This window comes from Isoptericola haloaureus, assembly GCF_036689775.1.
Lineage (GTDB): Bacteria > Actinomycetota > Actinomycetes > Actinomycetales > Cellulomonadaceae > Isoptericola > Isoptericola haloaureus.
The window spans coordinates 115,344-171,608 of record NZ_JBAGLP010000105.1 but is presented as its reverse complement, the minus strand read 5'-3'; the positions used below and the strand labels follow the sequence as shown (position 1 = coordinate 171,608).

The following is a 56,265-nucleotide window of genomic DNA, read 5'->3' as shown; positions in this document are numbered from 1 at the left end:
GGCTGTGGTCTTCTTCTCGTAGCCGGGTCGTGAGCCCTTGACCTTGACGACGAGGCGTTTGCCGTGGGCGGAGGCGGGGATGGTGAAGGTGTTCGACCGGGTGGTGGCGATGCGCACGCCGTCGGCCTTCCAGATGTACTTGTGCCAGGTGGGTTCGGGGTCCCAGGTGCCGCGGTCGACGGTGAGGGTGGATCCGACCTTGAGGGCGCCGTCGATGGTGGGCCGCGGCGCGGTGACGGCCCCGTGCGCGACGGAGCCCGTCGGGTCGCTCGTGACCGTCGACTCGTGATGCTCCCCGCTGCCCGTGACGGTGACCGTCACGCGCTTGTTCAGGGCCGACGGCGGGAGGGTGAACGTGCGAGACGTCGCGCCGTGAACAGGCTCGCCGTCCACGCGCCACACGTAGTCGAAGCCCGTCGCGGCCGGCGTCCATGTGCCGGTCTCCGCCGTCAGCGCCTGCCCGACCACCGGGGCGCCCGTGATCGACGCCTCTGCCGCGGTGAAGGCAGCGGGTTCGACGATCACCGTGTGGTCCTGCTGGGAAGGGAGGAAGCCGTGGCCACCCTTGTAGACAGCAGTAAGCGTATGGGTGCCGGGCTCCAGTTCGTCCTCGTTCCCGAGCCAGAGTCGAGCGCGGCCTTCGGCGTCCAGCCTGGTGTCGGAGCCGAAGTACCAGTCCTCGAGCCTGAGGCCAGTGGTCCCGACCGGCGTCGTGTCCTCGGCGGTCACGGTCGCCCACACGACCTCGGGCTGGTGGCCGTACGTCCACGACCCGGGCAGATCCGTGTCGATCTGTGTCGTCGCCGCCGGAAGGACCTCGACCTCACCGCTCCATGAGGCAGCGTCGACGTCCCCCCAGCTGCCGTAGTCCAGGTGCACGGTATGGGAGCCCACCGGGAGTGCCATGTGCTCAGCACATCCACTGGCGCGTGCGCCGTCGTACGAGGTGTAGAGCTCGCTCGGCGTTCCGTCGGTGCTGCGTAGAGCAGCCTGGTCGTAGTTCGGATACCACAGCCGAGAGCCGTCCTCGGTGGCCAGCGTGACGCAGAGGGTGTCTTCGGTGCCTTGATGCCACGTCGACGGGCCGGTGGTGCTCACCGTGACCGGGCTCGGTGCCTCGAGGTCGAGCGCGGTGGTGAGGATCGTCGCGGCGTACGGGCTGCCGGTGAACGTCAGGTCCAGCTCGTACCTGCCCGCGTCCTCATGGTCACGAGAGTCGAAGTCGACCTCCGCCTCGCCGTTCTCCACGGGGCTCGCTTCGAGCGACGTCGTCGAGCCGTCCGGGCCCCGCACTGTCGTCGTGACTTCACCCGAGACGGGGGTGCCGTCGGGCAACGAGGCGCTGACCGCCATCCGGATCCAGTCCGTCACGCGGCGCGGCCGGTCCGCGGGTGCTGCCCCCCGGTCCAGGACGACGTCCACGGCGACTGGGTCGCCGTGCATGATCGCCCAGCGTCGCGAGGTGTCGTCGTCGCCGGCGACCGCTGTGTAGACCGCACGGTCCTGCGGCACCGTGGGGGGCGTCGCGCCGGGTGCGCTCAGGCCCCACGTCAGGAGCGTCCCGTCGTCCAAGGTCGCGGCCCCCCTGCCGCCGCCCATCGTCGCGAGAGTGACGACCGAGCGACCATCCGGGGCTGCGGTGAGCTCCTCCCCGGAGGTTGGTGAGATGACCCGACCGTCGGCGGTGGCGCCGATCGCCTGGTCCTGCATGTCGACGCCGATGAACCGGGTGCCCGCCGGCGGCTCGTAGACCGTGGTTGTGGAGGAGTCGCGTCCGGCGTGACAGACGACGAGGGCACCGTCGCTGCGGAGCGCGGCCCAGCTCTCCGAGCCGGACCCTCGGGAGATCGCGGTGTACTGAAGGTTCTCCCCGGGATCCCGCGCGTCGGTGCAGACGATGCCGGGATGGCCGGACGGGTCGAGGGTTCCGTCCGAGCGCAGAGCGAGGCCCTCGGCGATCGCCGTGTAGGAGGAGCCGTCCGGCGGGGTGAGCACGATGTCGCCCGACATGTCCGCCACGGTGCCGTCCGAGCGGAGGAGTCGTGCGGACCCGTTGTACGTGGTGGCCACGGCCGTGTAGCTGACTTCGGCGGTCGGGGCCGGGGCGTGCTGTGACCGTCGCGACGAGCTCAGCTCATGGCGGTCGACGCCACCGTCGCTGCGGAGGACCAGGAGCTGTTGGTCGCTGACCGCCATCCCGACGGCATGCACGCCGTTGGGCAGCGTGGCCGGTGCACTGGTGCGGTTTCCCCACGCGACCAGCTGCCCGCCGTCCGGTCCTGCGGAACCCTCCTGCACGAAGGTGCGTTCGAGCGGCTCGGTCGTCGTGTCGATGCGTGCGGGGCCGGCGCCGTCCGTCAGCGGGGCCGGGGCTGCCGGGACGGCATCCACCGGGCCGGCCGAGAGCCCGACCGTCAGGGCCGACGCGACCAGCGACGCGCCCGCCCTCCGGACGAGGGAGGGGGAGCGTCGGGCGGCGGAGGTCGTCATCGGGTTCTCCAACGAGGGGGGCGAGTGCCTGGACCCTAGCGACTATCCACCCCGAGGTTCAAAGAGGACGTGGCGGGTAGGTCAACGGCACTCCATCGACGCTGCGCCACGGGGCCGAGCGCCGACGGCGGGGCGTGAAGACCGTTCCGCGGGCCGGACGTCCCGCCGGGCTCGGCGCCTAGCCGCGTAAATGCTGCGTAAACCCTGACCGAGGACCCTCGTCCCCGCCGTCGTGCACGCCTACGCTGTTGCGTCATAGACACGATGTTGCGCAGAGCGCGACATCCTCCGACCGAGGAGGCCGTGCGATGACCGACCTGTCCCGCCTCGACCACCAGCCCCGCATCGTCGTGATCGGCCTCGGCGTCGTCGGCGCCGCGCTGGCCGACGAGCTCACCCAGCGCGGCATGCGGCACGTGACCGTCCTCGAGCAGGGTCCCCTGTGGGAGACCGGCGGCTCCTCCTCGCACGCGCCGGGCTTCGTCTTCCAGACCTCCCCGCACCGCACGATGAGCCTGCTGGCCCGCCGCACCCTCGACAAGCTCGACGGGCAGAAGGTGGACGGGCAGTGGCTGCTCAAGCGGCTCGGCGGCCTGGAGATCGCGACCACCCCCGAGCGCCTGCACGACCTGTCCCGCCGGCACGGCCTCGCGCAGTCCTGGGGCATCCCGTCCCGGCTCGTCGACCCCGACGAGTGCGCCGAGGTCTGGCCGGGCCTGGACACCTCCGGCGTGCTCGGCGGCTTCCACACCCCGACCGACGGCGTCGTGAAGTCCGTGCCCGCCGTCCGCTGGCAGGCCGAGCGGGCCGTGGAGCACGGCGCCCGCCTCGTGCCCCGCACCCGGGTCGTGGGCGTGACCCGGACCGGCGGCCGCGTCACCGGGGTCGAGGTCCTTCCGGTCCCGGCACCCGACGGCGCGACGCCGGAGCACGTGCCGGCCGACGTCGTCGTGGCCTGCGCCGGCCTGTGGGGTCCGGGCCTGGCCCGCGACCTGCTCGGGTTCGAGCTGCCGATGATGCCCATGGAGCACTGCTTCGGCCTCTCCGCACCCGTGCCCGGACTGATCGGTCGGCACGACGTTCTCGACGAGGCCTCCCGCCCGATGCTCCGCCACCAGGACTTCTCGCTGTACCTGCGCGAGTACGTCGACCGGATCGGCATCGGCGCCTACCGCCATCGGCCGATGCCCGTGGAGCCCGACGGCGTGGCGGGCGCCGACGAGTTCGCGGCCACCGGCGTGCACCCCGCGATGCACCCGCTGACCTGGGAGGACTTCGGCCCGTCGTGGGACGAGGCGCGCCGGTTGCTGCCCGAGCTGCGCGACGTCCCCTTCGGCGAGGGCTTCAACGGCATCTTCTCCTTCACGCCCGACGGCGGGCCGATGCTGGGTCCGGTCGCCGGGGTGGACGGGCTGTGGCTCGCGCAGGCCGTCTGGGTCACCCAGTCCGCCGGCGTCGGGCAGGTCATGGCCGACTGGATCGTGCGCGACGACCCGGGCGTCGACACCCACGGGCTGGAGTACACCCGCTTCGACCCCGCCGTCGTCAGCCGCGACTGGACGCGCGCACGGGCGGCCGAGGCGTACGCGGAGGTCTACGACGTCGTCCACCCGCAGGCCTCCACCGAGGTGCAGCGGGGCCTGCGCACGAGCCCGTTCCACGACCGCCAGCGTGAGCTCGGGGCCGTGTTCGAGCAGGCGAACGGCTGGGAGCGGCCGCTGTGGTTCGAGGCCAACGCCCCGCTCGTGGACGACCTCGACCGCGTCCCGGAGCGCGACGCGTGGGCCGCGCGGCACTGGTCGCCGATCGCGGCCGCGGAGGCCCACGCCACCCGCACCGCCGTCGGCCTGTACGACATGACCCCGCTGTCCCGCCTCGAGGTCTCCGGCCCCGGGGCGACCGCGTTCCTGCAGCACCTGGCCAGCAACGACGTCGACCGGGCCGTCGGTCGGGTCGTGTACGCGCTGCTGCTCGACGACGCGGGCGGCATCCGCTCGGACGTCACCGTGACCCGGCTCGGGCCCGAGCGCTACCTCGTCGGCACCAACGGGCACCGGGACCACGTCTACCTGGAGAGCCGGTGCCCCGACACCGTCCGGATCACCGACCTCACCGCGGGGACGTGCGGGCTCGGGCTGTGGGGACCGCGTGCCCGAGACGTCCTCGAACGCCTCACCGACGACGACGTCTCGCACGCGGCGCTCGGCTACTTCCGCGCGAAGCAGCTCCGGGTCGCGGGTGCGGACGTGCTGGCGATGCGCGTCAGCTACGTCGGCGATCTCGGCTGGGAGCTGTGGACCACCGCCGACCACGGCCGACGGTTGTGGGACAGCCTCTGGGAGGCCGGCACGTCGTCGGGACTCGTCGCCGGAGGACGACGCGCGTTCCACGCGCTGCGCCTCGAGAAGGGCTACCGCGCCTACGGCAGCGACATCAGCCGCGAGCACTCCCCGGCGGAGGCCGGCCTCGGGTTCGCCGTGAGCCGCCGCAAGGGCGACTTCGTGGGCCGGGCGGCGCTCGAGGACCGGCCGGTCCGACGGCGGCTCGCCTGCCTCACGCTCGACGACCCGGACGCGGTCGTGCTCGGCGGCGAGCCGGTGCTGGCCCGGGCCGCCGGACCGGGCGAGGGCGCCGTCGGGTACGTGACCAGCGCCGACCAGGCGTACACGCTCGGGGTGACCGTGGCGTATGCCTGGCTGCCCCCGGAGCTGGCCGAGCCGGGCCGCGCCCTGGAGATCGAGTACTTCGGGCACCGCCTGCCCGCTACCGTGCAGTCCGAACCGCTGGTCGACCCCGAGATGTCGCGCATCCTGCGCTGAGAGAGGTACCCGTGCAGCACCACGACGTCATCGTCCTCGGCCTCGGCTCGATGGGCGGTGCGGCAGCCAACGAGCTCGCGGCGCGCGGCCTCGACGTCCTCGGCCTGGAGTCGTTCACCCCCGGCCACGACCAGGGCTCGGCGCACGGCGGGACGCGGATCGTGCGGCAGTCGTACTTCGAGTCCCCCGAGTACGTCCCCCTGCTGCGCCGGGCCTACGAGGGCTGGTCCCGGCTCGAGGCCGAGTCGGGACGCGACCTGCTCACCCTGTGCGGCGGCATCTACCTCGGGGACCCGGCCAGCCCGACCTACGCGCGCAGCCGGGCGGCCGCCGAGGAGCACGGCCTGGACCACGAGGTGCTGGACGCCGCGGAGATCCGCCGCCGCTTCCCCACCATGGACCCGGCGGACGACGCGATGGGCTTGTACGAGTCGGCGGCGGGTTATGTACGCCCGGAGGAGACGGTGATCGCCAACACCGAGGTGGCGGCCCGCAACGGCGCGACGCTGCGCTTCGGGGAGCGGGTGCAGCGCTGGAGCGCGACCCCGGGCGGCGGCGTCGAGGTGGTCACCCCCGAGGGCACCTACGGCGCCGACCGGCTCGTGGTGACGCCGGGCGCGTGGGCGCCGCAGATGCTGCCCGAGCTCGAGCTGCCGCTGTCGGTCGAGCGCATGGTCTTCTACTGGTTCACCCCGGACACCGACGCCGTCCCGGTCGAGCGGTGGTCGCAGGAGCAGCACCCCGTGTACATCGAGGAGACCCACGGCAACGGCCAGATCTACGGGTTCCCGATGACCGACGGCCCCGCCGGCGGGTTCAAGCTCGGGTACTTCCACCTGGGCACGCCGACCGACCCCGACGCCGTCGACCGCGTCGTGCACTCCGACGAGACCGCCGAGATGCGCCGTCGGGCCCTCGAGCTCTTCCCGCACCTGACCGGTCCCGTGGTCCAGGCCAAGACCTGCCTGTACACCGTGGCACCCGACGAGCACTTCGTCATCGGCACCCACCCGCTGCACGACCAGGTCGCGATCGCCTGCGGGTTCAGCGGGCACGGGTTCAAGTTCGTGCCGGTGGTCGGCGAGATCCTCGCGGACCTGACGACCGACGGCGCGACCGACCTGCCGATCGGGCTGTTCGACCCCCGGCGCCCGGTGCTGCGGCCCTGACCCGCGGCGCCGGCGCCGGTCGGCGTCACGCGAGCTGCTCGCGCACCCAGGCGTGGAAGGTCTCGATGTGGTGCTCGGCCGGCACCAGCGAGCCGCCGTCGGCGTAGGCGGCCGACGACATCGCCGGCTGGGTCCGCTCGCAGGCCTCGAAGTCCTGCCGGTTGACCCGGTCGAAGAGCTCGACCGACCGGGACACGTCCGTCCCCGCCTCGACGACCTCGGGCAGGAACAGCCAGTCGCACTCGACGTACGTACGGTCCACCGCGGTGGGGAACATGCGGTGCACGACGACGTGGTCCGGCACCATGTTGACGAACACCGACGGCTTGATCGTCACCGCGAAGTAGCGTCGCTCCTGGTCGGCGGCGAGCAGCGGGAGCGGCGCCACGCCGGCGGACCCGTCGACGGTGAACCCCTCGACCCCCTCGCCGAACTCCGCGCCGCGCCCGACGTACGTCTGCGCCGCCCAGCCGTCGGCGAACTCGGGGATGACCTCGGTGAGCTCGGGGTGGATCGTGGCGCAGTGGTAGCACTCCATGAAGTTCTCGATGATCAGCTTCCAGTTGGCGTGCACGTCGTAGGCGATCCGCTTCCCGAGCCGCAGGTCGGCGACCTGCCAGGCGTCGAAGGTCTCGGCCTCCCCGAGCCGCGTGACCAGCTCGCCCAGCACCGTCTCGGTGAACGACGGCGGCGAGTCCGCCAGGCAGACCCACACGTAGCCCATCCACTCGTGCACGGCGACGCCGCGCAGCCCGTACGCGTCGCGGTCGACGTCGGGCATGCGGGTGAGGTTGGGGGCGGCGACGAGCCGTCCGTCGAGGTCGTACGTCCACGCGTGGTAGCCGCACTGGAACTTGCGGGCGGTGCCGGCGGGCTCGGTGCACACCCGCATGCCGCGGTGCCGGCACACGTTGAGGAAGGCCCGGATCTCGCCCCGGCGGTTCCGGGACACCACGACCTGCTCGCGGCCGACCTGCACCAGGCGGTAGTCGCCCGCCCCGGGGATGTCGTCAGCGCGCAGCACGCACATCCACTGCGTGGAGAAGATGCGCTCCTGCTCCAGGGCGAACACGTCGGGGTCGGTGTACCAGCTGCCGCCCAGCGTGGGCAGGATCGACCCCGGCAGGGGCTCGTCGAGCTGCTCGATGATCATGCGGGGATCCTCTCGGAGGCGGGCCGACGGCGGTGTGTCTTGCGCCAGCGCATCAGCCGGCGGGGCTGGTTCAGGGCGAAGGCCGCGACCTCCTCGTCGCCGGAGCGGAAGACGACGAACAGTCCACCGTCGGCCGAGAGCACCTCGGAGGTCTCGCCACCGCGCAGGCTGCCCGCCATCTGCAGCCGGGCGTCGTACTGGTCGGACCAGACGTAGTCGGGTTCGACGTCGGCCTCGGGCGGCTGCCCGTGGGCGACGACGGCGGCCACGCGGCGCGCCTGGCGCACGGTGCGCGTCCAGTGGGAGCAGCGCTCGCCCGCCCAGACCGCGCAGTCGCCGACGGCGTGCACCCCCGGCGCGGCGTTGCCCGTCGCGTCGCAGACGACTCCGCCGTCCAGCGTCAGGCCGCTGCCCCACAGCCAGCCGGCGGCCGGGTCGGCGCCCGCGGCCGCGACGACGACGTCGGCCGGCAGCTCGCGCCCGTCGTCGAGCAGGACGCCGGACGTCCCGGACCCGGTGGCGTCGGCGAGCGCGCTCAGGACCCGCACGCCGGTGACCATCCGGACGCCGTGCGACCCGTGCAGCGTCTGCACCGCGGCGCTCGCGTCGGGACCGATCGTGCGCAGCAGCGGTCCGTCGTCGGCGCAGGCCACGGTGACCCGGGCACCCAGCGTCGTCAGGGACGCGGCGACCTCGAGACCCAGGAACCCGGCGCCGGCCACGACGACACGGACCCCGGGACCGACGGCGGACCGCAGCGCCTCGGCGTCCTCCAGCGTGGCGACCGTGTGGATCCCGGCCACCGCACCGGGCAGCCGCCGCGCGACGGCTCCCGTCGCGACGACCACGTGGTCCCCGACGACGAGGGTGCCGTCGTCGAGCGTCACGGCGCGGGCGTCGACGTCCAGCGCGACGGCTCGGCGGCCGAGCCGCCAGGTGACGCCGTCGTCCCCGTCCGGCGGGCTCAGGGCGAGGTCGCCCCGGTGCAGCCGCCCGGCGAGGAAGTCCTTGCTCAGCGGGGGGCGGTCGTAGGGCGCGTGCTCCTCGGCGCCGATGACGACGACGTCGCCGGTGTAGCCCTCGGTCCGCAGCGTGCTGGCGACGGTCCAGCCGGCGAGGCCCGCGCCGACCACGACGACGCCGGTGCGGGTGACGGCGTCCACGGGCCCGGTCATGCGGAGACCACCCCGGGCGGCAGGCAGGGCGCGGCGGTCGACAGCTCGACGAGGACCTCGCCGTCGACCACCTCCGCCCGGTGCACCCGCACGCCGCCGCGCGCGGGGCCGCCGTCGGGCACCCCGCTGCGCAGGCAGAACCGGCTCTCGTGCAGCGGGCACTCGACCGCGCCGTCCTCGAGCCAGCCCTCCGCGAGGGAGGCGTCCTGGTGGGTGCAGGTGTCGTCGATCGCGTGCACGGTGCCGTCCTCCGCGAGGAAGACGGCGACCGGCGGCGCGACGGAGTCGACCCGCAGTCCCTCACCCGGGGTGAGGTCGCTCAACGAACACAGACGATGCATACCGGCGGCTCCCCGGCTCGGACGTCGAGAGATCGCGGGCGGTGATGCGCTATGCGCAACGTCGTTCGCGATACACAACAGCGTGCGGATGCGCCGCGGGCGCTGTCAACGACGTTCCCGAACGGTTCGCGAATGTTTACGGCGCTGAAACGCCGCCGGCCGACCGGTCCGTCACGACCCGGCCCGGATCACCGCGCCAGCGGCCGGGCCTCGTCGAGGCCTCCCAGCTTCTCCGGGTTCCGGACCAGGTACAACGCCGTCACCCGGTCGCCGAAGGTGTCCACCAGCACGGCGACCTCGGCCGTCCCGTCGCGGCGCACCACCACGGCGGGAAGCCCGTTGTAGGACCCCTCCTCCCAGCGGGTGCCGGCCCCCGCCGTGCGGACCAGCCCGGCGAGGAACGCCGCCACCATCTCCGCCCCGCGGATCGGGCGCCGCGCCGCCGAGGCCACCCCGCCGCCGTCGGACAGCGACACCACGTCCGGGGCGAGCACGTCCATCAGCCCCTCGACGTCGCCGGCCTGGGCCGCGACGACGAACCGCCGGGCCACCTCGGCGCGCTGCTGCGGCGAGGGGTCGAACCGCGGACGTCGGGCCTGGACGTGCTCCCGTGCCCGGTGCGCCGTCTGACGCACCGCGGCCGGGCTCCGGCCCGTGGCCGCGGCGATCTCGGCGGTCCCGAAGCCGAACACCTCGCCGAGCACGAACACGGCGCGCTCGAGCGGACTGAGGGTCTCCAGGACCAGGAGCATCGCCACCCCCACCGACTCGGCGAGCAGAGCGTCGGCCACCGGGTCGTCGACGCCGCGGACCGGTTCGGGCAGCCACGGCCCGACGTAGTCCTCCCGACGACGCTTCAGGGTCCGCAGGTGGTTCAGCCCCAGCCGCGTCACCACCGCGACGAGGTAGGCCCGCGGGTCGCGGATCTCCTCCCCGCCGCCGGCGGCCGCGTGGACCGCCCGCGACCAGCGCAACCAGGTCTCCTGCACGACGTCCTCGGCGTCGGCGGCGCTGCCCAGCAGCTCGTAGGCCACGGTGAAGAGCAGCGGGCGGTGCTCGACGAACGGCCCGGTCGCGGCGTCGTCGGCCGACGGGCTATCGGTCATGCCGCCTCCCACGCCGGGACCAGCGGCAGGTCGCCCGCGCGCGTGAACAGCGGGCTCGGGTGCCGGGCGAGCCATACCGTCCCGCGGCAGATCTGCTCCTTGACCAGGGCCGCCGTCCGTCCGCCCAGCACCCGGCCGCGCGGGGTGTCGTCGAGCTCGCTGGGTTGGACCAGGCCCCGGCGGCGACCCAGGCTGACGCAGGTCGCCGTGAACCCGACCGACGCCGCGGGCGGCTCCTGGCCGCGGAGTTCGGCCAGGACCGTGGTGGCAGCGGCGATGCCCAGCGGCAGGGCGGCCTGGCAGCTCCACCGCGCCGTCGTAGCTGCGGCGTCCCCGGCCGCCACGATCGTGGGGACCTGCACGCTCCGCAGCGACTCGTCGACGCGCAGCCGTCCGGCCTCGTCCACCGCGAGGCCGCTGGCCCGCGCCAGGTCCGGCACGGTGAACGACGTCGAGTCCACCGTGATGCCCTCGCCGACGTGGTCCACCCGCTCACCCTCGCGCACCTCGACGCCGAGCGCAGCGAGCGCGCGCCGCAGCACGTCGCGACCGGCGTCCGACAGCCCGCCCGCCAGGGTCGACGCGACGAGCCGCACGACCAGGTGCGGACGGCCCTCGGCGATCTCGGCCGCCGTCTCGATCCCGGTGAGCCCGCCGCCGACGACCGTCACCGGCGTGCCCGGGGCCGCAGCGTCGAGCCGGTCGCGCAGCGCGGTGGCGCCCGGAAGGTGCTGCACGGACAGCGCCCCGGGCAGGGACCGCGGTGCGCCGCTGCCCACGGCGTGCACGACCCGGTCGGCCGCGAGATCCCCGCCGTCGGCCAGCTCCACCCCGTCCCCGGCGACCCGGGTGGCCGTGCCGACGTGCAGCGCGACCTCGGGTCGCAGCACCGACCGCAGCGGGCGGACCGCCGACTCCGTCCGGGCGGCGTGCTGGTGCAGGCGGATGCGCTCGACGAACTCGTCGCGCGGGTTGACCACCGTGACGTGGGCTGCGCCCTCCCGGGCGATCCTGTTCGCGGCCGCGACACCGGCGTACCCGGCGCCGACCACGACGACCTGTGTGTGGTGCATGATCCCGTTCCTCTCGTCTCACCCATACGACACCGGTGAGCGACGAGGTGTGACATGGCCTGCCGGTCGGTCCGGTGGGATCCTGGAAGGGCGGTCCCCGGGAGGTCGCGATGGTCCAGACGTCGTCATCAGACCCGTGGTACGTCACGTCGCCGGACGGGACCCGGCTGGCGGTGTGGAGCACCGGGTCCGGTCCCCCGCTGCTCCTGGTGCACGGGTCGATGTCCGACCACCGGCGCTGGCGCATCACCGAGTACCTCAGCGACGACCGGACGGTGCACGCGATGGACCGGCGCGGACGGGGCGGCAGCTCGGACGGCCCGGACTGGGCACCGGAGCGTGAGGTCGAGGACGTGGTCGCCGTCGTCGAGGCCGTGGTCGCCGACGCCGGGCACCCGACCGACGTGCTGGGCCACTCGTTCGGCGGCTACCTCTCGGTCCGGGCCGCGGGACGCACCGCGCAGGTGCGCCGGCTGGTGCTCTACGAACCGGCGGTCGTGCCGCACCCCCAGCCGCCCGAGGTGGTCGCCCGGGTGCAGGCGGCGGTCGACGCCGGACGGTACGAGGAAGCCGTCGAGGTCATGATGCGGGACGTCCTGCACATGCCCGAGGCAGAGCTCGCCGTGCTCCGGGAGCAGCCGAGCTGGCCGGCGCGCGTGGCCACGGCCCCGACCCTGCCGCGCGAGGAGAGCGTCCCGCTGCTGCTGGACCCCGCCGAGGCGGCCGCCGTCACGGCGCCGACCCTGCTGATCCGGGGCGGGGACAGCCCGGAGTTCCTGCAGGACGCGATCCGGACCGTGGCGGGGTCCGTCCCGGACTGCCGGGTCGTGACGCTCGAGGGCCAGCAGCACGTGGCGGACCAGACCGACCCGGAGGGGTTCGCGACCGTGGTCCGAGAGTTCCTCCGGGGCTGAGGCGGACCGGCGCGCGGACCGGCCGCGCAGGTCAGCCGCGCAGGTCAGCCGTGCAGGGCGGCGCGGTCGTCGTCGGCTCTCGCTCGGGGCGACGGCCGGACCTCGTCGCGCAACCGGCCCATCCGGGCGTCGAGCTCGGCCGCGACGCGGGCGGCGTCGTCGATCTCCGCGGCGAGGTCCGCCGGCAGCTCGGCGTTGTACTTGTAGTGCAGCTTGTGCTCCATCGAGGCCCAGAAGTCCATGGCGATGGTGCGGACCTGCAGCTCGACCGGGACGTGCTCGACGTGGTCGGACAGGAAGACCGGCACCTCGACGATGAGGTGCAGCGACCGGTAGCCGTTCGGCTTCGGCGCGGCGATGTAGTCCTTGGTGGCCATCAGCCGCAGGTCGGCCTGGGTGCTGAGCATCTCCGCGATCCAGTAGACGTCGGAGACGAACGAGCACGTGATCCGGATGCCGGCGATGTCGCGGATCTCGGACCGGATCGCCGGGACCGTGAGGTCGGTGCCCTGGCGCACCGCCTTGGTCAGGATGCTGTCAGGGGCCTTGAGCCGGCTGCGCACGTGCTCGATCGGGCTGTAGTCGTAGGTGCTCTCGAACTCCTGGCGCAGGATGTTCACCTTGGTCGACACCTCTTCGATGCCGAACTGGTAGATGAGCCGCAGCCGCTGGAACTCCGTGCGCAGCTCCCGGAACCGCGCCAGCAGCCCGTCGCGGTCGTCCGCCAGCACGAGCTCCGGCGACTCCGTCTGCAGCCGCGCCATGATCGCGTGCTCGACCCGCAGCCCGACGTCGTGCCCGTGGCCCTGATCCATCTGTACTCCTCGGTTGGTCACTGCCCGCTCAACGTCGGACGGTGACCGGGCGTTCCGCCCGGCAGGGCTCACAGGTGGATCGTGACGTCCGCGTCCTCGCGCAGGTCGGTGACGATCGTGTCGATCGCCGCGCTCTGCTGCTGACTGGTGGCCTGCTGGGCGAGCTGGTCGCGCACGTCCTCGAACGGCGGGACCTCGGGTGCCGACGCGCCGTCGCCGCCCTGGGACTCCATCTGCTCGACGAGCGTGTCGTACTGCGCGCGCAGCTCCTGCTCGGACGGCTCCTGCACGTCGGCCTCGGACTCGATGTAGGTGGAGACCTGGAACTGGGTCGCGGCGTCCTCGCGCACCTGCTCCTCCGTCAGGCCCTGCTCTTCCAGCGCGGAGACGACCGCGTCGGCGGACTCGAGCCCGTTCTGCGCGGCGACGTCCTCGAGCGTGGACTGGACGTCCTGCGCGGTGGGCTCGATCCCGGCCTCGGCCGCGGCCTGGGTCAGGAGCCGGTTGTTCACCAGCTGCTCGACGACCTGCTGCTTGAGCGCGTCCTGGTCGACCGCACCGGCACCGCTCTGCTGCTGGGACAGAGCCGCCTGCTGCAGCTGTCCCTCGAAGCTCGTGACGAACTCCTCGCGGCCGACCTCCTCCCCGTTGACCTCGGCGACGACGTCGGGCACGTCCTCGAGGTCGGCCTCGGGCGCGGCGCCTGCCTCGGGCGCGGCTCCGGCGTCCGGCGTGGCTTCGGCGCTGGGGGCGGCCGACGCGGACGAGGTGTCCTCGCTCTCGGAGCCGGCGCTGCAGCCGGCGAGGGCGACGACCGCAGCCAGGGTGGCGGCGGCGAGCGGACGCTTGATCGACATGGGTGACTCCTCCCGAGGGTGCAGGACGGCGAGCGTAAACACACGAGTCTGGGAACGGGAGCAGGTGGTGATCAGGTCGCGTTCAGGTGCGGGTGGGTACACTTCCGGCCGCTCGCGGTCGGCTCAGCACCACGAGCTCGCGGGTGGCCCGGGTCATGCTGACGTACCGGTCCACGGCACCCTCGATCCCGTCACCCAGCCGCTCCGGCTCCACGAGCACCACGAGGTCGAACTCGAGGCCCTTGGCGGTTTCGGGGGTCAGGGACCGCACCCGGTCGCGGCCCGCGACGGCGGCGTCGGCCGACCGGCCCGCGTCGATCACGCACACGGTGCCCTCGGGGTGCTCCGCGAGCCACGCGTCCACGACCGGGACGAGGTCCGCCGTCGTCCCGCACCGCACCGGAGCGCCCCCGGGCCGCACCGACGTCGGGACGTTGGCGTCGGGGACCGCCGCCCGGATCACCGGGGCGGCCACCGCCATGACCTCCTCGGGCGTGCGGTAGTTGATCGTCAGCGACGCCTGCCCGATGCGGTCCAGCCCGACCCACGTCAGCCGCTCGGTCCAGGACTCGGCGAACCCGTGCCGCGCCTGGGCCCGGTCCCCCACGACGGTGAGGCTGCGGGACGGGCAGCGGGCCAGCAGCATCTGCCACTGCGCGTCCGTGAGCTCCTGGGCCTCGTCGACGACGACGTGCGCGAACGGCCCGGCGAGTGCGTCCGGCGTGGGGACGGTCACCCCCGCGTCGCCCACCAGCGCCGCCTGCAGGTCCTGGCCCCGCAGCATGGACATCACGCCGAGATCGGAGTCGTCGGTGGCGATCAGGTGCTCGACGACGTCGGCGATCCGGGCGCGCTCGGCGGCCCGCGCCGCCTCGGCCCGGTGGCGACGGCGGGCAGCGTCGGGGTCCCCGAGCCGGCGGCGGGCCGCGTCGAGGAGCGGCAGGTCGGCCCCGGTCCACCCGTGCGCGTCCGGACGCTGCAGCGCGGCGACCTCGTCCGCCGTCAGCCACGGTGCGCACCGGCGCAGGTACGCGGGCACCGTCCACAGGTCCCCGACGAGGTCGGTGGGTTCCAGCAGCGGCCAGGCGCGTGCCACGGCGCGCCGCAGCGCGTCGTCGGCGGCCAGCTCCTCGCGCAGGTCGACCCCGGGCTCGGGACCGGCGGTCCCGTAGGCGTCGAACTCGTCGTCGCCGAGGCGCACCCCGGGCACGGCGTCCCAGCCGGGGTTCTCGTCGGACCCGAACCCCTCCTCCGCGGGTTCCCCGACCGCGTCGGCGAGCTTGTCGGCGAGGATCGTCAGCAGCGCGCCGAAGACCTCGTCGGCCGCCTCGTTGTGCGGTGTCCCGGGGTCGGGGGCGTCGAACGCCTCCGCCCAGTCGCGCGGGTCGAGCCACACGTCGCCCGACGGGGTCTCGACCAGCATCCCCTCGGTCGGGGGCTGCTCGAAGAGCGCGACGGCCGGGTCGACGACGGTCACCATCCGCGCGTCGGACTTGAGCCGGGCGACGACCGGGTCGGTCTCGGGCGGGGCGTCGTCCCCCTCGGGCACGAGGTCCGCCAGGGTGCAGGTGCGCACCCCCTCCTCACCGAGGCCGGGCAGGACGTCGGCCACGTAGTCGAGGTAGGGCCGGTGCGGGCCGACGAAGAGCACGCCCCCGTGGTGCTCGCCGACGTGCGGGTCCGAGTACAGCAGGTACGCCGCCCGGTGCAGGGCGACGACGGTCTTGCCGGTACCCGGCCCGCCGTCGACCACCAGGGTGCCGGCCGACCCTGCACGCACGATCGCGTCCTGGTCGGCCGCGATGGTCGCGAGGACGTCGCGCATGCGGGGCGAACGGCTGGCCCCCAGGCTCGCGACGAACGCGGACTGGTCGTCCAGGGCGGCGTGCCCCGCGAGCCCGTCGGAGGTGAAGACCTCGTCCCAGTAGTCGGTGACCCGCCCGTCGGTCCACCGGTAGCGCCGTCGGCTGACCAGCCCCCGCGGGTCGCCGTGCGTAGCGCCGAAGAACGGCTCGGCGGCGGGCGAGCGCCAGTCGAGCAGCAGCCGCTCCCCCGCGGCGTCGGTCAGCCCGGTCCGGCCGACGTAGGTGACCCCGTCGGTCCGCACCATGCGGCCCAGGCACAGGTCGACGCCGAAGCGCCGGAGCATCCGCAGCCGGGCGGAGAGGCGGTGGATCTCCTGGTCGCGCTCGAGGGCGGCCTGCCCGGACCGACCCGGGGCGCGACGGGCGGCGTCCAGGCGCGCGGTCAGGTCCGCGACCTGCTGGTCGATCGCGGCGGCGATCGCGGCGAAGTGCGCCTCGTCGGCGGCGATCAGTGCGGGGTCGTCCTTGGCGGCGAGGTGCTCGGACAGGTGGAACGGTCGGCGAGGCAGCACGGGCATCAGCTCCGGTCGGTCGGCCCGTCGGGGCCGGTGAGGCCTGTGATTCTGCGCCCGCCGGGGGGTCTTGCCGCAAGACCCCCTCTCGGCTATAGATTGAAAGTGGCGGGAGGAGCGTCAGCGCTCGAACCCCCACTCCGGATCGGTGAGCATCCGGGCCACGGCCAGCCCGATGGCGAGCGCCGCCACCACCAGCCCGGCCTCGACGGCGTAGGCCAGGGCCTGCGACGTCGCCCCGTTCGACATGTAGTAGATCGCCCGGTACGCCGAGGCGCCCGGGACCATGATCACGACGGCGGGGACCGACACCGTCACGCGCGGCACGTTCATCCGCGGGGCGACGACGGCCGCGAGCAGTCCGACCACCAGCGCGGCGGCGGCCGCGGCGGCCTGGACCGGGACGTCGGCGTCGACCAGCCACAGCCGGCCGACGTTGGCGACCATCCCGATGGACGCCGCCGCCAGCGCCATCGACCACGGACTGTTGAACATCAGCGCGAACCCGAGCACGCCCAGGAAGCTCGCCAGCAGCCGCAGCCCGAGCAGCAGGCCCGGGTCGAGCCCCATCGGCTCGTCCGGGACCGGGGAGAGCCCGACGACCATCGAGACGCCCCACACCGCCAGCGCGGCCGAGGTGAGGATCATCAGCGCGTACGTCAGCCGGGCCAGCCCCGCCGAGAAGTCCAGCTTGGCCAGGTCCAGTGCGCCGGTGACCAGCGGGAACCCGGGCACCAGGAAGAGCACCGCGGAGACGTACCCGGCCTCGTGGTTGGTCGCGGCACCCCCGAGCGCGCCGAACGCCGCCAGGAAGCCGACGTAGGTGGAGGTGGCCAGCGCCGCGGCCAGCATCGTCACCCCGAACTGGTTCCAGCCGCGGTGGATCAGGGCGCGGCGCAGGGCCTGACCGAACCCTGCGCCGAGGAAGACACCGACGATCTCGACGACGCCGCCGTTGTTGAGGAAGGCGAACGCCGCGCAGGCGATCGCGGCCCACAGGGCGTTGAGGACCGCGGGGTACAGCGGCGGCTTGTCCTGGATGCGGTCGAGCCGTGCGGTGGCGTCCTCGACGCTGACCGGCCGGTCCCGCTCGACGTCCTGGGCGAAGCGCTCCAGGGCGCACAGGCGGTCCGAGTTGATCCCGACGCTGCGCACCTCGGTGACCTCGGTGCGGAAGCTCGGTCCGCGGTGCGACGTGGTCGTGATCTCGGTCAGCGTCACGTGGGCCTGATGTCGTTCGATCCCCAGGGCACGCGCGGCGCGGGCCATCGAGGCCTTGACCCGGTAGGACCCCGTCCCGGCGGACAGGGACAACCGGCCGACGCGCAGCGCCACGCCCGAGCGGCGGATGAGCTCGATCTCGGCGTCGTCAGGAGCGGTGGGCACGGGTCCATCCTGGCGGCAGCTCGTCCCCGAGCGCGAGACGACCCACGGGCGGACCCGTCACCCGCCACGGGCGTGGCCCCGGGGGCCGGACTATCGTCGGCAGCATGGCTGACACGGCGTCGGCCCCGGCACAGCCGGTACGCGCCGCCGAGGTCGCCGCGGCGCTCTGCCTGGCCACCGACCTCGGCATGGGCTTCCCCTGGGCGCACGGCCTCGAGGCGACCGCCGCGACGATGCGGCTGTGCGACGTCGCGGGGGTCGACGACGCCGTCCGTCGGCAGGCGTACTACCTCAGCCTCCTGGCGTACGCGGGCTGCGCCGCCGACGCGACCGTCAAGGCGGGCATCTTCGGGGGGCCGATCACCGAGTCGATCGTCGACGTCATCTGGGGCAGCCGGCGCGAGCAGAGGGGCGTGATGCTGCGGTCGTTGCCCGACCCCGGGGCGTCGGTGCCCGTCGTCGTCGGGCAGACGGTCGCGCGACTGCCGCGGGCCGCCGCCTACGAGCCGCGCGAGTACCTGGCCCTGTGCGAGGTCGCCCAGCACCTGACCCGGCACCTGGGCCTCGGCGGCGTCGCGGAGGACCTGCACCACCTGACCGATCGCTGGGACGGGACCGGGGTGCTGGGACGGGGCCGGGGCGAGGAGATCCCGACCGCGCTGCGGCTCACCCTCGTCGCCCGCGACGCCGCCCACCACGCCGCGGCCGGGGGCAGCGCGCACGCGGCCGCCGTCGTCGCCGACCGCGCGGGCCGCGCCCACGACCCGCGGTTAGCCGGCCTGCTCGCTCGCCACCACCAGGACGTCCTGGGCGGGCCGCGGGACGACGGTGTGACCTGGGAGGACGTGCTGGCCGCCGAACCCGGGGAGCCCGTCCAGATCCCGGCCGACCAGGTCGACGACGCCGTCGCGGCGCTCGGGGAGGTCGCCGACGTCGTCGGGCCGGCCTGGGCCGGCCGGTCCCGGCAGGTCGCGGCGCTCGCGGGCGGGGCGGCCGAGCTGGTCGGCATGGACGCGGCGGCCGTCCGGGAGGTTCGTCGGGCCGCCCTGCTGCAGGACGTGGGGCGGATCAGCGTCCCGGCGCGCACCTGGCTCGCACGCCGGCCGCTCACCGCCGAGGAACGGGAGCAGGTGCGGTTGCACCCGTACTACACCGAGCGCGTCTGCGCCGCCTCGCCCTTCCTCGCCGCGCTGGCGCGGGACGCCGTCTGCCACCACGAGCGCCTGGACGGTTCCGGGTACCACCGGGGGCTGCCTGCGGCCGCCCTCGGGGTGCCGGCACGGATCCTCGCCGCGGCGGACGCCATGCGGTCCGCCGTGGAGGATCCACCGCACGGCTGGGGACTCCCGCCGGCCGCCGCCATCCACGCCCTGGCGCGCGACGTGGCGGACGGACGCCTCGACGCCGACGCCGTCGCCGCGGTGGTCGAGGCCGCCGGGCAGGAGCCGCCGCCGCTGGCGCGTCCGGCCGGCCTGACCGAGCGGGAGAGCCGCGTCGTGGGCCTGGTGGCGCGCGGGCTGGCCACCAAGCAGGTGGCCCGGACGCTGGGGATCAGCCCGAAGACGGCGGACCAGCACCTGCAGCACGCCTACCGCAAGATCGGCGTGTCCAGCCGGGCGGCGGTCGCGCTCTTCGCCGCCGACCACGGGCTCCTGGCCTGGGGAGAACTCCTGATACTGGGGCGGCGCACGGCTCCGTAGCGTCGAGGACACGGACCGCACGAGGTCCGGCCCGACGTCCGAGGAGGAGCCATGAGCACCCAGCAGCACGAGGCACCCGTCGTGGTGGTCGGCGGGGGCCAGGCCGGACTGGCCACCTCGTACCACCTCTCGCGGCTGGGCGTCGAGCACGTGGTGCTCGACGCCGCCGCCCGGGCGGGGGACTCCTGGCGACACCGCTGGGACTCCCTGCGCCTCTTCACCCCGCCCCGCGTCGACCACCTGGACGGCCTGGACCTCGGGCGCCGCGGCCCGGTGCCGACGAAGGACGAGTTCGCGGACTACCTGGAGCGCTACGAGCGAGAGTTCGGCCTGCCCGTGCGGCACGGCGTCCGGGTCACCCGGCTCGCGGCCGACGGTGCCGGGTTCCGGCTGGAGGCGTCGGACGGCGAGCACCTGGCGGAGGCCGTCGTCGTCGCGATGAGTGGCCTCCAGGTTCCCCGGGTGCCGGAGCTCGCCGATCGCCTGAGCCCGGGGATCCGGGCCCTGCACTCGACCGGGTACCGCAACCCCGCGCAGCTCGCCGACGGGCCGGTGCTGGTCGTCGGCGTCGGCAACAGCGGAGCGGAGATCGCCGTCGAGGCCGCCCGGGACCACGAGACCTGGTTGGCCGGCACCGAGGCCGGGCACCTGCCGTTCCGCATCGACGGCTGGTTCGGGCGGAACCTCGGCACCCGGGTCGTGGCGTTCGTGTTCCGGCACGTGCTGACGATCGACACGCCCGTCGGTCGCCGGGCGCGGCCCGTCCTGCAGTCCCGGGCGGACCTGCTGGTGCGGGAGCGCCCCCGGGACCTGCGCCGGGCAGGCATCCGGCGGGTCCCGCGCATCGAGGACGTCAGCGACGGTCTGCCGGTCGCCGCGGACGGCACGGTGCTCGACGTCGGCACGGTGGTCTGGTGCACGGGGTTCCGCACGGGGCTCGAGGACTGGGTCGACCTGCCGGTGCTGGACGAGCACGGACGCGTGCGCCAGGTGCGCGGGGTCACCGACGTGCCAGGGCTCTACACCGTCGGGCAGGACTTCCAGTACGCCAAGGCGTCGGAGCAGATCCCGGGCGTGAGCCGCGACGCGCGGTACGTGGCGACCCGGGTCGCGGAGGAGCTGGTCGGGCGGCCGAGCCCGGTGGGCTGAGCCGGCCGGCGGTTCAGTGGAACGTCGTCGCGTAGTACGTCTGCCGGTCGACGGTCTCCACGGTGACGTCCCGGGTCCGCTCCAGGTGACGACGCAGGTTGTCGGCGAACCGCAGGCCGTCGTCGTTGAAGCGGGACACGTCGTAGGCGCACACCACGTGGTGCTCGGCCAGGCGGGCGACCAGCACGTCGATCATGTCCATGAAGGTCCGGGTGGAGCGCCGGCCCGGGTGGGCGAGGGTGAAGCCGATGTACCAGACGGCGTCGCGCGCGGCGTGCTCCGGGTACCGCGCCGCGAAGAACTCCGGGCTCACCCAGGGCACGGCCGCCAGGTCCGTGGCCAGGGTCGTCAGCCCGACGGCCTCGCCGGACTCGTCGTGGGCCAGGAGCTTGAGCACCCGGGGGTCGGCCATCTCCTCGTCGAACTCGTGGCGGTGCAGCACGTGCCGCGCCGCGGCCCGGGTGCGCAGCGGCTCGAACGCCTCGCGGTACAGCCCCCAGAAGCGCTCGGCCAGCTCGCCGTCGACGACGGTCTCGACGGTGACCTCGGTGCTCACAGCGGGAGATCCTGCCACCCGGCGCGCCGGAACGTCGCGACCACGACGGCGGACACCGGCAGGGTGTCGCAGGTGATGCCGGCGATGAGCCGGCCCGCGGGGCGGTAGACGCCGCCGCGGGTGACGGAGAGGTCGTCGAGGCTGTGCGTCAGGTCGACGGCCACCTGTTCGTGCGACGGGCCCTCGTGCTCGACGAACAGGCCGGCGCCGCTGCCGTCCTCGTGGGCCGACCAGGCGATGCCGGCCCACGCCTCGTGGCCCGGCAACGAGGCGTGCGCCTCGGCGTACACGCAGTACAGCGCGTCACCGTGGGCACCCTGGAGCTGGTCGCGACCGTCGACCTCGTGGACGATGCTGCCCGGCGGGACGACCGAGCTGAGCCGGACGAGGTTGAAGTCGCCGACCCCCGCGGCGGACAGGGCGGCGTCGAAGGCGGACAGCGTCGTGCGTCCGGTGCCGGTGCCGGTGCTGACGCGGATGTCGAGGGTGTCGGTCATCAGGTCCTCGGTGGGCGGGGTGCCGGGGGAACGGTGGGCTCGGCGCTCCGGCCGGCGGCCGGGTCCAGGAGGTCGGCGACGAGGTCGCGTCCGGTGACGTCGGGCAGCGTCAGGTCGAGCAGGACCAGGTCCGGTCGTGTCCCGGCCCGCATCGCCCGGCGGGCGGCGTCGAGCGAACCGGCCGGGGTGACCACGAGCCCGGCGCCCTCCAGGGACGTCGCCAGCGCGTGGCGCAACGCGTCGTCGCCCTCGACCACGAGGACCTGCTCGCGGTGGGGCCGTCGGCGGACGGCCTCCCGGACGGCCTCCAGCAGGTCGTCCGGGGCGACCGGCTCGACCAGCCAGCGGTCGGCCAGCTCCCCGATCTGCGCGTCGTGCCGCGCGGTGCCGGAGACGGCGACGACCGGTGTCTCGGCGGCCGTCCGGGCCTCGCGCACCCGCCGCAGCACCTCGATGCCGTCGCTGTCCCGAGTCCCCGGGTCGAGCACCAGGGCGGCGGGCCGGTCGGCGATCACGTGCGCCACGGCCTCCTCGCCGTCGGCGGAGCCGACGACGTCGTAGCCGGCTCCCTCCAGCACGGACCGGAGCGCCCGCACGACATAGGGGTCGGTGGCGGCGACGACCACGCGGTCCGGCGCGGCCGTCGGGGGCGCGTCGTCCGGGCCGTCGTCGGCCCCGACCGCCGTCCCGACCTCCTGCGGGGGTGATCCGTCCGCCCCGTCGACGCCCGCCGCGGCACGACGCAGCGTGAAGCGGAGGCTCGCCCCGGTCCCGGGCCCGTCGCTGACGGCCCAGATGCGCCCTCCGTGCCGTTCGACGACGCTGCGCGCGATCGCCAGACCCAGGCCGGTGCCACCGCGCTCCCGGGCGTCCGAGGCGTCGATCTGCTCGAACCGACGGAAGATCGACTCCAGCTTGTCCGGCGGGATGCCGCGTCCTTCGTCCTCGACGCACACCTCGACGAGGTCGCCGACGGGGACCGCCGTCACCCGCACGGTGCTGCCGGGAGGGGAGAACTTCACCGCGTTGGACAGCAGGTTGGTCAGCGTCTGCACGATGAGGTCGCCGTCGGCGCTGACGATCTCGCCGGACTCGACCGTCACGACGTCCACCCCCGCCTCGTCGGCCACGATCGCCACCTGGTCCACGGCCGTGGCGACCAGGTCGTCGACGCGGTGCTCGGCGAGGTCGAGGGGGGTCGACCCGGTGGCCATCCGCTCGATGTCGAGGATGTCGTCGACGAGCCGGCTCAGGCGCTCGCTGCTGGTCAGGGCGATGCGGATCATGCGCCCGGCCCGCTCGGGAGAGTCCGCCAGCAGGCCGCTGTCGAGCAGCCCGAGCGCCCCGCGGATCGAGGTCAGCGGGGTGCGCAGCTCGTGGGAGACGACCGCGACGAAGTCGTCCTTGATCCGCTCCATCTCGCGACGCTCGGTGACGTCGCGGAAGACGACGACGGCGCCGCGGACGGCGCCGTCGGCGCGCAACGGGCTCGCGGTGACCTCGACGGGCACGTCCTTGCCGTCCGGACGTCGGTAGACGTCCTGCTCGGCCGTGGTGGTGATGCCGTCGCGCACCGCCTCGGTGACGTAGCAGTGCTCCGCCGGGAAGGGGGCCCCGTCCGGGCCCGGTGCGTGGAAGGTGGCGTGCACGTCCTGCCCGACGAGGTCGCCGGGCGACACGCCGAGCGTGCGGGCGCCGGCGACGTTGACGAAGGTCAGGCGGCCGAAGGCGTCGACGCCGTAGATCCCGTCGGCGACCGACTCGAGGGTCCGTTCCCGCTCGCCGGCGAGCGCGCGCAGCTGGGCCGTGCGCGTCCGGACCCTCCGCTCCAGGCTCCGGCGCAGCGACTCGTTGTCCACCACGACGAGGATCTGACGAGCGACGACGGCGACGAGCACGGCGACCCACAGCACGTCCGCCATCCACGGCACGTCCTGCCCGGAGTCGCTGACCCGGACCAGGGCGGCGGCGAGGAACAGCAGGAAGGTCACGACGGTGCCGAGCACCGGCGATCCGTCCGACCGCCGGTGGGTGACGGGGCTGCCCGAGGCGGCGGGGTGGCGGGCGGCGACCGCGATGGCGACGTAGCCACCGATCCAGCCCATGTCGACGATGCTGCCGAACGTGAAGCCGGTCCCCGCCGAGAGCAGCGCGAATGCGACGTCGGCCACCGCGTAGAGCACGAAGCCGCTGCCGACGAGGACGAGCGGGACGCGTTCCGCGGCGCCGGAGCGGGTCATGACCAGGACGGCGAGGGTGGCCAGGAGGGCGTCGACGACCGGTAGCGCATACGTGGTCAGCGCCGGGTCGGTCGAGAGCGCCGGCTCGTCGAGCACGACGGCGAACACGGCGATGTAGAGCACCGAGCCGCCCACGACGATGCTGTCGAGCAGCATGCGCACGAGGTCCTGGCCCCGGGGACGCACGGTCGGGAAGAACGCGAGACCGACGGCGCCGAGGGCGAGCGCGCCGATGTATGCCACGTCGCCCGTGGCCGGGTCCCCGGCGACCGCCGCCCACAGGTTGCCCAGGAGCCCGACGACGGCGCCCAGGGCGAGAGCGCCCCACGCGCGACGGCGGCGCCCCGTCGACCTCACGGCCCGCGAGCCGCAGCTCAGGGCGGCCAGGACGCCGGCCGCGGCGATGGCGGACCGCGCGACCTGCTCGCGGAGACCGGCGTCGACGGGACCGGCGAGCACGGCGACGAGGACGACGAGCATCGTGCCGGCGACCCAGCACCAGCGGACGAAACGGTCCTGGGCGCGGGTGGCGGCGCCTCGGGCGTCCTCCATAGCCAGAGCGTAGGTGAGCGTCGAGGCGCCCGCCGTGGCTCGGGCACACCGTGCGCGTGCGGCGCAGCGACCGATGCTTCGCGCTACCGTCGTCGGGAGGCGGCCGATCGGACGGAGGACCTGTCAGGTGACGACGAGACCCCGCTGCGTGGTGGTGATCGACGACGACCCGTCGATCCGCGAGGTCGCCGAGCTGTCGCTGTCCGCCGTCGGCGGGTACGAGACGCACTCGGCCGGCGACGGGACGGAGGGGGTCGCGCTGGCCCGACGTGTCCGCCCGGACGCCGTCCTGCTCGACGTCATGATGCCGACGCTCGACGGGCCGACCGTCCTGGCCCGACTGCGCGCGGTGGACGTCCTGCGGGACGTGCCCGTCGTCTTCCTCACGGCGAAGGTGGGTGCCCAGGACATCGCGGCCCTCGACGGGCTGGGCGCGGCGGCCGTCATCACCAAGCCGTTCGACCCGCTCGAGCTGGCGCACCGGCTCGCCGCCGCCCTGGGGTGGGACACGTGACCGGCACGCCGGCCTGCCCGGACGACGACCCGCTGCAGGACACCGTCGCCGAGCTCGCCCGCAGCGCAGGGCGGCGCAACCAGGCCCGGTCCGACCGGGTCGCGGACCTGCTGCGCCTCGACGGTGGGGTGCGCGACCCGGACCGGCGGCGCGAGGCCGCCCGGCTGTGCCACACGATCGCCGGGTCCGCCGGCACGTTCGGTGACGAGATGCTGGCGGACGCGGCACGTGCCCTGCAGCACGTCCTCGAGAGCGACGGGGGCGACGACGCGGTCCTGGCCGCCCTCGAGCGGTTCCGCGCCACGGCGTCGGCCCGGCGTCCGGGCGGTGCGGGATCTTGAGCAGATCTTGAGCCCGTCCTGCGGTGGGTAGGACGTGGCCTCGAGGTCGGTCGGCCAGTCTCGTGCTGTGACCACATCGACCGAGACGCGTGGTAGCGACTCCGACCCCGCTGCCCAGGTCACCGACGACGGCACCGCCGCGGTCCCCCGCGCGGCGGTGCCGTCAGTCCGGGAGCAGACCGACCCACCGGGAACCACCGCGGACGTGGTGGCGGTCGCCCGTGCCTGGCACGAGCTGGTGGCCGAGCTCGACGGTGACGAGCGGGCCGTGGAGCGCTTCGCCACGATCTGGCTCCAGCTCCTGCCGCGCCGGCTCGCGGCCTGCCGCCGGGCGCTCGTGAGCGGCGAGGACGACGCGGCCCGTGTCCGGCTGCTCACCCTGCACAGCTCGGCGGTCATGCTGGGCCTCGACCGGCTGGCCGAGGTCACCTGGCGCTGCCAGTCCGCGCTGGACCAGCCGACGGACGCGGACGACGACCGGTCCGCCCGGTGCCAGGGTCGGGAGGTCATCGCCGAGGCGCAGAGCGCGGCGGGTCTGGTGCGGGCGGCGCTCGGTCACGCCCGTTGGTCGAAGCGGTAGCCCACACCGCGGACCGTGCGGATCCAGCGCGGTGCGGCCGGGTCGTCGCCGATCTTGCGGCGCAGGTTGGCCAGGTGGACCTCGACGCGTCGGCGGTCCGAGCCCGTGACCGGCGTCCCGACGTCGTACTCGTCGACCCACAGGACGCGGACGAGGCCGTCCTTCGAGAGCACGTGGCCGGGCTCGCCGGCGAGAGCCGCCAGCAGGTCGAACTCGCTGCGGGTGAGGTGGACCTCGACGTCGTCGACGCTGACCGTGCGGCCGAGCAGATCGATCGCCAGGCCGTCGCTCGTCACCGTGGTGGCGGTCCCCGGGCCCGCTGAGCCCCCCGGGGACCGCGCCTCGGATCGGCCCTGCCGGCGCATGATGGCCTCGATCCGGGCCCGCAGCTCGCGCGGCCGGAACGGTTTCGTCTGGTAGTCGTCCGCCCCGGCGTCGAGGCCCATGAGGGTGTCGACCTCGTCCGTACGGGCCGTGAGCATGACGACGATGGTGTCCGACACCCGCCGGATGCGGCGGCACACCTCGAAGCCGTCGATGTCGGGCAGGCTGACGTCGAGGGTCGTCACCAGGGGGTCCGTCCGCTCCACGAGCTCGACCCCGGAGCGGCCGTCGGCGGCGCTGGACGTCTCGAACCCGGCCTGGCCAAGGACCTCCTCGAGCAGGGCGCGGACGTCGTCGTCGTCCTCGATGATGACCGCGGTGCGTTCCGGGGCCGAGGTCCCGGGCGCACCGGCCGGGACCGCTGCTGCCGCCATGCGCACACGCTAGTGGCCGATTGCCCGGAGCGCACCGCCAGCGGACGGGACGCGCCTCGGGCAACTGTGCAGGTCTTGCGCTTGAAGAAACCGGTGTCTACTGTGAGAAACCGATTCCCACCAGGAGTCGCGCCTCATCCGGGTGACGTGTCGCAACGGCGGGACGGGTCGCTCCGAGGGACCTCCCGATGAGGCATCGCGTCACGACAGCGCGTCCGGTGACCGCGACGGAGCGGTCTGCACCGGCCCTGCCAGGGTCCGGTCGGCGACGTCCCGTGACGTGCCGCACGATCCGCAGTGCCCGATTCGACGACGAAGTGAGGCAACGATGAGAAGTGCAGCCGGACGACGGTTCACCGCGGCAGGGGCCGGACTGGCCCTGGCCGCGACGATGGGGATGACCGCCCTGTGGGCGAGCGACGCCCACGCGGCCAGCGGAACACCCACCGGGTTCGCCACCCAGAACGGCGGGACCACCGGCGGCGCCGGTGGTCAGACGGTGCGTGCCACCACGGGCACGGAGATCCACGAGGCCCTGTGCACCCGCGCCAGCAGCGACACCCCGATCGTCATCGAGGTCGAGGGGATCATCGACCACGGCAACACGTCCAAGGTGTCCGGCGACTCGTGCAACACCGCCGACGACAAGATCGAGCTCAAGGAGATCAGCAACGTCACCCTCGTCGGCGTGGGCGACGGCGCCCTGTTCGACGAGCTCGGCATCCACCTCCGCTCCGCGCACAACATCGTCATCCAGAACGTGCACGTGCGGAACGTCAAGAAGTCCGGCTCCCCCACCTCGAACGGCGGTGACGCGATCGGCATGGAGTCCGGCGTGTCCAACGTGTGGGTGGACCACGTGACCCTCGAGGCCTCGGGCGGCGAGTCCGAGGGCTACGACGCCCTGTTCGACATGAAGGCCGACACCACCTACGTGACGCTGTCGTACTCCGTTCTGCGGAACTCCGGGCGTGGCGGCCTCGTCGGGTCCAGCGACGGCGACACCGGCAACGGCCCGGTGACCTACCACCACAACCTGTACGAGAACATCGACTCGCGCACGCCGCTGCTGCGGGCCGGCACCGCCCACTCGTACAACAACCACTTCGTCGGGCTCGCCAAGTCCGGCATCAACTCCCGGCTCGGCGCGCGGGCCCTGGTCGAGAACAACTACTTCCAGGACTCCAAGGATCCGCTCGGCACGTTCTACACCGACGACAGGGGGACCTGGGAGGTCAGCGGCAACATCTGGGACAACATCACCTGGACCGCCGACGACACCGACAACCACCCCGCCGGGCCGAACCCGACGTCGACGGACTCGATCTCGGTGCCGTACTCCTACGACCTCGACGGTGCCGAGTGCGTACCGAACCTGCTGGACGCCACGGCTGGCGCGAACACCGGGATGCAGGTCTCGGACGGCTCCTGCTCCCCCACCGCACCCGACCCGACGCCGGAGCCGACGGGCGAGCCGACGCAGGAACCCACCCCGGAGCCGACGGAGGACCCGACGCCGGAGCCGACGGGCGAGCCGACGGACCCGCCGAGCGGGGAGAACCTGTCGATCGGTGCCGGCTCGGACGGGTCCAGCAAGGCGAGCGGGACGAGCTACGGCAACGTGCGCGACGGTGACCTGGCCACCTACTGGTCGCCGGAGGGCTCCACGGGCCGGATCTCGGTGAAGTGGGACTCCGCGACGACGGTGTCCTCGATCGTCGTCCGCGAGGCCGCCGGCTCGGCAGGGAACATCGGCTCCTGGCAGGTGCAGAACCACGACACCGGCCAGGTGCTCGCCACCGGCAGCGGCGCGGGCGTCATCGACATCCCGACCACCTCGCTGAGCAAGATCGACTTCGAGATCACCTCGTCGTCCGGCACCCCTCGGGTCGCCGAGCTCGAGACCTACGCGGGATCGCCGTCGGACCCGGACCCCACGCCCGAACCGACCGAGGACCCCACCCCGGAGCCCACGCAGGACCCGACGCCGGAGCCCACCGACGAGCCGCAGCCCGGCGCCGACACGCTCTACGTGGCCCCGGGCGGCTCCGGCGGCGCGGCCGGCACCGTGTCCGACCCGACCACGCTCGCCGCGGCGATCGACCGCGTGAACGCGGGCGGGGAGATCTTCCTCGCGGGCGGCACCTACGACCTGGCCGACACCGTGACGATCGAGCCCGGCCACGACGGGCTGCCCGGTGACCGCACCCTGCTGTCCGCCCTGCCGGGCGAGACCCCGGTGCTGGACTTCTCGGCGCAGGTCGAGGACTCCGCGAACCGCGGCCTGGCCATCGGCGGCGACTACTGGCACGTGTACGGCCTCGTCGTCCAGCACGCCGGGGACAACGGCATCCTGCTCGGCGGTGACCACAACGTCATCGAGCGGGTCGTGACCCGGTACAACCACGACACGGGCCTGCAGATCTCCCGGTTCGTCGCCGGGGCGCCGCGGGACCAGTGGCCGTCGGACAACCTGGTGGTGTCGAGCGAGTCCCACGACAACGCCGACTCCGACGGCGAGGACGCCGACGGGTTCGCCGCGAAGCTCACCTCCGGTCCGGGCAACGTCTTCCGGGACACCGTCGCCCACCACAACATCGACGACGGCTGGGACCTGTACACCAAGTCCGCGACCGGCCCGATCGGCGAGGTGACGATCGAGAGCTCGCTGGCCTACTCCAACGGCACGCTGTCCGACGGCTCCCAGGCCGGTGCCGGCGACCGCAACGGGTTCAAGCTCGGTGGCGAGGACATCGCCGTCGACCACGTCGTCCGCGGCTCCTACGCGGTGGACAACGGCAAGCACGGGTTCACCTACAACAGGAACCTGGGCACGATGGCGGTCGAGGGCAACGTCGCGGTCGGCAACGAGCAGCGCAACTTCAACTTCGACGGTGGCAGCTCGGTGTTCAGCGGGAACGTGTCCTGCGACAGCGGGTCCACCGACCGCTACCTCGGTACCGACGCCGGCGGTAACTCGTTCTGGGACGGCTCGGACGGGTCGGCCTGCTCCGCCTACGACGGCGCCATGGACTGGTCGTTCGCGGCGGACGGCTCCCTGCAGGTGACGTTCGGCGGGTCGACGCCGGACCCGGAGCCGACGGAGGACCCGACGCCGGAGCCGACGGACGAGCCGACGGACCCGCCGAGCGGGGAGAACCTGTCGATCGGTGCCGGCTCGGACGGGTCCAGCAAGGCGAGCGGGACGAGCTACGGCAACGTGCGCGACGGTGACCTGGCCACGTACTGGTCGCCGGAGGGCTCCACGGGCCGGATCTCGGTGAAGTGGGACTCCGCGACCACCGTGTCCTCGCTCGTCGTCCGCGAGACGGCGGGGACCGTGGGGACGATCGGGTCGTGGCAGGTGGTGAACCACGACACCGGCCAGGTGCTTGCCACCGGCAGCGGCGCGGGAGTCATCGGCGTGCCCACCACGACCCTGGACAAGATCGACTTCGAGATCACCTCGTCGTCCGGCACGCCGCAGGTGGCCGAGCTCGAGACCTACGCCGGCTGACAGGGCGTCGCGGAGGAGTCACCGCGGCAGTTCGTCGTCGGTGCGGCACATCGAAGTGCCGCACCGACGACGAACTGCCGCGCAGACGGTTGTCCCGGCAGCCTCAGGACAGCGAGCCGAGCGCGGTGCGCAGCCGGCCGGCGGCGTCGTCGGCCACGGCCTTCAGCTCGGGGCTGTCGGCCACGGACATCATGGCGTGCGGGTCGACGGCCTCGACGGCGGTGCTGCCGTCGCCCAGGTCACGCACGACGACGTTGCAGGGCAGCAGGGCGCCGACGGAGCGGTCGGCCTGCAGGGCCCGGTGCGCGAGCGGCGGGTTGCAGGCGCCGAGCACGAGGTAGGGCTCGATCTCGGCCCCGATCTTGGTCTGCAGGGTCGCGGCCATGTCGATCTCGGTGAGCACCCCGAAGCCCTGCGCGGACAGGGCCTCGCGGACCTGCGTCACGGTCTCGGCGAAGGGGGCGGTCACGGTGGCGGTCAGGGTGTAGCTCATGGTTCGTCCTCCGGTCGGGGTCAGACGGGGCAGGAGGCGCCGGCGGCGTCCCGGCGCTGGAACAGGCCGAAGCCGGTGGCCGCGACGGCCACGAGCGCCATGGTCGCGGTGGGTGCCGGCGCGAGCAGGATCGGCGGGACGACGACGGTCGCGGCCGCGGCGACGTCGCACGGCCCGCACCCGAGCCGGCTGCGCCAGGTGCTGCCGGACGGCGGCACGTAGGTGGCCAGCGTGGCGCCGCCCAGCGCGGCGCTGACGAGCACGAGACCGCCGTACACGGGATCGGGCACCCCGCCCGCGGTGAGGTACCACGCGGCGAGGAGGGCGGCGGCGAGGGCGCCGACGACGACGATGCGCGCCGACGGACGTCGCCGGCGCGCGGATGCCGGAGGGGCGTCCGTGCGACGCTCGGTGGGGTGCTCGGTCGGGGTGGCCACGGGACCATCCTAATACCCCAGAGGGTATCCGGCCAGGACGGGCCCCTCGCGTCCGCCGTCGTCTGGCACCACGATGGACCGATGAGCGACGACACGGGCCGGTTCCCCGACCACGGCGGGCGCCCCGAGACGCCCGAGCAGCGCTCCGACCGCAACTGGAACGAGCTCCTGCAGGAGCTCCGGGTGCTCCAGACGGGCGTCCAGATCCTCACCGGTTTCCTGCTGATCCTGCCGTTCCAGGGGAACTTCTCCGACCTCGACGCCGTCCAGCGCGGCGTCTACCTCGTCGACATCCTCGTGTGCCTGGTGACCTCGGGACTGTTCATCGCCCCGGTGGCGATCCACCGGGGGCTGTTCCGCCGCCAGCTCAAGCTCGAGGTCGTCAGCCTCGGGGACCGCATGACCCGGGTCGGGCTCGCGCTGCTGGCCGTGGCGCTCTCCGCCACCGCGCTGCTCGTGTTCGACGTCGTCGTAGGTCGGGTCGCCGGGCTGGTGGTCGGGGGTGCCGTCGCCGCGATGCTGCTCGGGCTGTGGGCGGTGCTGCCCGTGATGGTCCGCCGCCGCGCCTGAGCGTCGGCCCCGGAGGACGACGAGACCCGCGGGCCGGAGGTCGCCCTCCTGCCACGCTGGACGACGGCGTGGCTCCCGCGGGTCCCGGGTGGTCACGGTCCTCAGACCGCGACCACCTCGTGCGTCCGACGATTCTTCACCGTGCGGATCACCTCCTTTCGCGTACGCCGGGGACACTACGCCCGCCGGCGGGAGGTGCCAAGGGTTTTACGCCGGAGGCCCCTCGGGGCCGCGCCGGCGCAGCGCCTCCCACTCGTGGGGGTAGTCGTCGAGCCACTGCGCGAACGACCGGGCGGGGCGCCCGACCAGCCGCTCCACGTCGTGGGACACGTGCGCCATCTCCCCGGCCGCGATCGCCTCGTAGGAGGAGACCCAGCCCGCCAGCTCGACGGCGGAGGCGTTGAACCGTGCGCGCGACGAGTACGCCTCGGGGACGGTCTCGGCGTGGTACCGGATCTCGCGCCCGGTCGCGACGGTCAGGGCCGCGGCGACCTCCAGCAGACTGATCGCCTCGGGTCCGGTCACGTCGTACACGACGCCGTCGTGACGGGTCGGGTCCTCGTCGAGCAGGACCGCGGTGGCGACGTCCGCGACGTCGTCGTGCGCGACCGACGCCACGCGTCCGTTCCCCGCGGGACCGCGGATGACGTCGTCCGGCCCGACGAACGAGGCGAGCGCCTGGTGGTAGAGGTTGTCGCGCAGCACGGTCCACCGCAGTCCGGTGCTGCGCAGGTGCTGCTCGGTGTGGAAGTGGTCGCGGGCGAAGGTGAACGTGGCGTCCGGTGCGGCCCCCACGAAGGAGACGTAGACGATCCGCTCGACCCCCGCCTGCACGGCGGCGTCGATCGCGGCGACGTGCTCGGCGACGCGGTCGGCGGACTCGCGGGCGCTGACCAGGAACACGGTCTGCACGCCCTCGAACGCGGCGCGCATGCCCGCCTCGTCGTCGTACCCCTGCGCGACGGCGGTCTCGCACTCGGGCAGCGGGCGCCCGTCGTCGAGGTGCGGCACCCGGGAGGGGTCGCGCACGACCAGTCGTTGGTGCGCTCCCTCCGCGGCCAGCCGGAAGGCGAGCCGGGACCCGACGCGGCCGGAGGCTCCCGTCACCGCGATCAGACCGTCGGCGGACCACTTCATCCGGTCACGATACGGCGGTGCCGACGCGTTCGCCGTCCGGCGCCGTCCGGGCGCGGACCGGTGCGCTGCCGGGGCGGCCCGGTGCGCTGACAGGGCGCGACCGGCGTGCGCGCCCGTGCGAGCATGGGCCCGTGAGCGAATCGATCTACCGCGTGATGACCGTGTGCACCGGCAACATCTGCCGCTCCCCCATGGCCGAGGTCGTGCTGCGCGACCGCCTGGAGTCGGCCGGCCTGGCCCACCGGGTCACGGTGGACTCCACCGGGGTCAGCGACGAGGAGCGCGGCAACCCCGTCGACCCGCGGGCCCGCCGCGCGCTCGCCTCCCGCGGGTACCCCGTCGGGGACGGCCACCGCGCCCGTCAGGTCGCGGCCGCGGATCTCTCCGCACGCGATCTCGTGCTGCCGATGACGTCGCGGCACGCCCAGGTGCTGCGGCGCCTCGCCAACGGTACGGATCCCCAGATCGTGATGTACAGGTCGTTCGACCCGGCGGCCCCGCAGGTCACGGGTGCCGGCGACGAGTCACGGCTGGACGTCGACGACCCCTGGTACGGGGACGCGGACGGGTTCGAGATCTGCCTCGACGAGATCGAGGCCGCCGCCGACGGGATCGTCACGCACGTGCGGGCGCAGCTCGCTCGCTGACACCGCGCCTCAGTCCGAGCGCGGAGACAGCGCCCGGAACCACCGCCGCCAGCCCCGCGGCTCCGGGGGCGGCTCCGGCTCGGCCTGCTGCGGCGGGACGTAGGCCCGGAACCAGCGTTCCGTCTCCCGCCGGACGACGGCGCGCACGTCGGGCGCCGACAGCGTCACGTCGTGCAGGGCCCCCTCGATCCGCGCGATGGTCACCAGCCGCCCGAGCCGCGCCGCCCGCTCGGCGATCCCCTCGACGTCGAGCACGGTGTCCGCCCGCAGCATCTCCTCGGACCACCGCACCGGCGGGATCGTCCGCGTCGAGAGCATCACCAGGACCGGCACCTCCAGGTCGAGGCCGACGGCCACCTCCTCGTGGCCGTCGAAGATCGCGGACAGCCAGGCCGGCGTGGCCCGCCAGCCGTCGTCCGGGCGCCAGGCCGGATCGACGTCCCACACCCCCTCGTACCGCGACGAGATCGACCGGACGTAGAACCCCTGGTCGACGTTCACCAGGTGGCTGCGCGGCGCGAGCGCGGCGTGGGCGCGGATGCCGGGCTCCAGGACGCGGCGGCCGACCTTGCGCGTCTGGAACTCGAGCCACGGGCTGTTGAGCACCAGCGCCGCGGCCCGGCCCGGGTGGTGCGCCGTCCACAGGCTGAGGACCAGCCCGCCGGTGGAGTGCCCCATGAGCACCAGCCGCCGGTCCGTCCGGTCGTGCTCGCCGTGCCCGATCGCCGACAGCGCCGCCTCGAGGTCCTCGTCGTAGGTCTCCAGGCGGGTGACGAACCCCGGGGTGTGGTGCTCGCGGAGGCTGCGGCCGTACTTGCGCAGGTCCAGGGCGTGGAACCGGACCCCGAGCCCCTCCCAGAAGTCGGCCAGGTGGGTCTGGAAGAAGTAGTCGGTCCACCCGTGCACGTACAGCAGGTCCACGCCGACGTCGGGCCGGTCCGCCCTGACCGCCGGGTCCTGCGGGGGGCGCGGACGGACCAGCGTGGCGACGACCTCGCCCTCGAAGTCGGGCGCGAGCGGCAGCGTCCACCGCTCGAAGCCGGGCAGGACGTCGGGCGCCCACCCGGGCCCGCGGCCCGGGGCGGCGTCGCCCGCGGTCGGCGTGACCGGCGTGCCCGTCACGCGCTGCGCTCCACCGTCCTGCATGGCGGCCAAGGTAGGCACACCGGGCCGTGGCCGCGACCGGTGGCCTCCCGTGCGCTCAGAGCCGGCGTCGTGCGCGCCACCGGGCGACCTCCTGCTCGACGTCGCGCGTCGGGGTGACCACGGGCGGCCCGCCGGTGAGCTGGCGGCGGGCGTCGACGACACGGGCGTTGAAGTCCTCGAGCAGGGCTCGCACGCATCGCTCGTCGTGCTCGCGGTCGAGCGTGGTGTCGAGCTCGGCGTCGTCCCGGCGCAGCTGGGCCGCGGGCAGCACGCCGGTGATGTGGTCGCGCTCGACGAGGTTCTTCAGCCACCAGTCCGGGTCGTGGGTGCCGCCGATGCCCGGCAGCGGCTTGCCCTGCAGCGGCAGGTCGTCGAACTCGCCCCGCCGGATGGCCTGGTCGACCAGCGTGTCCGCCCACCGCGCACGGCCGTGCTCCGGCGGCCGGGGCCGCTCGGCGCGGTCCGCCGCGGCCTCCTCGGGGGTCCGGGGCGGCAGGCCCTGCTCGGCGCGCTCGCGCTCGATCTCCCGGTCGACCCGGTACTGCGCGGCGCGACGCACCGGGTCGTCGCCGGACCCGCCCGGCTCGCGGGCGGCCGGGTCGGGGCGGGGTCCGTGGTCGTCGGTGCCCATGGCGCCACGGTACGAGACGGCGTGGGCCTCGCGCCGCAGGTCCGCGACGTGCGGCGGGCCGGACGGGCATCATGGGGGCATGAAGGTCTCGCGCCGCAGCCAGGTCCCGCCGTTCGCCGTGATGGAGGTCCTGGCCGCCGCCAACACGCGACGCAGCGCCGGGCACGACGTCCTCAACCTCTGCGCGGGCGAGCCGTCGACGGGGGCGTCCGACGTCGTGCGCGAACGCGCCGCGGAGATCCTGCGGCGCGCCGACCTCGGCTACACCGAGGCGATGGGTGTGCCCGCCCTGCGCGAGGAGATCGCCGGGCACTACCGGCGGTGGTACGGCCTCGACGTCGACCCGGGCCGGATCGCCGTGACCACGGGGTCCAGCGGCGGGTTCGTGCTGACGTTCCTGGCCGCGTTCGACGTCGGGGACCGCGTCGCGCTCGCCCGGCCGGGCTACCCCGCGTACAAGAACATCCTGGCGGCGCTGGGCTGCGAGGTCGTCGAGATCGACTGCGGGCCCGAGACGCGGTACCAGCCCACGGTCGCCCAGCTCGACCAGGTGACGGCCGACGGTCCGCTCGCCGGTCTGATCGTGGCGTCCCCGGCGAACCCGACGGGCACGATGATCCCCCCGGCCGAGCTCGACGCGGTCGCCCGCTGGTGCGCCGACCACGAGGTCCGGCTGGTCAGCGACGAGATCTACCACGGCATCGCCTACGGCACCGAGCTCGGCCAGGCCACGGCGGCCGTGCACGACGGGCGGGGCGCCGTCGTCGTCAACTCGTTCTCCAAGTACTGGGCGATGACGGGGTGGCGGCTCGGCTGGCTCGTGCTGCCCGAGGAGCTGGTCGCCCCGGTCGGGGCGCTGGCCGGCAACGTGGCGCTCTCCCCTCCCGCCCTGGCCCAGCACGCGGCGATCGCCGCCTTCTCCCCCGCCGGCTACCAGGCGGCCTCCGACAACGTCACGCGCTACCGCGCCTCGCGGGCCGCGCTGCTGGAGCGCCTGGACGAGCTGGGCTGGCGGCCGGTGGCCCCGGCGGACGGCGCGTTCTACCTGTACGGCAACATCTCGCGGTTCGGCCTGGACGCGGTCACGTACTGCTCGCGGCTGCTGGCCGAGGCGGACGTCGCGATCACGCCCGGGACCGACTTCGACGGCCGCGCGGGCGGCGACTGGGTCCGGCTGTCGTTCGCCGCCGACCCGCGGACCGTGGCGCGGGCCGTCGACCGCATCGTGGCCTGGCAGGACGGTCTGCTCCGCACGGACGGGGTGCCCCGGACATGACAGCGCCCCCGCACCGGGAGGATCCCGGAGGGGGGCGGTCGGCGGGGTCCGGTCCGCCTACCGCAGCACGGGAGGCGCCACGGCGCCGACGTGCTCGGCCGCGGGCTCGCGGGGCGTGACGTCCACGCGGGTCACGGCGGCGCGGCCGGTGCGGCGCGCCTTGCGGATCACCGCGAGGGTCTGCACGCCGATGACCATCCAGGCCACGTTGGCGAACACCGAGGGCCACACGCCCTCGACGGCGGCCACGAGGAACAGCGTCGAGGTGGCCGTCAGGTTGGCCACCTGGAACGGCAGGGAGTTCGGGGCCCAGCGACCCTTCGAGACCATCGCATACGCGACCAGTCCGATCAGAGCTCCGAACCACCCGAGCCCGGTGATGACGAGCGACAGGGTCTGCGACATGCTTAGCCTCCTTCACAGGTGTGGGGACGGACGTGTCCGAGGACGCGCCGTTGGGGGTGTGCGCCGGGGTCCGGCCCGAGGGGCGGAAAGCGTGTGCTTCCTGCGGCGCGGGCACCATTCTGGAGCACGAATCGGCTTCAGGACAATCGAACAAAACTTTTGAAGCAGGTTAGTATCTCTACATGGCAACCGACCCACGAAGACTTGCCTTCCTCCTTGCCGTGCACCGTTCCGGAGGCGTGCTCGCGGCAGCAGATCTTCTGCATGTCACCCCGTCGGCGGTGTCCCAGCAGATCGCCCGTTTAGAGGCCGAGGAGGGCTTCCCCGTCCTCGACCGGGGGCCGCGAGGCGTGAGCCTGACCCCGGCCGGCCGGGTGCTGGCCGACGCCGCCGAACGCATCGAGGCCGAGCTGCTGGAGGCCCACCAGGAGATCGCCAACCTCGGCGAGGGCGTCAGCGGCACGGTGACCATCGGGGCGTTCCAGTCCGCGATCCGGTCCGTCGTCGCCCCGTTGCTCGGACCGTTCGCCGAGAACTACCCCGGCGTCACCCTGGACGTGCGCGAGCACGAGCCGGCGGACGCCATCCGCATGCTGCGCGCCGGCGACCTCGACGTCGTCCTGCTCGAGCGCGACGTCGAAGTCGACTCCCCCGCGCCCCGCGGCGCGCACGACATCCCCCTGCTCGACGAGCCCTGGCTGCTCGTCGTGCCGTCCGCGCTGCCCCGACCCGAACGGTTGGACGACCTGCGCGACATGCCGTGGATCGGCGCCGTCCAGAACACCGCGGCGGACCGTGCGCTGCGTCGCCTCGGCCGCACGCTCGGCACCACGCTCAGCGTCCGGCACGCCTACTTCGACTTCGACACCGCGCTCGCCCTCGTCGACGCCGGACAGGGCATCGCGATGCTGCCCGCGCTCGCCGTGCGGCGCTCCGAGGCTCCCGAGGGCGCCGAGGTCGTCGCGATGCCGGGCCTCGGCACGCGCCGCATCGTGGTGCGCCACCGCTCGACGCGCCACGAGCCGGGCCCCGCCGTCCGCGCCGTCGTCGACACCATGGTGGAGGTCGCCCGCGACCTGGAGCTCACCTGATCCGCTCCCGGCCGGGAGCGGCGCGGGCGGCCGGGTAGACTGGCGGCGCTCGACCGCTCGACCACAACCGAACACGCCGCTCGAACCGTGCCGGGAGAGTCTGCCGCCCGCCGGCAGCGCCGAAGGAGCAAGACCCCTCCCCGGGAATCTCTCAGGCCCCTGTACCGCCACGGTGAGGCAACTCTGGAAAGCGGTCCGCACCGGCGGGCCCGCCGACGGTGCACACCGCGTCGCCACGTGCGGCACGGCCAAACTCTCAGGCCCATGACAGAGCGGGGAGGGTCCCGGCCCACCGACCCTCGGAGCGCTCCTCGTGACCCACTCCCCCTTCGACCCGGACGTCTTCGCCGACCGTCACATCGGACCGCGCGGCGACGAGACCGCCGCGATGCTGGACCAGCTCGGGTACACCGACCTCGACGCGCTCGTCGACGCCGCGGTCCCGTCCGCCATCCGCCAGCCGGACGCGCTGGACCTGCCGCCGGCGCGGACCGAGGCGGAGGTGCTGGACCACCTGCGCGCCGTCGCGGCGAAGAACGTGGTCAAGCGCCAGATGATCGGGCAGGGCTACTACCCGACGTTCACGCCGGCGGTGATCCGTCGGAACGTGCTGGAGTCCCCCGCCTGGTACACGGCCTACACGCCGTACCAGCCGGAGATCTCCCAGGGCCGGCTGGAGGCGCACCTCAACTTCCAGCAGGTGATCGAGGACCTCACTGGGCTGGAGATCGCCGGCGCGTCCCTGCTCGACGAGGCCACCGCCGTGGCCGAGGCCGTCGCCCTGATGTGGCGGGCCTCCCGGGCCAAGCAGGGCTACGTGGTGCTCGACGCCGAGCTGTTCGGCCAGTCGCTCGCGGTGACCCGCGGCCGGGCGGAGGCCGTCGGGCTGCCCGTCGTCGTCGCGGACCTCTCCGACGGCCTCGACGCCGGCCTGGAGGCACTGGAGGCCACCGGGACCGCGCTGCCGGCAGGGAACCTCGTGGGCGTCGTCGTCCAGCAGTCCGGCGCCTCGGGCCGGGTGCTCGACCTGCGCACGGTGGTCGACGAGGCCAAGGCGCGCGGGGCCCGGGTGACGGTCGCGACCGACCCGCTCGCGCTGACGATGCTCCGCTCCCCCGGTGAGCTCGGAGCGGACGTGGCCGTCGGCTCGGCCCAGCGGTTCGGCGTCCCCCTCTTCCACGGCGGGCCGCACGCGGCCTACATCGCCGTGCGCAAGGGCCTGGAGCGCCAGCTCCCGGGCCGGCTCGTCGGCGTCTCGGTCGACGCCGACGGCGAGATCGGCTACCGCCTGGCCCTCGCCACCCGCGAGCAGCACATCCGGCGCGAGCGCGCGACGTCGAACATCTGCACCGCGCAGGCGCTGCTGGCCGTGGTGGCCTCGATGTACGCGGTGTACCACGGCCCCGAGGGGCTGCGCGCGATCGGTGAGCGCGTGCACGGCCGGGCGCTGTCGCTGGCCGCGGGCCTGCGGGCGGCCGGTGTCGCGGTCGTCCACGACGAGTTCTTCGACACGGTCCGGGTGGCCGTCCCCGGCCGCGCCCCCGAGGTCGGCGCCGCCGCCGTCGAGGCGGGGTACAACCTGTACATCGACGGAGCAGATCACGTACAGATCTCGTGCGACGAGACCACCACCGCCGACGACGTGGCGGCGCTGCTCGCGCTCTTCGACGCCTCCCCGGCCGACGCCGCCGACGAGGCCGCCCTCGGCGACGCGCTGCTGCGCACCACGGACTACCTGCAGCACCCGGTCTTCCACCGCCACCGGTCCGAGACCGCGATGCTGCGCTACCTGCGGGCGCTGGGCGACAAGGACCTCGCGCTGGACCGCACGATGATCCCGCTGGGCTCGTGCACGATGAAGCTCAACGCGACGGCCGAGATGGAGCCGATCAGCTGGCCGCAGTTCGCCGACCTGCACCCGTACGTCCCGGCCGACCAGGCCCGCGGCTACGCCGAGCTGGTGGGCACGCTCGAGGGGTGGCTGGCCGAGATCACCGGGTACGCCGCGGTGTCCGTGCAGCCCAACGCCGGCTCCCAGGGTGAGCTCGCGGGGCTGCTGGCGATCCGGGCCTACCACGCCTCGCGCGGCGAGGAGCAGCGTGATGTGGTGCTCATCCCGGCCTCGGCCCACGGGACCAACGCGGCCTCGGCGACGCTGGCCGGTCTGCGCGCGGTGGTCGTCAGGACCGCCGCCGACGGCGAGATCGACCTGGACGACCTGCACGCCGCGCTCGCCAAGCACGACGGTCGCGTGGCCGGGATCATGATCACCTACCCCTCCACCCACGGCGTCTACGAGCCGCACGTCCAGGACGTGTGCGCTGCAGTACACGACGCGGGTGGTCAGGTGTACATCGACGGCGCGAACCTCAACGCGCTCGTCGGCCTGGCCCGGCCGGGACGGTTCGGCGGCGACGTGTCGCACCTGAACCTGCACAAGACGTTCTGCATCCCGCACGGCGGGGGAGGACCCGGCGTCGGCCCGGTCGGCGTCGCCGAGCACCTCGTGCCGTTCCTGCCCGGCGACCCCACGCCGTCGGGCACGGGGGAGCCGCAGCCGGCCGGCGCGGTGCCGCCCGTCTCCGCGACCCGCCACGGCTCGGCCGGCATCCTGCCGATCTCGTACGCCTACCTGGCGCTCATGGGACCCGACGGGCTCACCTCGGCCACCGAGCACGCAGTGCTGACCGCCAACTACGTCGCCTCCCGCCTCGCCCCGCACTACCCGGTGCTCTACACGGGCGACCACGGGCTGGTCGCCCACGAGTGCATCCTCGACCTGCGCGACATCACCGCGGAGACCGGCGTGACCGTCGACGACGTCGCCAAGCGGCTCATCGACTTCGGCTTCCACGCCCCGACGATGGCGTTCCCGGTGGCGGGCACGCTCATGGTCGAGCCGACCGAGTCCGAGGACCTCGGCGAGCTCGACCGGTTCGTCGACGCGATGATCGCCATCCGGGGCGAGATCGACGCGGTCGGCGCCGGGCGGTGGCCGCTCGAGGACTCGCCGCTGCGCAACGCGCCGCACACGGCCGCATCGGTCATGGTGGAGCAGTGGGACCACCCGTACACGCGCGAGCAGGCGGCGTTCCCCGTGGCGAGCCTGCGCAGCGCCAAGTACTGGCCCCCGGTGCGCCGGATCGACCAGGCGCACGGCGACCGCAACCTGCAGTGCTCCTGCCCGCCCGTCGACGCCTATGCCGAGAGCTGAGGAACCCGTGACCACGAAGAAGTCGCCGCTGCACGACGAGCACGTCGCCCTCGGAGCCCACCTGACCCCCTTCGGGGGGTGGGACATGCCCCTGCGGTACACCTCCGACCTCGCCGAGCACCGGGCGGTCCGCGAGGCGGCGGGCCTGTTCGACCTGTCGCACATGGGCGGGATCAACGTGACCGGCCCGGAGGCCGCGGCGTTCCTCGACCACGCGCTGGTCGGGAACTTCTCGGCGCTGCGCCCGATGCGGGCGCGCTACACGATGATCTGCGCCGACGACGGGGGAGTGCTGGACGACCTCATCGTCTACCACAACGGCACCGACGAGTACTTCGCCGTGCCCAACGCGGCGAACGCGGACGCCGTGCTCGTGGCGATGCTGGAGCGCGCGGCCGGGTTCGACGTCGCCGTGCGGGACATCTCCGCGAGCCTCGCCCTGATCGCCGTGCAGGGCCCGCGCGCCGAGGAGATCCTGCGCGAGGTCCTCACCGAGGACCCCGAGATCTCCGGCGGGACGGCGCTGGACGACCTGCGGTACTACGCGTGCATGGGACTGCGGTTCGGCGAGGAGGGCGTCCTGGTCGCCCGCACCGGGTACACCGGCGAGGACGGTTTCGAGATCTGGGTCGACACCCCGCACGCCGTCGCGCTGTGGCGGGCGCTGCTCGCCGCGGGCGAGCCGTACGGCCTCGTCCCCGCCGGCCTGGCCGCCCGCGACTCGCTCCGCCTCGAGGCCGGCATGCCGCTGTACGGCAACGAGCTCGACACCACCACGACGCCCTACGACGCGGGGGCCGGCCGCATCGTCAAGCTCGACAAGTCGCACGACGACGGCACGCCGGTCGACTTCGTCGGGCGCGAGGCCCTGGCCGCCCGCAGCGAGGCCGAGCCGGAGCGCGTGCTCGTCGGCCTGCGCGGGACCGGACGCCGTCCCGCGCGCGCCGGCTACGCCGTCGTGCGCACCACCGACGACGGCGGCGTGGGGGAGCCGGTCGGCACGGTCACCTCCGGGGTGCCGTCGCCGACGCTCGGCCACCCGGTCGCCATGGCGTACGTCCGCCCCGACGTCGCCGCGGAGGGGACCGAGCTCGCCGTCGACGTACGCGGCCGGGCCGAACCGTTCGTGGTGACGGCCATGCCGTTCTACCGTCGCGGCTGAGCGTCACCGACCCCCGTCCCGAAGACCCCTTCCTGCAACCGAGGAGCCCCAGCATGGCCGACTACCCCAGCAACCTGCGCTACTCCGTCGAGCACGAGTGGATCGACGACGCCACCCCGGCGACCGTCGGCGTGACCTCCTACGCCGTCGAGGCGCTCGGCGACGTCGTCTACCTCGAGCTGCCCGAGGTGGGCGCCGAGATCGAGGCCGGCACCGTCGTCGGCGAGATCGAGTCCACCAAGTCCGTCTCCGAGCTGTACTCGCCCGTGTCCGGGACCGTCGTCGAGGTGAACGACACGGCGGTCGACGACCCGGCCCTGGTCAACTCCGAGCCGTTCGGCGCGGGCTGGCTGTTCAAGGTCGAGGTGTCCGGCGAGGGCCAGCTCCTCAGCGCCGAGGAGTACGCCCAGCACGCGGGATGACGGCGTCCGGAGGCACTCTGGAGATGTCGTGATCGAATCGTGATGTAGGTTCGGGGAACTCGCGGCCATGATTCGCCTCGCGCCTCTGACCTGCGATGACGGCGGGTCGCGGAGGGGTGGCTCGGTGCCGCGGAGGTGTCGTGACGGGGGTCGTGCCGCTGTTCCTCGACGTGATCCGCGTCATGAAGTCGATCCGTTCCCCTCTCACATCCATGACGGCAGATCCCCAGGTCGATCGTCAGCGATCGGCGGCCGTCATGGAGGAACGGAACGATGAGTGCTATCGAACTGGAGCGCCCCTCGCTCAGCCCGAGCCTGACGCGCCGGGAGCAGGTCGTGCTGTCGAACTTGTCCGAGGACGTGACGCTGGAGCAGATCGCCAGCAAGCTGTACGTGACGCGCAACACGGTGAAGTCGCAGGTGCGCAGCGTCTACCGCAAGCTCGGGGTCTCCACCCGGGCTGACGCCGTCGCCTGGGCTCGCCGGGCCGGCCTCGGGTCGAGCTGATCCGCGGCGACGGACGCCTCGCCACCTAGTCGGGGGATGTCGGTGGCGAGGAACGTCCGTCGCAGGAGTGTGACGTCGACGACGGCACGAGTGCGCCGCGGGATGACAGACTCCCGCCATGACTCGTCGCCTCGTCGTCGCCGCCGCGATCGTCGACGCCACCGAGCGTCCGCGTCGTCTGCTCGCCGCACGACGGTCGCAGCCCGCCGAGCTGGCCGGACGCTGGGAGTTCCCCGGCGGCAAGGCCGAGCCGGGGGAGCACCCCGTCGACGCCCTGCACCGTGAGCTGCACGAGGAGCTGGGGGTCGGGGTCGACCTCGGCGACGAGGTCGTGGGTCCCGACGACGGCGGCTGGTTCATCACCGACCGGCACGTGCTGCGGCTGTGGTTCGCCCGCGTGGTCTCCGGGGCTCCGGAACCGCTCGTCGAGCATGACGAGCTGCGCTGGCTGGACGCCGGCTCCCTGTGGGACGTGCACTGGCTCGACGGGGACGTGCGGATCGTCGAGGAGCTCGCGCAGACCCTCCGGCCGAGGTAGGCAAGATCCGGGCGAGGTAGGCAGGATCCTGCCGAGGTAGGCAAGATCCGGCCGAGGTAGGCAACGTCAGCCTGTCCGACGGCGGCGCCGACCCATCGTCGGGAGCCGGGGTGCGAGACTCGGGCGCGTGGCGACCTTCGAGTACGCGGTCGAGATCGAGCACCTGCTCGTGTCTCCCGAGCACGCCTACTTCGGGCGCCCCCGCGACGGCGCTGCGGACGTGCCGACGTCGGACCGGGACGAGGCGGAGGTCGTCGCCGGGAAGGGGATCGTGGGGGACCGGTTCTTCGGCAAGGCGGCGCACATGGATGCCGCGGTCACGGTGTTCGCCGCCGAGGCGCTCGAGGAGATCGCCCGCGAGCTGGGGACCGGGCCCCTCGACCCGCTGCTGACCCGCCGGAACGTCGTGCTTCGTGGAGCCGAGCTCGCGCCGCTCATCGGGCACGATTTCACGCTCCGGTCCCGGGACGCCGCCGTGACCCTGCACGGCGGCCGCCCGGCGAACCCGTGCGCGTGGATGGACCGCGTGCTGGCGCCGGGCGTGCACGCCGCGATGCGGGGTCGTGGGGGAGTGCGGTGCACACCGGTCTCCGACGGGGTGCTGCGGCGAGGATCTGCGGTGCTGGTCAGCCCCGTTGAGCTGGATCCGTCGCGCGCGGGGGAGGCCGTGCGGCGGCCGCGGCTTCCGTGACGTCCTGACCGGCGACGGCGGACGACCGGGCGTGGCCTGCACGGCGCGGGCTACGCTGGTCCCATGAGCGACTTCCAGGTCAACCGCGCCCCGCAGAACGACGCCCCCGGGGCCATGCTCGGGCGCGTCATCGTCTCCTTCGTGCTCTTCGTCGCGGGGCTGGTCCTCATCGGTGTCGGCGCGGTCGCCGACCCCTCGCTCGCCCCGTTCGTGTTCACCGGCGGCATCGTCGCGGTCGGGCTGGCCTTCGGCCTGCCGATGATCGGCGGCACCGAGCGCTGAACCCGAGCGCTGACCGCACGTCTGCTGTGGGCATGAAATCTGCAGTCCCGAGCCATCCAGAACTGCAGATTTCATGCCCACAGCGGTGAGCGGGTCACGCGACGCTGAGTGGGTCACGCGATGGTGAGCGGGTCAGACGGTGCTCCGCACCTGCTCCACGAACGCGGTCACCCGTGAGGTGAGCCCGGCGATGCGTCGCTCGACGACGGCGGCACGGGCGCCGTCGTCGTCGGCGCCGGCCTCGGCCAGGGTCGGGCGACGCCGCACGTTGCGTGAGCACCGGAAGTCGGTGCAGATCAGCGTGCCGATGGTGTTGCCCTTGCGGCCGGACGCCCCGCCGCGCCGGGCGACGAACATCGCGACGTCGCCGGGGTCGCCGGCGTGCTCGCACCAGGCGCACATCGCGGAGCGCCGGGCGCCGGTCTCGGGGGCGCGCAGGATGATGCCCGTCGGTGCGCCGTCGATCTCGGCGACGACGTAGGCCGCGAGCGGCTGCTTGCGGTCGCGCCAGCCGAGGTACTCGAGGCGGTCCCACCGCTGGCTGTCGAGGTCGGGCGGGAGCAGGCGCTGGCGCTCGCTGCGGGTGGCGTTGACGAGGGCAGCGCGGAGCTGGGTCTCGGTGAGGGGAGTCATGGGTCGGCTTTCGGTGAGCGGGGTCAGGGCAGGCTGGAACCCGGGCCCCGCGCCGACCGGCCGATCCCGGCCGTCAGCGTCGTGGGGCCCGCGGGGCGGCGTCGGCCGAGCAGGCCTCGGCGGCCACCCCGCTCCCTGTGACGCGCTGCATCACTCGCTCCTCGATGTCGGACTCTCCGGTGGCCCACCCGGACGGCGGGCCACCTGCGATCGTCACACAGGCGGCCCGCCGCGTCCAGGCCGTTCTCCCGAGCCGTCGGCCCCGCGAGCGGTCAGAGGCCGGCGCGCACCGTCCGCGCCGCCTCGACGAGGTGCCGCAGCGACGGCTCGACCTCGGCGTACCCGCGGGTCTTGAGCCCGCAGTCGGGGTTGACCCACACCAGCGCCGGGTCGATCGACGACGCCGCGAGGCCGAGCAGCTCGGTGACCTCCGCCGTCGACGGCACCCGGGGGGAGTGGATGTCGTAGACGCCGGGGCCGACGCCGCGGGCGTACCCGGCCTCGTGCAGCTCGGGGACGACCTCCATCCGCGAGCGGGCCGCCTCGATGGAGGTCACGTCGGCGTCGAGGCCGTCGATCGCGCCGATGACCTCGCCGAACTCCGAGTAGCACAGGTGGGTGTGCACCTGGGTCGACGCGGCGGCCCCGGCCGTGGCCAGGCGGAACGACCCCACCGACCACGCCAGGTAGGCGGGCTGGTCCGCGCGCCGCAGCGGCAGCAGCTCGCGCAGCGCCGGCTCGTCCACCTGGACGACGGCGGTCCCGGCGGCCTCGAGGTCGCTCACCTCGTCGCGCAGGGCGAGCGCCACCTGGTTCGCGGTGTCCGCCAGGGGCTGGTCGTCGCGCACGAACGACCAGGCCAGGATCGTCACCGGCCCCGTGAGCATGCCCTTGACCGGCTTCGACGTCAGGGACGCGGCGTACCGGGTCCACTCGACCGTCATCGGCGCCGGGCGGGTCACGTCGCCCCACAGGATCGGCGGGCGTACGCACCGCGACCCGTAGGACTGCACCCAGCCGAGGTCCGTCGTCGCGAACCCGTCGAGCAGCTCGGCGAAGTACTGGACCATGTCGTTGCGCTCCGGCTCGCCGTGCACGAGGACGTCGAGGCCGACGTCCTCCTGCAGCGCGACGACGCGGGCGATCTCCTCGCGCATCGCGGTGCGGTAGGCGTCGTCGGCCAGCTCGCCCTTCGCCCACGCGGACCGGGTCCGGCGGATCTCGGCGGTCTGCGGGAACGACCCGATCGTCGTCGTGGGCAGCAGCGGCAGGTCGAGGCGGTCGCGCTGGGCAGCGACGCGCTCGGTGTGCGCCCCCCGCTCGAAGTCGGCCGGGGTGAGGGCAGCGAGGCGCTCGCGCACGGCGGGGACGACGACGCCGGCCGCGGCGGCGCGGTCGGCCAGCGCGGCGCTCGCCTCGTCGAGCTCGGTGCGCACGGACTCCGGTCCGTCGGCGAGCGCCCGGGCGAGCACGGTGACCTCGACGACCTTCTGGTCGGCGAACGCCAGCCACCGGCGCAGCGCCGGGGTGCGGCCCGCCCGCTCGGCGGCGGGGCCGGACCAGGTCTCGTCGTCGACGTCGTGCGGGACGTGGAGCAGGGACGTCGAGGTGCCCGCGGCGAGCGATCCGGCGCCGAGCCCGCGCAGGGCGTCGAGGGTGCCGAGCCGCGCGGCGAGGTCGGTGCGCCACACGTTGTGCCCGTCGACGACGCCGGCCACGAGGGTCTTGGACGCCAGGCCCGGCACGGTCCCGTCGGGGCCGGACCCGGTGGGCACCGCACCCTTGACCAGGTCGACCGCGATGGCGTCGACGTCGGTCGCGGCCAGCAGGGCCAGGCCGTCGCGGGCCGGGGCACCGTCGGCGCCCTCGGTGGCCAGCCCGCCGAAGGGCGCGGCGACGAGGAGGCGCGGCCGCTCGGGGATGACGTCGAGGGCGTCGTCCGCCGACGCGGGCGCGAGGTCGGTCGCCAGGGCGCGGTAGGCCGACGTGATCGCGGCGTCGATGCGTGCGGGGTCGGCGTCCACGGTGTCCGCCACGAGCACGGGCTCGTCGAGCTGGACCCACGGCACGCCCACGGCGGCCAGCGCCCGCAGCAGCTCGGCGTACGCGGCCACGACGTCGTCGAGCCGGTCGAGCGGGTGGAACCCGTCGCCCGCGTCGTCGGCCGCCTTCGACAGCGCGAGGAACGTCACCGGGCCGACGAGCGTCGGGCGGGTGGTGACGCCGGCCTCCTTGGCCTCGGCGTACTCGCGCACGATGCGGTGGTCGGCGAACGAGATCGGCGTGGACTCGCTGATCTCGGGGACGAGGTAGTGGTAGTTCGTGTCGAACCACTTGGTCATCTCCAGCGGGGCGTCCTCACCACGACCGCGGGCGACGGTGAAGTAGCCGTCCAGGTCGAGGGAACCGTCCTCGTCGTCGATCAGGTCCCGGAACCGGGACGGCACGGCGCCGAGCAGCGCGACGACGTCGAGCACCTGGTCGTAGTACGAGAACGACCCGGGGACGGAGCCGTCGTCCGGGTCGAGCCCGAGGGCGACGAGCCGCTGCACGGTCTCACGGCGCAGCGCGCCGGCGGCGACCTCGAGGTCGACGACGTCGGTGCCGCCGGCCCAGTAGGCCTCGACGGCGCGCTTGAGCTCGCGGCGCCGGCCGATCCGCGGGTAGCCGAGGATCGTGCCGTGGGCGAACGGTGTGGTGTCGGTGGGGGTCGGAGAGGTCATGAGCAGTCCTTTCGCGGGCACGTGGGCGGCCTCTGGGGACGACGGCGCACCCCGGCGTCGCGGTGGGCGGCGCGGGGGAGCGGGACGTCGGCTCAGGGGACGGCCGGTGCGGGGGTCGGGATGCTCGGTACCCACGGCCGGCCGGCCAGGTCTCGGACGTCGGGCGCCGCGTCGTCGGGCGTCGTCGTCCGGCCGCCGAGGTGAACACCCTCGAGCAGGTCCAGAGCGGGGCGGTACTTGTTGAACGTGTACACGTGCAGGCCGGGGGCGCCGGCGTCGAGCACGCGCTGGGCGAGCTCGGTGCCGTACGCGGTCCCGTAGGCGTACTGCGCCTCCGGGTCCGGCCGGGCGTCCAGGGCGTCCAGCAGGTGCTGGGGCGCCTGGACGCCGGTGAGCTCCTCGACACGACGGAGCCGGCGCGGCTCGGTCGTGGGCAGCAGCCCGGCGAGGATCGGGATCGTCACGCCGGCCGTGCGGGCCTCGGCGACGAAGTCGGTGTACGAGTCGGCCTCGTAGAAGAACTGGGTGATGGCGAAGGAGGCGCCGGCCTGCTGCTTCTCCAGCAGGCGGTGCACCTCCTGGGTGCGGGTCGTCCCGGCCTGGACGTTGCCGTCGGGGAAGGTGGCCACCGCGATCGTCAACGGGCGGGCGGCGCCGCGCACGGCGGCGGCCGGGTCCGCGGCGCAGCGGCGGGCCTCGACCTCACGCAGCAGGTGCACGAGCTCCACGGCCGAGTGCACGCCGCCGGCCGGGGGGCGCCAGTCGGGCTGGTCCTGCGGCGGGTCGCCGCGCAGCGCGAGGAACGACCGCACGCCGGCCTCGAGGAACTCGTCGACGACCTCCGAGACGTTCTCCCGCGAGGCGCCCACGCAGGTCAGGTGCGCGATCGGCAGCACCGGAGTGCCGGCCAGCAGGCGGGAGACGACGTCGCGGGCGGTGTCGCGGTCGCCGCCGCCGGCGCCGTAGGTCACCGAGACGAAGTCGGGGCGCGCGGCCACGAGCCGGCGTGCCGTCTCCCAGAACCTGGGTGCGGCGTCGGGCCGCCGCGGCGGCATGAGCTCGAAGCTCACCGTCGGGCGGTACGGGTACGTCGGTGCCTCGGCGACCATGCGTCACTCCATCGGGCCTGGTGTTGAGCACCTTCGTCCTCGGGAGGCTTCCGTCGGAGAACGGGTTGCTGCGGCGTCGTCGAGCCAGGACTCTCGGCCGCTCTGGATGGCTTGTCGTCCGACCCTACGGGGCAGTTCACCTCGCGGACAAGCAATGTCGCATGGTGAGACGAATGTGGTGGGGTGGCTGAACGGGGGGAGGCGACTCAGGGGACGAGCACGACCTTGCCGTCGCTCCGGCCGCTCTCGACCAGCGCGTGGGCGCGTGCCGCGTCGTCGAGCCGCAGGACGTCCCCGAGCGTCGTGGTGAGGTCGCCGCGCGCGAGGGCGGCGACGTCCTCCGCCAGGGCGTCGCGGTCGCGCCGGGCGCCGGAGCTGAAGGTGACCCCGAGGTCGGCCGCCGCCGGGTCGGCGATGGTGACGATGCGCTCCGTCCCGCCGCGCAGCGTGATCGAGTCGGGCAGGACGCCCGCGCCGGAGGTGTCCAGGACCGCGTCGACGCCCGACGGCGCCAGGTCGCGCACCCGCTCGACCAGGCCCGGCCCGTAGGTGGTCGCCGTGGCGCCGACCGTCGTGACCCGCTCCTGCTTCGCCGGCGACGCGGTGCCGATCACCGTCGCACCCCGGCGCCGGGCGAGCTGCACGGCGAGCTCGCCCACCGACCCGGAGGCGCCGTGCACGAGCAGGGTGTCGCCGTCGGCCACCCCGAGCGCGCGCAGCGTGCGGCGTGCCGTCTCCGCCGAGACCGGCACGGTGACGGCCCGGGTCGGGTCGAGGCCGTCCGGGACCGGGGCGAAGGTGGAGGTCAGGGCCAGCTCTGCGTACCCGCCGGTGTCGGCGAACCCGACGACGCGGTCACCGGGCTGCACGCCCGTCACGCCGTCGCCGACGGCTTCCACGACGCCCGCGACCTCCAGACCGGGCACGGCGGGGAACTCCGGCAGGGGGACGCCGGGGATCCGGGCGGCGCGGGTCTTGAGGTCCCAGCCGTTGACGGCGGCTGCCTCGACGCGCACACGGACCTGGCCGGCGGTCGGTTCCGGCGCCGGGACGTCGGCGGGGTGCAGGACCTCGGGTCCGCCGAGCTCGGTGAACACGATCGCACGCACGGGTTCCTCCTGGGGGCTGCGGACGGCAGGTCCGTCGAGCGTCTCACGTCGACGCGACGAGTCGCCGACGGACGAGCGGCCAGGGGCGGCGCCGCAGCGCCGACAGGGCCCGTCGGGCCCTGGGCCGTAGGGTGGGGGCCATGGAACGTGAAGAGCGCCTGGCCGTCTTCCTCGACTACGAGAACCTGGCGCTCGGCGCCCGGGAGCACCTGGGTGGGATGCAGTTCGACTTCGGCCCGATCGCGGACGCCCTGGCGGTGCGTGGCCGGGTGGTCACCCGCCGGGCGTACGCCGACTGGTCGTACTTCGACGAGGACCGGCGGATGCTGACCCGCCACCAGGTCGAGCTCATCGAGATGCCGCAGCGCATGGGCGCCTCGCGCAAGAACGCCGCCGACATCAAGATGGTCGTCGACGCGATCGAGATGGCGTTCGAGCGCGACTACATCACCACGTTCGTCATGTGCACCGGCGACTCCGACTTCTCGCCGCTGGTCACCAAGCTGCGCGAGCTCGACAAGAACGTCATCGGCGTCGGGGTCGAGAAGTCCACCTCCCGCCTGCTGCCGGGTGCCTGCGACGAGTTCCTCTTCTACGACCGCCTCGAGGGCGTCGACGTCCCCGACGAGACCGAGCAGACCTCCCGCAAGAAGTCGTCGGGCAAGCGCTCCGGAGGCTCGACGACGCGTGGTGGCGGACGCCGCAGCACGGCGTCGTCCCCGGCCACCGAGACCGCCGAGGCGCCGGCGTCGGCCGCGAAGAGCCGCAGGAAGAAGACCGAGCCGACCCCGGAGCCCGCGCCCGCACCCGCCGTCGAGCCCGAGCCCGCCCCGGCGCCCGAGGTCGACGAGGACGACACCCCCGCCGTCGAGCCGGCGACCATGGAGGTCAAGGTCGCCCAGACGCTCGCCGGGCTGCAGGCCTCCTCGTCCGGGTCGGTGACCGCCTCCCAGCTCAAGCGCACCCTGGTGCGCAAGGAGCCGACGTTCAGCGAGTCCGACTACGGGTTCCGGACGTTCACCGAGTTCCTGCGGTACCTCGCCGACCGCGACTTCGTCGTCCTCTCCGACGGCCCGTCGTCGGGCGACCCCGTCGTCGAGCTGCCGGCCCAGCCGGACAGCGCGCACGCCTTCGACCTGCTGCGCGTCGTCGTCGGCGAGACCGGGGGCAGCACGCCGCTGTCCGGCCTGAAGAACCTGCTGCGCAAGCAGCGCCCCGACTTCTCGGAGAAGGCGCTCGGCTACCGCGGGTTCCTGCAGTTCTGCAAGGGTGCCGAGGCCGCAGGCGCGGTGCGCCTGGCCTGGGACGACGAGACCGAGGACTACCTCGTCAGCCTGCCCTGACGCCGCGCCGCGAGGTCGGCGCCGAGGGGCGCGGGGAGTCCCTCGGGCACAATGGTCCGGTGACCTACCGCGTCCTGAAGCTCATCCTGTCGCTCCTGGTGTACGTGTTCCTGCGGCCCCAGGTCAACGGGCTGCACAACCTGCCGCGGCGCGGGCCGGTCATCCTCGCGAGCAACCACCTGTCGTTCCTCGACTCGATCATCATCCCGCTCGTGACCCCGCGGCACGTCACCTTCATCGCGAAGGCGGAGTACTGGACCGGCCGGGGGCTCAAGGGCCGGCTCTCGCGGTGGTTCTTCACCACGATGGGCCACGTCCCCGTCGACCGCGAGGACCCGCGCGCGGGGCAGCGCTCCCTGCAGGACGCCCTCGTCGTGCTGCAGCGCGGCGACGCCTTCGGCATCTATCCCGAGGGCACGCGGTCCCGCGACGGTCGCCTGCAGAAGGGGCACACCGGTGTGGCGTGGCTGGCGCTCGCCGGCCCTGCGCCGATCGTGCCCGTGGCGCTGAAGGGGACGGACAAGGTCCAGCCGGTCGGCAAGCGGCTGCCCCGCCCCTACCGCGGGATCCAGGTCGACTTCGGCTCGCCGATCATGCCGCAGCGGCAGCTCCCCGCCGGCATGCGGCCGGCGCAGGCGCGCCGCGAGCTGACGGACGAGGTCATGGCGTCGATCCACGCGATGAGCGGCCAGGAGCTCGACGCCTGACTGACCGGGTCAGCGGTAGCCGTCCCACCGCGGGGAGGGGAACAGGACCTCCTCGAACCGCAGCCACTCGGTGTACATGTCGACGGTGGGCCGGCGGAACGCCCTGACCTGGATGCCGTCCATCGCCTCGATCGACATCTCGACGAGGTCGCGCATGTTCTCCCAGCCGCCCACGGACGGGGGGAGCCGCCACGTCGTCCGTGAGTAGAGCTCCCAGACCTTGGCGGGGCGGTCGGCGAAGTAGTCGTGCGCCGGGTGCTCGGGGGAGATCGACTCGGCGTTGAGTACCGAGTACAGCTGGACGAGCAGCAGGTCGTCGGCGTTGTGGCGGACCAGGAACCGGCAGTAGGCGGGGAACGACACCCCCTCGGGGTGGGTGGCCGCCGGGTCGCCGGAGGCGACGAAGTCGTCCGGGTCGAACCGACGGTCGTAGGCCTGCTCCACGACCAGCGCGAGCAGGCCCTCCTTGGTGCCCACGTAGTGCAGCAGGCCCGCCTCGCTCAGACCCAGCTCCTCGGCCACGGACCGCAGGCTCAGCCCGTGAAAGCCGCGCGCCGCCAGGATCCGCACGGTGGCGTCGATGATCTGCGCGAGCCGTGCCTCGCGCGACAGCCGGGTCCGGGCGCGCGCTGGTTCGTCGGGGCGGGTCACGCAGAGCACGGTACCCGGGGCCCGCCCGTCGCGGTCGTCGAGGACTGCTCCGGGGCGCTTTGACCTACCGACCACTCGGTAGTAATTTGCCATTACCTAGTGATCGCTAGGTAGTGACGGTCGGCTCCCGAGGACGGGGCGCCACGAGGACGCGTCACTCAGGCAGACCGAAGAAGGTAACGATGCAGAGCAGCAACGCGCCGGCGCCGGACGTCGACACCACGGGCCCCCTCGATCCTGCGAGCCTGGCTCCCGACACGGGCCTGCCGGCCGGCCGGGGCCGGATCCTCCGGTTCGGGTCCGGATTCCTCCTGAACGGCGTGCTGTGGGCCGTCGGGCTCGCGATCGTCTCCACCGTCCTGCTGCCGCAGCGCCTCCGTGACGTCGGGTACGACGCCGAGACCGCCGCAGCGCTGTTCGGCACCATCAACGCGGTCGCCGCGGTCGTCTCGCTGGTCGCGAACCTCGTCTTCGGCAACCTGTCCGACCGGACCCGGCTGCCGATGGGCCGCCGCGCCCCGTGGATCGCCGGCGGTGCGGTGCTCGGCGGCGTCTCCCTCGCCCTGACCGGCTTCCTGAACAGCGCCGTGACGATCACCCTCGTCTACGCCGTCGCCATGGTCGGGCTGAACATGATGCTCGCCCCCGCGCTGGCCGTGCTGGCCGACCGGGTCCCGCCGAAGGCACGGGGGACGATGTCGGCCTTCTACGGCACCGGAGTCGCGGTCGGCTACCCGCTCGGCTCGCTCGTGGGAGCGGCCTTCATCTCCTCGACGACCCCCGGGTTCCTCGTCGGTGGCGTCCTCCTCCTCGCCGGCGGTGTCGCGGCCCTCGCGCTGTGGCCCCGGGAGGTGTCCGCCGCGACGCTGCCCCCGGCCGCCGGCGGTCTGCGGGACCTGGTGCGTTCCTTCCGTCCGCCGCGGAACGCCCCGGACTTCTACTGGGCCTTCGCCGGGCGCCTGTTCATGCTGCTCAGCTACCAGATGATCTTCGCCTTCCAGCTGTACATCGCCCAGGACTACCTCGGGCAGACCACCGAGCAGTCCGCCGCGACGATCGCCGTCACCTCGGTCATCGTCCTCGTCGTCTCGCTGCTCGGGTCGGCCGCCGGCGGACCGATCTCCGACCTGCTGCGTCGACGCAAGCTGCCGGTGGTGCTGTCCAGCGTCCTGTTCGCCGTCGGCATCGCCATGCCGTGGCTCCTCCCGACGACGACCGGCCTCTACCTCTTCGCGGGGATCGCCGGGTTCGGCTACGGCGTCTACACCTCGGTGGACCAGGCGCTCAACGTCGACGTGCTCCCGGACCCGGAGACGGCCGGCAAGGACCTCGGCATCCTCAACCTGTCCACGACGCTCGGCCAGACCGCCGGTCCGCTGGTGACCGGCTGGCTGGTCGCCGGGTTCGGCGGGTACGGCGCCGCCTTCCCCGTCTCGATCGCCGCGGCGCTCCTCGGTGCGTTCGCGATCACCCGCATCCGTGCCGTCCGCTGACCTCGACCACGACCCTCTGGAGACACGCACCATGACCACCACGTGGCACACGTCCGACCCGACCGTGCGCTGGCGGGACGCCGGAGCGCCCCGCCCCGGCGCGACGTCGGACAAGGGCCTGACGCTGACGGCCGACCGCGGCCGGGAGCTGCTCGGGTTCGGCGGGACGTTCAACGAGCTCGGCCACCGGGCGATCAGCGCCCTGCCCGCGACGGACCAGGAGCAGGTGTACCGCGAGCTCTTCAGCCCGGAGGAGCTCAACCTGCGGGTCAACCGGTCGCCCGTCGGGGCGAACGACTTCGCGACCGCCTGGTACAGCTACGACGAGACGCCGGGCGACCTGGCGCTCGAGGACTTCTCGGTCGAGCGCGACGAGGAGCGGGTGATCCCGTACATCCGGCAGGCGCAGCGCCACCAGCCCGACATGGTGCTGCACTGCTCCCCGTGGAGCCCGCCGACCTGGATGAAGAACCCGCCCGTGTACAACCACGGCCGGATCGTCACCACGCCGGAGAACCTCGACGCGTACGCCCGGTACTTCGTCCGGTTCGTCCAGGACTACGCCGAGCGCGGCATCCGCGTCGACCAGCTCCACGTGCAGAACGAGGTCTTCGCCGACCAGAAGTTCCCGTCGTGCGTGTGGAGCGCGGAGGACCTGCGCGTCTTCGTCCGCGACCACCTCGGGCCGGCCTTCGAGGCGGCGGGGCTGACGACGAAGATCTTCCTCGGCACCCTGAACGGGCCCGAGGACATGGCCTTCACGGCGTCCGACCAGGTGCTGACCAACTACTCGGGGTACGTCGACCACATCCTGTTCGACGACGACGCCCGCCGCTACGTCGCCGGCGTCGGCTACCAGTGGGCGGGCCAGCACGCGATCGCCCGGACCCACGAGACGTGGCCGGAGCTCGAGCTGATGCAGACCGAGTCCGAGTGCGGGTTCGGGAGGAACAGCTGGCAGGACGCCGAGTACGTGTTCCACCTGGTGCGGCACTACCTGCAGCACGGCGCCACGGGGTACACGTACTGGAACATGGCGCTCGAGCCGGGGGGCCTGAGCACCTGGGGGTGGCCGCAGAACTCGCTGTTCACGATCGACCCGGCCTCGGGCGGGATCGTGCGCAACCCCGAGTACTACGTGCTCAAGCACTACTCGTCGGCAGTCCGCCCCGGCGCCGTGCGGCGCGGGGCCACCGGTCGGTTCGCGGCCCAGGGGTCGGTGTACGAGAACACCGACGGGTCGCTGGCCGTCGTCGTGCAGAACGCGCTCGACCGGCCCGAGGAGTTCTCCTTCTCCGACCCCGAGGACCCGTCGACGGCGTTCACGGCCGAGCTGGCACCGCACTCGCTGAACACGTTCGTCGTGCGTCCGTGACGCCACCGGCGGCCCCGGGTCCGGGGCCGCCGGGAGGACGGCGAGGGCCCGTCCGCCGGGAGCCGCCCGGCGGACGGGCCCTCAGCCGTCGAGCACCCCGGGCAGGCGCCCCAGCCGCTCGGCCAGCACGGCACCGTCGCGGCCCCGGACCACCGGCGTGCCGGGCTCCCCGCCGCCGGCCGGGTCCGCCGTCGTCGGCCCCTCCCCGGTGTGCTCGTGCTCGGCGGCGTCGCTCCCGCTCGCGTGCTCGACCTGCCGGATCGCGACCGCGCACACCCGGTCCGGCCAGCGCTGCACGGCGTCGGCGTAGATCTCCGGGTCGTGCTGCCCGTCGTCGCCCACCAGCAGCCACCGCACGTGCGGGAACCAGGACATGAGCAGGTCGATGCTCGCC

50 protein-coding genes and 2 riboswitches (2 of these 52 running past the window's edge) are annotated in these 56,265 nt (G+C 73.8%); of the genes, 24 read left to right on the top strand and 26 right to left on the bottom strand.

The annotated features are described in order from the left end of the window. A protein-coding gene (locus tag V5O49_RS02740) for an Ig-like domain repeat protein (RefSeq protein WP_332900895.1) crosses the window boundary here: on the bottom strand, positions 1-2,490 show its 5' portion. The gene continues 33 nt to the left of window position 1, outside the view; 2,490 of the gene's 2,523 nt are visible here — the first part of the coding sequence; it begins with the start codon at positions 2,488-2,490; its stop codon lies off the left edge, out of view. A gap of 308 nt (positions 2,491-2,798) precedes the next feature. On the opposite strand from V5O49_RS02740, the gene V5O49_RS02735 reads away from it, so the two are divergent. Both V5O49_RS02735 and solA read left to right on the top strand, forming a co-directional pair. After that, a complete protein-coding gene (locus tag V5O49_RS02735; RefSeq protein ID WP_332900894.1) occupies positions 2,799-5,309 on the top strand; it encodes an FAD-dependent oxidoreductase in 2,511 nt (836 codons plus the stop codon). An 11-nt stretch (positions 5,310-5,320) separates the two neighbouring features. Continuing rightward, positions 5,321-6,478 (top strand): N-methyl-L-tryptophan oxidase, encoded by a 1,158-nt coding sequence (gene solA / locus V5O49_RS02730; RefSeq protein WP_332900893.1) that lies wholly within the window; start codon positions 5,321-5,323, stop codon positions 6,476-6,478. Positions 6,479-6,503: 25 nt separating this feature from the next. Here the strand turns inward: solA and V5O49_RS02725 are convergent, their stop codons facing one another. From V5O49_RS02725 to V5O49_RS02705, 5 genes are all read right to left on the bottom strand, one after another. Further along, a complete protein-coding gene (locus tag V5O49_RS02725) occupies positions 6,504-7,631 on the bottom strand; it encodes an aromatic ring-hydroxylating oxygenase subunit alpha (protein ID WP_332900892.1) in 1,128 nt (375 codons plus the stop codon). Then, a complete protein-coding gene (locus V5O49_RS02720) occupies positions 7,628-8,806 on the bottom strand; it encodes an NAD(P)/FAD-dependent oxidoreductase (RefSeq protein ID WP_332900891.1) in 1,179 nt (392 codons plus the stop codon). Before V5O49_RS02720 ends, V5O49_RS02725 begins: the two co-directional genes overlap by 4 nt. Then, entirely contained in the window at positions 8,803-9,129 is a 327-nt protein-coding gene (locus tag V5O49_RS02715) for a non-heme iron oxygenase ferredoxin subunit (protein WP_332900890.1), read from the bottom strand. The genes V5O49_RS02720 and V5O49_RS02715 overlap by 4 nt, the downstream gene beginning before the upstream one ends. Positions 9,130-9,335: 206 nt before the next feature. Further along, positions 9,336-10,253 carry an RNA polymerase sigma-70 factor gene (locus V5O49_RS02710; RefSeq protein WP_332900889.1) on the bottom strand — a complete coding sequence of 306 codons (918 nt, stop codon included), beginning with the start codon at positions 10,251-10,253 and terminating at the stop codon, positions 9,336-9,338. Then, positions 10,250-11,326: an FAD-dependent oxidoreductase gene (locus tag V5O49_RS02705; RefSeq protein ID WP_332900888.1), complete on the bottom strand. Its 1,077-nt coding sequence runs from the start codon at positions 11,324-11,326 to the stop codon at positions 10,250-10,252. Before V5O49_RS02705 ends, V5O49_RS02710 begins: the two co-directional genes overlap by 4 nt. 110 nt (positions 11,327-11,436) lie before the next feature. Between V5O49_RS02705 and V5O49_RS02700 the strand changes: the two genes are divergently transcribed. Next, positions 11,437-12,240: an alpha/beta fold hydrolase gene (locus V5O49_RS02700; protein WP_332900887.1), complete on the top strand. Its 804-nt coding sequence runs from the start codon at positions 11,437-11,439 to the stop codon at positions 12,238-12,240. 44 nt (positions 12,241-12,284) lie between these two features. On the opposite strand, the gene V5O49_RS02695 is transcribed toward V5O49_RS02700, so the two are convergent. The 4 genes from V5O49_RS02695 to V5O49_RS02680 form a co-directional block, all read right to left on the bottom strand. After that, the gene (locus tag V5O49_RS02695) at positions 12,285-13,055 is read right to left on the bottom strand and encodes a GTP pyrophosphokinase (protein ID WP_332900886.1); all 771 of its coding nucleotides are present in this window, start codon (positions 13,053-13,055) and stop codon (positions 12,285-12,287) included. Positions 13,056-13,123: 68 nt separating this feature from the next. Then, entirely contained in the window at positions 13,124-13,912 is a 789-nt protein-coding gene (gene rdfA / locus V5O49_RS02690; RefSeq protein WP_332900885.1) for a rod-determining factor RdfA, read from the bottom strand. Between the two features lie 82 nt (positions 13,913-13,994). Beyond that, a complete protein-coding gene (helR, locus tag V5O49_RS02685; RefSeq protein WP_332900884.1) occupies positions 13,995-16,295 on the bottom strand; it encodes an RNA polymerase recycling motor ATPase HelR in 2,301 nt (766 codons plus the stop codon). Between the two features lie 114 nt (positions 16,296-16,409). Further along, entirely contained in the window at positions 16,410-17,675 is a 1,266-nt protein-coding gene (locus V5O49_RS02680; RefSeq protein WP_278235937.1) for a threonine/serine exporter family protein, read from the bottom strand. Positions 17,676-17,779: 104 nt separating this feature from the next. On the opposite strand from V5O49_RS02680, the gene V5O49_RS02675 reads away from it, so the two are divergent. Both V5O49_RS02675 and V5O49_RS02670 read left to right on the top strand, forming a co-directional pair. Continuing rightward, positions 17,780-19,375: an HD domain-containing phosphohydrolase gene (locus V5O49_RS02675; RefSeq protein WP_332900883.1), complete on the top strand. Its 1,596-nt coding sequence runs from the start codon at positions 17,780-17,782 to the stop codon at positions 19,373-19,375. 51 nt (positions 19,376-19,426) lie between these two features. Beyond that, entirely contained in the window at positions 19,427-20,524 is a 1,098-nt protein-coding gene (locus V5O49_RS02670; protein WP_332900882.1) for a flavin-containing monooxygenase, read from the top strand. Between the two features lie 13 nt (positions 20,525-20,537). Here V5O49_RS02670 and V5O49_RS02665 read toward each other — a convergent pair whose 3' ends face one another. Genes V5O49_RS02665 through V5O49_RS02655 form a run of 3 tightly spaced genes read right to left on the bottom strand, consistent with a single transcriptional unit; the run spans position 20,538 to position 24,369 of the window. After that, a complete protein-coding gene (locus V5O49_RS02665) occupies positions 20,538-21,080 on the bottom strand; it encodes a hypothetical protein (protein WP_332900881.1) in 543 nt (180 codons plus the stop codon). Further along, a complete protein-coding gene (locus tag V5O49_RS02660) occupies positions 21,077-21,577 on the bottom strand; it encodes a pyruvoyl-dependent arginine decarboxylase (RefSeq protein ID WP_332900880.1) in 501 nt (166 codons plus the stop codon). Before V5O49_RS02660 ends, V5O49_RS02665 begins: the two co-directional genes overlap by 4 nt. After that, positions 21,577-24,369, bottom strand: a complete 2,793-nt coding sequence (locus V5O49_RS02655) for an ATP-binding protein (RefSeq protein WP_332900879.1) — start codon at positions 24,367-24,369, stop codon at positions 21,577-21,579. Before V5O49_RS02655 ends, V5O49_RS02660 begins: the two co-directional genes overlap by 1 nt. A gap of 127 nt (positions 24,370-24,496) precedes the next feature. On the opposite strand from V5O49_RS02655, the gene V5O49_RS02650 reads away from it, so the two are divergent. From V5O49_RS02650 to V5O49_RS02640, 3 genes are all read left to right on the top strand, one after another. Continuing rightward, positions 24,497-24,883 carry a response regulator gene (locus tag V5O49_RS02650; protein WP_332900878.1) on the top strand — a complete coding sequence of 129 codons (387 nt, stop codon included), beginning with the start codon at positions 24,497-24,499 and terminating at the stop codon, positions 24,881-24,883. After that, positions 24,880-25,224 (top strand): Hpt domain-containing protein, encoded by a 345-nt coding sequence (locus V5O49_RS02645; RefSeq protein WP_332900877.1) that lies wholly within the window; start codon positions 24,880-24,882, stop codon positions 25,222-25,224. Before V5O49_RS02650 ends, V5O49_RS02645 begins: the two co-directional genes overlap by 4 nt. A gap of 67 nt (positions 25,225-25,291) precedes the next feature. Next, a complete protein-coding gene (locus tag V5O49_RS02640; protein WP_332900876.1) occupies positions 25,292-25,804 on the top strand; it encodes a hypothetical protein in 513 nt (170 codons plus the stop codon). Here the strand turns inward: V5O49_RS02640 and V5O49_RS02635 are convergent. After that, positions 25,780-26,562 (bottom strand): response regulator transcription factor, encoded by a 783-nt coding sequence (locus tag V5O49_RS02635; protein ID WP_332900875.1) that lies wholly within the window; start codon positions 26,560-26,562, stop codon positions 25,780-25,782. The two genes, V5O49_RS02640 and V5O49_RS02635, sit on opposite strands and share 25 nt — an antisense overlap. Before the next feature lie 328 nt (positions 26,563-26,890). Between V5O49_RS02635 and V5O49_RS02630 the strand changes: the two genes are divergently transcribed. Beyond that, positions 26,891-30,079 carry a pectate lyase family protein gene (locus tag V5O49_RS02630; RefSeq protein WP_332900874.1) on the top strand — a complete coding sequence of 1,063 codons (3,189 nt, stop codon included), beginning with the start codon at positions 26,891-26,893 and terminating at the stop codon, positions 30,077-30,079. Positions 30,080-30,182: 103 nt separating this feature from the next. Here the strand turns inward: V5O49_RS02630 and V5O49_RS02625 are convergent, their stop codons facing one another. Next, positions 30,183-30,572, bottom strand: coding sequence for a DUF302 domain-containing protein (locus V5O49_RS02625; RefSeq protein WP_332900873.1), 390 nt, complete (start codon positions 30,570-30,572; stop codon positions 30,183-30,185). Positions 30,573-30,592: 20 nt separating this feature from the next. Further along, complete coding sequence (locus V5O49_RS02620; RefSeq protein WP_332900872.1) at positions 30,593-31,009, bottom strand: hypothetical protein; 417 nt, start codon at positions 31,007-31,009, stop codon at positions 30,593-30,595. 81 nt (positions 31,010-31,090) lie between these two features. Between V5O49_RS02620 and V5O49_RS02615 the strand changes: the two genes are divergently transcribed. After that, the gene (locus tag V5O49_RS02615) at positions 31,091-31,579 is read left to right on the top strand and encodes a DUF6328 family protein (protein ID WP_332900871.1); all 489 of its coding nucleotides are present in this window, start codon (positions 31,091-31,093) and stop codon (positions 31,577-31,579) included. A 207-nt stretch (positions 31,580-31,786) separates the two neighbouring features. On the opposite strand, the gene V5O49_RS02610 is transcribed toward V5O49_RS02615, so the two are convergent. Continuing rightward, a complete protein-coding gene (locus V5O49_RS02610; protein WP_332900870.1) occupies positions 31,787-32,716 on the bottom strand; it encodes an SDR family oxidoreductase in 930 nt (309 codons plus the stop codon). 155 nt (positions 32,717-32,871) lie between these two features. On the opposite strand from V5O49_RS02610, the gene V5O49_RS02605 reads away from it, so the two are divergent. Beyond that, positions 32,872-33,363, top strand: coding sequence for a low molecular weight protein-tyrosine-phosphatase (locus V5O49_RS02605; RefSeq protein WP_332900983.1), 492 nt, complete (start codon positions 32,872-32,874; stop codon positions 33,361-33,363). A 9-nt stretch (positions 33,364-33,372) separates the two neighbouring features. On the opposite strand, the gene V5O49_RS02600 is transcribed toward V5O49_RS02605, so the two are convergent. Beyond that, a complete protein-coding gene (locus V5O49_RS02600) occupies positions 33,373-34,509 on the bottom strand; it encodes an alpha/beta hydrolase (protein ID WP_332900869.1) in 1,137 nt (378 codons plus the stop codon). A 55-nt stretch (positions 34,510-34,564) separates the two neighbouring features. Beyond that, a complete protein-coding gene (locus V5O49_RS02595) occupies positions 34,565-35,140 on the bottom strand; it encodes a DnaJ family domain-containing protein (RefSeq protein WP_332900868.1) in 576 nt (191 codons plus the stop codon). A gap of 79 nt (positions 35,141-35,219) precedes the next feature. Between V5O49_RS02595 and V5O49_RS02590 the strand changes: the two genes are divergently transcribed. Next, a complete protein-coding gene (locus V5O49_RS02590; protein ID WP_332900867.1) occupies positions 35,220-36,416 on the top strand; it encodes a pyridoxal phosphate-dependent aminotransferase in 1,197 nt (398 codons plus the stop codon). 57 nt (positions 36,417-36,473) lie between these two features. On the opposite strand, the gene V5O49_RS02585 is transcribed toward V5O49_RS02590, so the two are convergent. Beyond that, complete coding sequence (locus tag V5O49_RS02585; RefSeq protein WP_332900866.1) at positions 36,474-36,821, bottom strand: CBU_0592 family membrane protein; 348 nt, start codon at positions 36,819-36,821, stop codon at positions 36,474-36,476. Between the two features lie 182 nt (positions 36,822-37,003). Between V5O49_RS02585 and V5O49_RS02580 the strand changes: the two genes are divergently transcribed. From V5O49_RS02580 to V5O49_RS02545, 8 genes are all read left to right on the top strand, one after another. Continuing rightward, complete coding sequence (locus V5O49_RS02580) at positions 37,004-37,912, top strand: LysR family transcriptional regulator (protein ID WP_332900865.1); 909 nt, start codon at positions 37,004-37,006, stop codon at positions 37,910-37,912. Positions 37,913-37,993: 81 nt separating this feature from the next. Continuing rightward, positions 37,994-38,089, top strand: a riboswitch (glycine riboswitch). 136 nt (positions 38,090-38,225) lie between these two features. Next, positions 38,226-41,126: an aminomethyl-transferring glycine dehydrogenase gene (gene gcvP / locus V5O49_RS02575; protein WP_332900864.1), complete on the top strand. Its 2,901-nt coding sequence runs from the start codon at positions 38,226-38,228 to the stop codon at positions 41,124-41,126. Next, positions 41,113-42,288 carry a glycine cleavage system aminomethyltransferase GcvT gene (gcvT, locus tag V5O49_RS02570; RefSeq protein ID WP_332900863.1) on the top strand — a complete coding sequence of 392 codons (1,176 nt, stop codon included), beginning with the start codon at positions 41,113-41,115 and terminating at the stop codon, positions 42,286-42,288. The genes gcvP and gcvT overlap by 14 nt, the downstream gene beginning before the upstream one ends. Before the next feature lie 53 nt (positions 42,289-42,341). Next, entirely contained in the window at positions 42,342-42,710 is a 369-nt protein-coding gene (gcvH, locus tag V5O49_RS02565) for a glycine cleavage system protein GcvH (protein WP_332900862.1), read from the top strand. Between the two features lie 273 nt (positions 42,711-42,983). After that, positions 42,984-43,217, top strand: a complete 234-nt coding sequence (locus V5O49_RS02560; protein ID WP_278235960.1) for a helix-turn-helix domain-containing protein — start codon at positions 42,984-42,986, stop codon at positions 43,215-43,217. 118 nt (positions 43,218-43,335) lie between these two features. After that, a complete protein-coding gene (locus V5O49_RS02555) occupies positions 43,336-43,755 on the top strand; it encodes an NUDIX domain-containing protein (RefSeq protein WP_332900861.1) in 420 nt (139 codons plus the stop codon). A 127-nt stretch (positions 43,756-43,882) separates the two neighbouring features. Further along, positions 43,883-44,446, top strand: coding sequence for an MOSC domain-containing protein (locus V5O49_RS02550; protein WP_332900860.1), 564 nt, complete (start codon positions 43,883-43,885; stop codon positions 44,444-44,446). Between the two features lie 63 nt (positions 44,447-44,509). Beyond that, positions 44,510-44,728, top strand: coding sequence for a hypothetical protein (locus V5O49_RS02545; RefSeq protein ID WP_332900859.1), 219 nt, complete (start codon positions 44,510-44,512; stop codon positions 44,726-44,728). 132 nt (positions 44,729-44,860) lie between these two features. Here V5O49_RS02545 and V5O49_RS02540 read toward each other — a convergent pair whose 3' ends face one another. The 4 genes from V5O49_RS02540 to V5O49_RS02525 form a co-directional block, all read right to left on the bottom strand. Next, on the bottom strand, positions 44,861-45,361 hold the full coding sequence (locus V5O49_RS02540; RefSeq protein ID WP_332900858.1) for an FBP domain-containing protein: 501 nt from the start codon (positions 45,359-45,361) through the stop codon (positions 44,861-44,863). A gap of 272 nt (positions 45,362-45,633) precedes the next feature. Further along, on the bottom strand, positions 45,634-48,084 hold the full coding sequence (gene metE / locus V5O49_RS02535) for a 5-methyltetrahydropteroyltriglutamate--homocysteine S-methyltransferase (protein ID WP_332900857.1): 2,451 nt from the start codon (positions 48,082-48,084) through the stop codon (positions 45,634-45,636). Positions 48,085-48,176: 92 nt separating this feature from the next. Beyond that, positions 48,177-49,193: a methylenetetrahydrofolate reductase gene (locus V5O49_RS02530; RefSeq protein ID WP_332900856.1), complete on the bottom strand. Its 1,017-nt coding sequence runs from the start codon at positions 49,191-49,193 to the stop codon at positions 48,177-48,179. A gap of 5 nt (positions 49,194-49,198) precedes the next feature. Then, positions 49,199-49,306, bottom strand: a riboswitch (SAM riboswitch). A gap of 93 nt (positions 49,307-49,399) precedes the next feature. Then, on the bottom strand, positions 49,400-50,302 hold the full coding sequence (locus V5O49_RS02525; protein ID WP_332900855.1) for an NADP-dependent oxidoreductase: 903 nt from the start codon (positions 50,300-50,302) through the stop codon (positions 49,400-49,402). Between the two features lie 140 nt (positions 50,303-50,442). On the opposite strand from V5O49_RS02525, the gene V5O49_RS02520 reads away from it, so the two are divergent. Both V5O49_RS02520 and V5O49_RS02515 read left to right on the top strand, forming a co-directional pair. Then, positions 50,443-51,645, top strand: a complete 1,203-nt coding sequence (locus tag V5O49_RS02520; protein WP_332900854.1) for an NYN domain-containing protein — start codon at positions 50,443-50,445, stop codon at positions 51,643-51,645. 59 nt (positions 51,646-51,704) lie between these two features. Next, positions 51,705-52,352 carry a lysophospholipid acyltransferase family protein gene (locus tag V5O49_RS02515; protein ID WP_332900853.1) on the top strand — a complete coding sequence of 216 codons (648 nt, stop codon included), beginning with the start codon at positions 51,705-51,707 and terminating at the stop codon, positions 52,350-52,352. 9 nt (positions 52,353-52,361) lie between these two features. Here V5O49_RS02515 and V5O49_RS02510 read toward each other — a convergent pair whose 3' ends face one another. Then, a complete protein-coding gene (locus V5O49_RS02510; RefSeq protein ID WP_332900852.1) occupies positions 52,362-53,003 on the bottom strand; it encodes a TetR/AcrR family transcriptional regulator in 642 nt (213 codons plus the stop codon). Between the two features lie 182 nt (positions 53,004-53,185). On the opposite strand from V5O49_RS02510, the gene V5O49_RS02505 reads away from it, so the two are divergent. Both V5O49_RS02505 and V5O49_RS02500 read left to right on the top strand, forming a co-directional pair. Then, positions 53,186-54,496, top strand: a complete 1,311-nt coding sequence (locus V5O49_RS02505) for an MFS transporter (protein WP_332900851.1) — start codon at positions 53,186-53,188, stop codon at positions 54,494-54,496. A 31-nt stretch (positions 54,497-54,527) separates the two neighbouring features. Further along, entirely contained in the window at positions 54,528-55,871 is a 1,344-nt protein-coding gene (locus V5O49_RS02500) for a glycoside hydrolase family 30 protein (protein ID WP_332900850.1), read from the top strand. Between the two features lie 81 nt (positions 55,872-55,952). On the opposite strand, the gene V5O49_RS02495 is transcribed toward V5O49_RS02500, so the two are convergent. Continuing rightward, on the bottom strand, positions 55,953-56,265 hold the final stretch of the coding sequence (locus V5O49_RS02495; protein WP_332900849.1) for an App1 family protein. 812 nt of this gene lie beyond the right edge of the window; only the last 313 of its 1,125 coding nucleotides appear in the window; its start codon lies beyond the right edge, outside the window — the gene reads right to left on this strand; it ends in the stop codon at positions 55,953-55,955.

Bases quoted from the DNA above. Each gene is read 5' to 3' on its own strand.
- V5O49_RS02530 (WP_332900856.1), bottom strand. From the start codon at position 49,193: ATGGTCGCCGAGGCACCGACGTACCCGTACCGCCCGACGGTGAGCTTC.
- gcvH (WP_332900862.1), top strand. From the start codon at position 42,342: ATGGCCGACTACCCCAGCAACCTGCGCTACTCCGTCGAGCACGAGTGG.
- V5O49_RS02600 (WP_332900869.1), bottom strand. From the start codon at position 34,509: ATGCAGGACGGTGGAGCGCAGCGCGTGACGGGCACGCCGGTCACGCCG.
- V5O49_RS02710 (WP_332900889.1), bottom strand. From the start codon at position 10,253: ATGACCGATAGCCCGTCGGCCGACGACGCCGCGACCGGGCCGTTCGTC.
- V5O49_RS02675 (WP_332900883.1), top strand. From the start codon at position 17,780: ATGGCTGACACGGCGTCGGCCCCGGCACAGCCGGTACGCGCCGCCGAG.
- V5O49_RS02595 (WP_332900868.1), bottom strand. From the start codon at position 35,140: ATGGGCACCGACGACCACGGACCCCGCCCCGACCCGGCCGCCCGCGAG.
- V5O49_RS02545 (WP_332900859.1), top strand. From the start codon at position 44,510: ATGAGCGACTTCCAGGTCAACCGCGCCCCGCAGAACGACGCCCCCGGG.
- V5O49_RS02540 (WP_332900858.1), bottom strand. From the start codon at position 45,361: ATGACTCCCCTCACCGAGACCCAGCTCCGCGCTGCCCTCGTCAACGCC.
- rdfA (WP_332900885.1), bottom strand. From the start codon at position 13,912: ATGTCGATCAAGCGTCCGCTCGCCGCCGCCACCCTGGCTGCGGTCGTC.
- V5O49_RS02695 (WP_332900886.1), bottom strand. From the start codon at position 13,055: ATGGATCAGGGCCACGGGCACGACGTCGGGCTGCGGGTCGAGCACGCG.
- V5O49_RS02505 (WP_332900851.1), top strand. From the start codon at position 53,186: ATGCAGAGCAGCAACGCGCCGGCGCCGGACGTCGACACCACGGGCCCC.
- V5O49_RS02605 (WP_332900983.1), top strand. From the start codon at position 32,872: ATGACCGTGTGCACCGGCAACATCTGCCGCTCCCCCATGGCCGAGGTC.
- V5O49_RS02655 (WP_332900879.1), bottom strand. From the start codon at position 24,369: ATGGAGGACGCCCGAGGCGCCGCCACCCGCGCCCAGGACCGTTTCGTC.
- V5O49_RS02585 (WP_332900866.1), bottom strand. From the start codon at position 36,821: ATGTCGCAGACCCTGTCGCTCGTCATCACCGGGCTCGGGTGGTTCGGA.
- V5O49_RS02615 (WP_332900871.1), top strand. From the start codon at position 31,091: ATGAGCGACGACACGGGCCGGTTCCCCGACCACGGCGGGCGCCCCGAG.
- V5O49_RS02705 (WP_332900888.1), bottom strand. From the start codon at position 11,326: ATGCACCACACACAGGTCGTCGTGGTCGGCGCCGGGTACGCCGGTGTC.
- metE (WP_332900857.1), bottom strand. From the start codon at position 48,084: ATGACCTCTCCGACCCCCACCGACACCACACCGTTCGCCCACGGCACG.
- V5O49_RS02735 (WP_332900894.1), top strand. From the start codon at position 2,799: ATGACCGACCTGTCCCGCCTCGACCACCAGCCCCGCATCGTCGTGATC.
- V5O49_RS02500 (WP_332900850.1), top strand. From the start codon at position 54,528: ATGACCACCACGTGGCACACGTCCGACCCGACCGTGCGCTGGCGGGAC.
- helR (WP_332900884.1), bottom strand. From the start codon at position 16,295: ATGCCCGTGCTGCCTCGCCGACCGTTCCACCTGTCCGAGCACCTCGCC.
- V5O49_RS02720 (WP_332900891.1), bottom strand. From the start codon at position 8,806: ATGACCGGGCCCGTGGACGCCGTCACCCGCACCGGCGTCGTCGTGGTC.
- V5O49_RS02580 (WP_332900865.1), top strand. From the start codon at position 37,004: ATGGCAACCGACCCACGAAGACTTGCCTTCCTCCTTGCCGTGCACCGT.
- V5O49_RS02670 (WP_332900882.1), top strand. From the start codon at position 19,427: ATGAGCACCCAGCAGCACGAGGCACCCGTCGTGGTGGTCGGCGGGGGC.
- gcvT (WP_332900863.1), top strand. From the start codon at position 41,113: ATGCCGAGAGCTGAGGAACCCGTGACCACGAAGAAGTCGCCGCTGCAC.
- V5O49_RS02555 (WP_332900861.1), top strand. From the start codon at position 43,336: ATGACTCGTCGCCTCGTCGTCGCCGCCGCGATCGTCGACGCCACCGAG.
- V5O49_RS02610 (WP_332900870.1), bottom strand. From the start codon at position 32,716: ATGAAGTGGTCCGCCGACGGTCTGATCGCGGTGACGGGAGCCTCCGGC.
- V5O49_RS02560 (WP_278235960.1), top strand. From the start codon at position 42,984: ATGAGTGCTATCGAACTGGAGCGCCCCTCGCTCAGCCCGAGCCTGACG.
- V5O49_RS02725 (WP_332900892.1), bottom strand. From the start codon at position 7,631: ATGATCATCGAGCAGCTCGACGAGCCCCTGCCGGGGTCGATCCTGCCC.
- V5O49_RS02700 (WP_332900887.1), top strand. From the start codon at position 11,437: ATGGTCCAGACGTCGTCATCAGACCCGTGGTACGTCACGTCGCCGGAC.
- V5O49_RS02590 (WP_332900867.1), top strand. From the start codon at position 35,220: ATGAAGGTCTCGCGCCGCAGCCAGGTCCCGCCGTTCGCCGTGATGGAG.
- V5O49_RS02630 (WP_332900874.1), top strand. From the start codon at position 26,891: ATGAGAAGTGCAGCCGGACGACGGTTCACCGCGGCAGGGGCCGGACTG.
- V5O49_RS02520 (WP_332900854.1), top strand. From the start codon at position 50,443: ATGGAACGTGAAGAGCGCCTGGCCGTCTTCCTCGACTACGAGAACCTG.
- V5O49_RS02625 (WP_332900873.1), bottom strand. From the start codon at position 30,572: ATGAGCTACACCCTGACCGCCACCGTGACCGCCCCCTTCGCCGAGACC.
- V5O49_RS02635 (WP_332900875.1), bottom strand. From the start codon at position 26,562: ATGGCGGCAGCAGCGGTCCCGGCCGGTGCGCCCGGGACCTCGGCCCCG.
- V5O49_RS02660 (WP_332900880.1), bottom strand. From the start codon at position 21,577: ATGACCGACACCCTCGACATCCGCGTCAGCACCGGCACCGGCACCGGA.